This is a genomic window from Allorhizobium sp. DMC15, assembly GCF_056314065.1.
Genome location: NZ_JBQUZB010000005.1, coordinates 171,475 through 228,868, shown reverse-complemented (window position 1 = coordinate 228,868; position 57,394 = coordinate 171,475). Strand labels below are relative to the sequence as shown.

The following is a 57,394-nucleotide window of genomic DNA, read 5'->3' as shown; positions in this document are numbered from 1 at the left end:
TTTCTCGAAGAAAGCCGGCGCATCTATGAGGTCGCCTTCGAAGAATTGGCGCACAAACCCTTCCACAGCCTTCTCTTCACCGCGAAGACACTCGCCGGCCTTGTTCGCCTTGGCGGATACCGCTCGGTGTATTCGGTCGTTTCCAGGCATTTCAAAAGCGACAAGCTGCGCACGCTCTTCTCCTTTCATCCGCTGCTGATCGGCGGCAACCCCTTCTCGGCCACGTCTTTCTATTGCCTGATCGCCCATCTGGAAGGAAAATACGGCGTCCATCACGCGATCGGAGGCACGAATGCCCTCGTGCGGGGGATCGCCTCGCTGGTCACACGCAACGGCGGGGTCATCCGCCTGAAGCAGACGGTTACCGCGATCGAGACGGAGGGACGGCGGGCGACGTCCGTGCGACTGGCTTCAGGTGAACGGATCGCCGCGGATATCGTCGTCTCCAATGCCGATCCCGCCACCACCTATGGCAAGCTTCTCAAAGATCATCCCCGGCGACGCTGGACCGATGCCAAGCTCGACCGCGCCGATTATTCGATGAGTCTATTTGTCTGGTATTTCGGCACGAACAGACGCTACGACGACGTGCTGCACCATACGATGATCTTTGGCCCGCGATACCGGGGACTGCTGGACGACATCTTTCGCACGCACCGTCTCGCCGAGGATTTCAGCCTTTATCTGCACAGGCCGACGGCGAGCGACCCGTCGCTTGCGCCGCAGGGCTGCGATGCATTTTACGTGCTGAGCCCGGTCCCCAACCTCAAAAGCGGGACCGACTGGAACGAGATTGCCGAACGCTATCGCCGGAAGATTGAAAAGCGGCTCGAGGCGACGATCCTGCCCGGCCTCTCCCGGCACATCGTCACCTCCCGCATCGCGACCCCACTCGATTTTCGCGAGCGTCTGTTGTCCTGGCAGGGGGCGGCCTTCGCATTCGAGCCGAAGCTCTTCCAGAGCGCCTGGTTTAGACCCCATAACAGAAGCGAGGAGCTCGACAACCTCTTCCTCTGCGGCGCGGGCACGCATCCCGGCGCAGGGTTGCCGGGCGTCGTGTCGTCGGCGCGGATCGTTGCCGATCTCGTTCCTGATTCGGCCACTCTCTTTGCCGGCCATCGGCACAGAAGCGAAAGGCACGACCGCCCATGAGCACCTCGGAGCCAAGCCTCTCGGATGGAACCTTCGCCCGCCCCCTCACCCGTCGGCCGATCCTGCTGAACTACGGCTTTTCCGGCGACTTCGAAGACCAGAAGGCCTGCTCGGCTGCAATTCGACGGGGTTCGAAATCCTTTCATCTCGCTTCTTTGCTTCTTCCCGCACGCACCCGTACGGCCGCCCGTGCGCTCTACGCCTTCTGCCGGCATTCCGACGACTTGATCGACGCCCCCCGCAGCGGCATGCCGGCGCTGCTGCGCCTGCGCGAGCGTCTCGATCTCATCTACGAGGGCACCCCTGAACCGATTGCCTGCGACCGAGCCTTTGCCCGTATCGTGCATGATTACACGATCGCCAAACCGGTCGTGGAGGCACTTCTCGACGGCTTTGCCATGGATCTCGAAGGACGCCGCCATGCGACCATCGACGATGTGAAGGACTATGCAACCTGCGTGGCGGCGAGCGTCGGGCTGATGATGGCGTCGGTGATGGGGGTGAGCGATCGTGCCGCGCTCGCCCGGGCCGTCGACCTCGGGATTGCCATGCAGCTCACCAACATCGCCAGGGATGTGGGGGAAGACGCACGAAACGGCCGGCTCTATCTGCCCGTCGACTGGCTCGACGAACAGGGAGTCGATGCCGATGCCTTTCTGCGTGATCCGAGGTTTTCACCGGCTATCGGCCGTGTCGTGAAAAGACTGCTCGACGAAGCCACCCGCCACTATCGGCTGGGTCACGCCGGCATTTCAAGCCTGCCCAAGGCGTGCCGCCACGCGATCCGCACGGCAGCGCTTGTCTATGAGGCAATCGGTTCGGGCATCGCCGCCAACGGCTATGACAGCGTCAGTCTGCGCGCGCGGACGGAACTGTCCACGAAGCTTCGCCTGATGGTCAAGGCCCGACGGGAAGACAGCCGTTGGACAGCGTCCACAGTGCGCGATCTGCATGCGGGTACAGAACCTGCTGCCCGAGCCCTCGTGGCGCTGAGCGCCGTGCCGCGCCAATACGCGGCGACATCGGCAAGTGCCGCAACCGACGCGGAGACGACCATCGGGCGCGTCGCGAATATTCTGCTCAGGCTGCATGGGGAGGCCCGTGCTGAGACGTTGAAACGCCGGAAGACTGCGCGAGAAAAGGTGGCGAGCCTTGCTTGAGAGCTATTTCGGCATCATCGAAGCTATCTTCGTCTTTAGTCTCGCAATTGCCTTCTACGTCTGGCAGATGCGCGACCTGAAGAAGGAAAAGGCCAGAGCCGCGGCGCGAGAGCGAGAGCGTGGAGCACGGCAGTTGACCGACAATGCGCCAGACGAAAACTAGCGCCGGCGCGGCATGCGAAAAGGAAGCATCAGCCTGACGAGAGGAGATGCGAGCCGCCGACAATCCAGGGTCTCGTGCATCATGGTGAGCCGATCGCCGAACATCGTGGTGTCGACCAGGGACCGCCGATAGAACGGCGTGTCTTCCAATTTGTTGCGCAGAACCGGCTTGGTGGCCTCGTCACAAGCAATGCCACCCCCCACCCCCCAGAAGCCCCGCTTCAGCGCTTGACTTTGGGGTGGGCGGAACGCCATGTGCTCCCCGCTTGCCGAGTAGACAAGCCCAAAACGATGGTTTTTGCCCATGGCCAATATCGCGTCGTAGAGAACCACGGTTCGGCCATCCTGCGTCTTACCCCGCGCCCAGTCCCAGCCGTGGAAGTCAAGCTCGAGGGCGCGCGTGCCGAAGTTCATGTCGTGGTAGCCATCTCCCTCCCAGCCGCCGCCGGGCAATGCCTCGCAGGAAAGGCTCACCCGTCCGCCCGGTGCGACCGGTTGCCAGGCATGCAGGCCCGCTTCATCGAGCCGATAGCTGTGGTTTGCCAGGAAATCGGGTCTGAGCCGGATCTCGCCGCGCATGCGCTCGGGCAGCAGCCGTTGCCTCGGCCATGGCAGGAACATCTCGTCGAAGGAAATCACGAACTCTGCCCCATCGAAGCGCGTGACGCTTGCACCGATCGCCAGAGACGATCTGTTTCGATGCAGATGTCGAACCGAACGCTCGGTCATCGCCCAGGCATGACCCGACGGACCATAGAGCGCGACATTGAAGGCAACGTGGTTCTCCGGGTCCTTGCGACCCGCCCAGTGGTAGTAGGGCGAGAAGACCGAACCGACAAAGGCGATCACGGTGAAGGCGAAACGCCCGCAGTCGCTGGTTCCATCGACATACCACCAGCGATAGCCACCGGGGCCAACCGCCTGGTCAAAGGCCGGTCCGCCATCAACCGGTCTGCCGCGAGCTTCCCCGAAAGCGCCGCCATCGGGAGCCCCGGACCCGGATGTACACTGCCACCCGCCAGATATAGCCCCGGCACTGGACCCTGCGAACCCGATCGGGCGAAGGATGCCATCCATCCGTGTGAGGCCATCCCGTAGAGGGCCCCGCCCGTGCCCGGATAGAGGTGCGCAAAACGATCGGGTGTCGTGATGCTCGACAGGACCGGATCGCCCGAAATCGTCAGACCGTTCAGCGCCAGTCGTCGTTCCATGGTCTTCAGACATGCACCGGCCTCACTTTCGCCGAAACGTCGACGGTCGCCGTCCGCCGGCAGATTCATCAGGGCATAGATGCGCTCTTGCCCGCCCTGCGACAGCGGCAGCCGACCCTGCGCATCCCTATCCTGCGCGCAGAGATAGACGGTCGGGTCGGCAGGTGCTTCGCGACGCTTGAAAATTGCTTCGAACTCTTCCTGATAGTCGTCGGAAAAGAACACCGTGTGATGAGCAAGCGGCACCCCTACCGGTTTTGCGAGACGGCATGAAACGAGCGCGGAGAGCGAGCGCTGCATCCTGGCGTTGACCGGATCGGGAGGCGCAATGCCGATCAGTCGCGGGAGCATGGCAACGTCACCGTTGAAGATGATCTGCCGGGTCTTCACGTTTCGTCCTGCGCGGGTGAGAACACCGGCGACGCAACGACGCGAAGGGTCCATCTGAATTTCGCTGACGGGGTCTCCGTACCGAAATTCCACGCCGAGCCCGACCGCAATCGCGCTCAAACGTTCGGCGAGCGCGCGAATGCCGTCGTCCACCATCCAGACACCCATCTGCTCGACATGGGCGACGAGCATCAGCGTGGCCGGTGACAGATAGGGTGACGACCCACAATAGGTGGCATAGCGACCGAAGAGCTGACGAAGCCGCAGATCTGAAAAATAGCTGCCAAGAGCCGACCAGAGCGTTGAAAACGGCCTGATCGCCAGGAGATCCGAGGGGCGGGCAATGCGGCGCGACAGAGAAACCGGATTGGGTCTGCTGGCATCAATGAAGCTGTCTTTCAGCACCTCGAATGTCCGACGGCTGTCCGCTGCAAAGCGGCGGTAGCCTTCCGCTTCGCGCCGCCCGGCGAAATCGGCAATGGCGCGGATGCTTTCTTCCTGGTCGGCGTGGAGATCGAGGCTGGCGCCTCCGCGCCAATAGTGTCGGGCAATCACCGAGCACCTTGTCAGCACCAGTTCGTCATCGATCGATCGACCGGCCGCTGCAAAGAGCGCGTCGAAGACCCATTTCATGGTCAGGACGGTTGGGCCGGCGTCGAAACCCCGACCGCCGACGTCAACCCGCCGGATCTTGCCCCCCGCCTCGGGCTGCGCTTCACAGACCAGGACGCGATACCCGGCAGCGGCCAGCCGGATGGCAGCCGCCAGCCCCCCCATGCCAGCGCCAACCACCACAACCGTGTCGTCAGCCGGGGCGACCATGATCCTCTCCGTAGCCAGTTGACTTACAGTAGCAATATGTCAATCTTTGTTTACACATTACAGAGTTGCGATTAATTTACAATCGCCCTTATCCGGAGGTGAGCCTGATGGATTTTCCCGAGCGCATCGAAACCGGTTTGCAGCGCAGCCTGCGTTACGCAACCGCAAACGGATGTCCGCCCCTCCTGGCGAAGGCGATGAAGCACGCGCTGTTTCCCGGCGGCGCACGCATAAGGCCACGCCTGTGCCTTGCCGTTGCTGCGGCCTGTGGCGATCGGCAACCTCTCGCCGCAGACAGTGCCGCAGTCGCGATCGAACTCCTTCATTGCGCCTCGCTTGTGCATGACGATATGCCGTGTTTCGACAACGCAGCGACCCGACGCGGCGTGGCCAGCGTGCATGCGCAATTCGGCGAGGAGATCGCGCTTCTGGTCGGAGACGGCCTGATCATCGCCGCCTTCGAGACGGTCGCCCGAGAGACGCAACAGACGCCGAACCTGACCGCCCCCCTGATCGCGACCATCGCCAATGCGGTGGGCACGCCTTACGGACTCGTGGCAGGACAGGCCTGGGAAAGCGAGCCCGACATCAACATCACTGCCTATCATCGCGCCAAAACCGCCTCGTTGTTCAGCGGCGCCGTATCCACCGGCGCCATCGCTTCGGGTGGAAATCCCAGGGAATGGCTGGTTCTCGCAGACGCCCTCGGCGCGGCCTATCAGGTCGCTGACGATCTCTATGATGCCGTCGGTCAATCCGACGCCGGCAAACCCGCCGGTCAGGACAGCCGCAACGGCAAGCCGAACCTCGTCGCGAGCATTGGCCTTGATGCTGCCCTTACGCGTCTCAAGCATTTGGTGATGGAAGCGGTTGACAGCGTTCCGGACTGTCCGGGCGCGGAGGCTTTTCGCGCCATGATCCGCAGCGAAGCGACCCGTCTGATGCCGAAGACGCTCGCCACCAGCGCAGCATAGGGTGATGGATACCGGCGGAAAAGGCTTCACAGCCCAGCCCACCGCCGCTGAAGAGGCTGCTACGCGCCTGCGTCCATTCAGCATGATGCAGTCTTTGGCGATCACAGCTCGACTTTGGCGAAATCGCCAGATCGCCTCGCCGCGATTTCGCTTCTTCCTCGCCCGATTGCCGCTCCTGCGCATGATCGGCAATAGAAAGGCGAACAAACTCTTCCGCCTGACCACCGGATTCGTGCACACGCAGATCCTCTCCGCCTGTATTCACCTCAGCATTTTCGAAGCGCTCGACGGAAAGGCGCTGTCAACGACGGCTTTGGCCAAGCAATGCGGTGTGTCCGCTGATACTCTCGGCCAATTGTTGGCCCAAGCGGAGCGACTGGACCTCGTCATCCACGGCGCTCCCGATCTCTGGATGCTTTCGGATACAGGAACGGTCCTTGCCGTTGACCGCGGGCTGCGTGAGATGATCCGGCATCATGATATGCTTTACCGCGACATCGCCGACGCAGGCGCCTTCTGGCGTGGTGATCGTGGTCAAGGCGAACTGCACCGCTACTGGGCATATGTCCGGCGCGGCGATCTTGCCGCGATTGAAAACGCGGCGGTGGCACCCTATTCCGCCCTGATGCGCGAGAGCCAGGCTATGCTCGCCGACTGCATCTTGGCCTCGCATGATTTCGGGCAATATCGATCTGTTCTTGATATCGGCGGCGGCGAAGGAGCATTTCTCTGCGCCCTCGCCGAGCGGCATCGATCGACCGAACTCGCACTTTTCGATCTGCCGGCGGTGACCGCGTTGGCGGGCCGCCATCTGGACGGACGCGGGCTGACAGCCCGTTGCCGACTTCATCCAGGCGACTTTGCCACAGATGTCATTCCGACCGGCCATGATTGCGTGACGCTCGTGCGTATCCTGTGCGACCACGATGACGACCGCGTCTTGGCAATTCTTCGCAATCTGCACCGACATCTGGAACCTGGGACAAGGCTCATCATCGCGGAAGCCATGGCCGGCGACAGTGAGGGCGCCAAACTGGCCGCCATCTATTTCACAACCTATTTCGCTGCGATGGGGTCCGGGCGCTGCCGAACCGCCTCCGAAATTGCAGGACTTCTGGCCCGCAGCGGCTTTCGCAACCTCGAAGCTGTCACCAGCGTCAATCCCCTGTTGGTCGGTCTCGTGATCGCAACGCGATGACCCGATCCTGTTCGCCGCGTCCGCGTGTGTAAATATAGATTGACACTTTGTAACGTAATCTTAAGATGACAATGGGAGCAGAAGGCATCCCGTGTCCGGGGAGGGCACGACAATGCGCAGTGCAGCCATCGTCTTCGAAAAACCAGGAACGCTCGCCGTCAGGCATTTGGCGCTGAATACGCCCGAGGCATCGGACGTGGTGGTCGAGTCGCGCTTCAGCGGCGTATCCAGCGGAACAGAGAAGATGCTTTACGAAGGCACCATGCCGGCCTTCCCGGGCATGCGTTATCCGCTCGTCCCGGGCTACGAGACGGTGGGTGTGGTGGTCGAAGCCGGCCCTGCGTCAGGTCGCTCAATCGGCGACCAGGTCTTCGTCCCCGGTGCAAACTGCTACACGGATGCTGCCGGATTGTTCGGTGCCAGCGCTTCGCTGCTCGTCGTACCCGGCGCCCGCACGGTGCAGACCCATTTTGAACAGATGGAAGATGGAGCCCTGCTGGCTCTGGCCGCAACCGCCCATCACGCGGTCTGTCGCTCGGCCCGCGCTGCATCCCTCGTCATCGGCCACGGTGTCCTCGGACGCCTGATCGCCCGCATCATTCTCGCCACCGGCAATCCGCCACCGATCGTCTGGGAAACCCGTGATGCACGCCGCATCGGCGCGAAGGACTATGTAGTCGGATCTCCCGACGCTGAGCGCGACCTGCGCCACGACGTCATCATCGACGCCAGCGGCGATGCCACGGTCATCGACAAGGCAATCGGACGGCTCAACCGCCGCGGTGATCTCGTTCTGGCCGGCTTCTATGGCGAGCGTGTCGATTTCGCTTTTCCAGCCGCCTTCATGAAGGAAGCGTCGATCATCATCGCCGCCGAGTTCACACCCGCCGATGTTCAGGCGGTCCTCACCCTTGTCGAGGCAGGACGCCTCTCCCTCGGTGGCCTGATCACGCACCATTCTGAGCCGTCCGATGCGGCTTTCGCATACCGGACGGCGTTCAACGACCCCGACTGCCTGAAAATGATCATCGACTGGAGGAATGCCGCATGAGCCTCGACCTGGCACAGGACGGACTGGAGCGCCTGCAGGAAAACCTCCGCGAAGAAGCCGGCATAGAACCCGATGCGCCGGCCGCGGGCAAGGTCACCAAGGAAACTCAGATCATCGCGATCTACGGTAAGGGCGGCATCGGCAAGAGCTTCACGCTCGCCAACCTCTCCTACATGCTGGCCCAGCTCGGCAAGAAGGTGCTTCTCATCGGCTGCGATCCGAAGAGCGATACGACCTCGTTGCTCTTCGGCGGCCGCGCCTGCCCGACCATCATCCAGACTGCCTCGCGCCGCAAGGAAGCCGGCCAGGAAGTGTCGATTTCCGACGTCTGCTTCAAGCGTGACGGCGTCTTCGCCATGGAGCTCGGCGGACCGGAAGTCGGCCGCGGTTGCGGCGGGCGCGGCATCATCCACGGCTTCGAAACCCTCGAGAAGCTCGGCTTCCATGACTGGGATTTCGACTATGTCCTGCTGGACTTCCTCGGCGACGTCGTCTGCGGCGGCTTCGGCCTGCCGATTGCCCGCGACATGTGCCAGAAGGTCGTCGTCGTCGGGTCGAACGACCTGCAGTCACTCTACGTCGCCAACAATGTCTGCTCTGCGGTGAAATACTTCCGCAACCTCGGCGGCAATGTCGGCGTCGCGGGTCTGGTCATCAACAAGGATGATGGCACAGGCGAAGCCCAGGCCTTTGCCGAGGCCGTCGGCATCCCTGTTCTGGCCTCGATCCCGCAGGACGACGACATCCGCCGCAAGAGCGCGAATTACCAGATCATCGGCACCCATGACTCGCAGTGGGGACCGTTGTTCGAAGCGCTCTCCATCAATCTTGCCGAAGCTCCCCCGGTCCTCCCCCGACCGCTCGACCAAGATGGCCTGCTTGGCCTCTTCGACGCGAGCGAAACAGGTGCCGATTACAAACTCCAGCCAGCCTTGCCGGAAGACATGTGCGCCTCGGGTGCGCTGAAACGGCCATCGCTGGAAGTCGTCTACGACAACGTGTGAGATCGGGTGAAGACAATGGATGACCTGCGCAAGGAATTCGAGCCGGACGACGCCAGCGGGACCTCTCCCCTTGGCAGCGACACCGCCGTCCTTGCAGACGGCGTGGCCGCAGAACCGTCCGGCATCGGCTGCCATGGCGGCCTCGAACTCTCCAAGGCTGCGGCGCGCGCCGCCGGTCAGGGCGAATTGATGGATCGCTTCGAGGCCGACTACCCGAAGGGTCCACACGATCAGCCGCAATCCATGTGCCCGGCCTTCGGCTCGCTCCGCGTTGGCCTTCGCATGCGCCGTGTCGGCACGATCCTCTCGGGCTCGGCCTGCTGCGTCTACGGCCTGACCTTCACCTCGCATTTCTACGGCGCCAAACGCTCGGTCGGTTATGTGCCCTTCAGCTCGGAGACCTTGGTCACCGGCAAGCTCTACGAGGACATTGTCGAGGCCGTGCATCAGATGGCGGATCCGGAGAAATTCGACGCCGTTGTCGTCACGAACCTTTGCGTCCCCACCGCCTCTGGCGTGCCGCTCAGGATGTTGCCGCGCGAGATCGACGGTGTGCGCATCGTTGGCATTGACGTCCCAGGCTTTGGGGTCCCGACCCACGCGGAAGCCAAGGATGTGCTTTCGGGCGCCATGCTCGCCTATGCTCGCCAAGAAATCGGCGAAGGCCCGGTGCAGCGCCCGCGCGGTGGGTTGAAAGACAGGCCGACGGTCACGCTGCTCGGCGAGATGTTCCCCGTCGATCCGGTCGTCATCGGCGGCATGCTGGAGCCGATGGGCCTGGCCGCTGGCCCGACCGTTCCCGTCCGAGAATGGCGCGAGCTCTATTCTGCGCTCGACTGCGCCGCTGTGGCCGCGATCCATCCGTTTTACACCGCCAGCATCCGCGAATTTCAGGCGGCCGGGCGGCCGATCGTCGGATCCGCTCCCGTCGGTGTCGACGGAACGGATGCCTGGTTGAAGGCGATCGGCGACAGCTGCAACGTTCCAGAGGCGAAGACCAATATCAGCCGCAACGCCATGCGCGGCGCGATTAAGGCGGCCCTCGCCGATCACAAGATCAAGGGTCGCATCACGCTCTCGGGCTATGAGGGCTCCGAACTCCTCGTTGCACGCCTTCTGGTCGAACTTGGCGCAGACCTGCGTTATGTCGGGACGGCCTGTCCGAAGACGCCTTACAACAGCGAGGATGCCGACTGGCTGGCAGCCCATGGCGTGGAGCTGCGCTTCCGGGCCTCGCTGGAGCAGGACCTCGCCGCCTTCCAGGAATTCAAGCCGGATCTCGCCATCGGCACGACTCCCGTCGTGCAGAAGGCGAAGGAGAGCGCCACACCCGCTCTCTACTTCACCAATCTGATTTCTGCCCGTCCACTGATGGGTCCGGCGGGTGTCGCCTCGCTGCCAGCCGTGATCAACGCCGCGATCGGCAACAAGGACCGCTTCCTCGCCATGAACGCCTTCTTCGAAGGTGTTGGCTCTGGCGATGGTGCCGGCATCTGGGAAACCCTACCGGAAGACCGCACCGCCTATCGCAAGAAGTTCGCGGCCAAGGTCAAGCAGTCCCGCAACGCCGTCGACAATGGGGAGAGCGTCGGATGCTGATCCTCGACCACGATAGAGCCGGCGGTTACTGGGGCAGCGTTTATGCCTTTACCGCGATCAAGGGCCTGCAGGTGATCATCGACGGCCCGGTGGGCTGCGAAAACCTGCCCGTCACTTCCGTCCTCCATTACACGGACGCCCTGCCCCCGCACGAGCTGCCGATCGTCGTCTCCGGTCTGTCGGAAGACGAACTGGGCCAGCACGGCACCGAAGGCGCCATGAAGCGGGCCCGTCTCGCGCTCGATCCGGACCTGCCCGCCGTCGTTGTCACCGGCTCGATCGCCGAAATGATCGGCGGTGGCGTGACCCCTGAGGGTTCCAACATCGTCCGCTTCCTGCCGCGCACGATCGATGAAGACCAGTGGCAGAGCGCTGACCGCGCGCTGAAATGGCTCTGGACCGAATTCGGTCCGAAGGGCGGCAAGGTGCCGGCACCGCGCCGTCGTCCGGAGGGCGCCAAGCCGCGCGTCAACATCATCGGCCCGATCTACGGCACCTACAACATGCCCTCGGATCTCGCCGAAATCCGTCGTCTCGTCGAAGGACTGGGCGCCGAGATCAACATGGTCTTCCCGCTCGGCAGTCATCTCGAAGACGTGCGCAAGCTTGCCGATGCCGATGCCAATATCTGCCTCTACCGCGAATTCGGCCGTCTGCTCTGCGAGGCGCTGGACCGCCCCTATCTGCAGGCGCCGATCGGCATTCATTCGACGACCGCCTTCCTGCGTGAACTGGGCGGCATGCTGGGTCTCGATCCGGAGCCCTTCATCCTGAAGGAAAAGCACACAACGCTGAAACCGCTTTGGGATCTCTGGCGCTCGGTCACCCAGGACTTCTTTGCGACCGCAAGCTTCGCGATCGTCGCCAACGAGACCTATGTGCGCGGCATCCGCAACTTCCTCGAGGAAGAAATGGGACTGCCCTGCAACTTCGCGATCCCGCGCAAGGCTGGCTCGAAGACGGACAATATCGAGGTTGCTGAACTCACCGCCAAGAAGCCGCCGATGATCATGTTCGGCTCGTTCAACGAGCGCATGTACATGGCCGAACGCGGTGCGCGCGGCAAGTTCGTGCAGCTCTCCTATCCCGGCGCCATCGTCCGCCGCCACCCCGGCACGCCGGTCATGGGCTATTCGGGCGCGGCCTGGCTGATTCAGGAAGTCTGCAACGCGCTTTTCGATATGCTGTTCGACATCCTGCCGCGTGCCGGCGAACTCGACGCGATCGAGGTGACGACCGCCCGTCCCCGCAGCGAAATGGCCTGGCAGTCCGATGCCCAGGCCTCGCTTGAAACATTCATCGGCAACGAGCCCGTGCTCGTCCGCATCTCCGCCGCCAAGCGGCTCAGGGAAGCGGCGGAACGCGAAGCGCGTCGGACTGATGAGCACGAAGTCACCCGTCAGCATGTGGAGAAGGCCGCCCGTCTCGAGGGAGCCTTCGCATGAGTGCCGGAACGAGACCCTTTCGAGGGACCATTGGAGGTGAAGCCATGATCACTGCAACCCGATCCGATCAGGACATGCGTCGAACCCGCGACCGCCAGTCCGAGCGCCAGAACATGCGGCGTCTCTACCTGCTCCTTTATCCGCTGTGCCTGTTCGCCGCGGTGACGTCCCGGCTTGCAGGCCATGCCGAGGATACCGGCGAGCGACCGGCACAATCCGTTTTCGCCGAGGCCCGCTCCGCGGCCTATGCAGCTGCCGGCTACGCCTTCCACGCGTAGCCCGATCCCTTTGCCGGTGTTCTCGACACCGGCAGAACCCGGCAGGTCCGTCAAACGACCTTCCGAAACCCCGCCGCGGGGGCGCCGCGGTGTTCGAGACTAGGAGGTGAATTTGATGGCTGAGACATCAAATGTTTCACTTTCGGGTCTGACCGAAAGCGAAGCGCGCGAGGTCCATGGATTCTTCATCCAAGGCTTCATGATATTCACGGCGATTGCCATCGTCGCGCATATCTTGGTCTGGATGTGGCGTCCCTGGATCCCGGGGCCGGAAGGTTATAGCTCTCTCGAGAGCATTCACCAGACGGCTCTCACGCTTCTGCCGATGTTGGCCTGAGGAGGCGTGATATGTGGAGAATCTGGCTTATGTTCGATCCGCGCAAGGCGCTGGTCGCACTGTCTGTGTTCCTTTTCACCCTCGCCATCCTGATCCACTTCATCCTGCTGAGCACGGAACGCTTCAACTGGCTGGAGGGCAAGCCCCTCACGACCAGTTCCATCGAGCATTCCCTCTCTGAAGGTGTGGATCTCAGGCTGATCGGCTGAACCCAAAACCGGCAGCGGGCGCAGCCCACAAGGTTTCGCCCGCCGCCAATCCTGCACGACCCGACATCGCCGCCTGGCTGATTACCTCTGGAGGAAACGAACATGGCGCTGCTGAGTTTTGAACGCAAATATCGCGTACGAGGCGGGACGCTGCTCGGAGGCGATCTCTTCGATTTCTGGGTGGGCCCCTTCTATGTGGGCTTCTTCGGCGTCACCACGGCCTTCTTCGCGATCCTCGGAACGGCCCTGCTGATCTACGGCGCGGCCATTGGTCCGACCTGGAACATCTGGCGCATTTCGATTGCTCCACCCGATCTTTCCTACGGTCTGGCACTCGCACCGCTGAAGGAAGGCGGCCTCTGGCAGATCGTGACCGTCTGCGCGCTCGGCGCCTTCATTTCCTGGGCCCTGCGCGAAGTGGAAATCTGCCGCAAGCTCGGCATGGGCTACCACGTGCCCTTCGCCTTTTCCTTCGCGATCTTCGCCTATGCGACGCTCGTCGTCTTCCGTCCGTTGCTGCTTGGCGCCTGGGGTCATGGCTTTCCCTACGGCATCTTCAGCCACCTCGATTGGGTGTCGAACGTCGGCTACCAATACCTGCACTTCCACTACAATCCCGCGCATATGATCGCGGTGACCTTCTTCTTCACCACGACCCTTGCGCTGTCCATGCATGGTGGCCTCATCCTTTCGGCCGCCAATCCGGGCCCGTCGATCACCGAAGCCGGCAAACAGGCCGAGGTGAAGACACCGGAATATGAAGACACCTTCTTCCGCGACATCATCGGTTACTCGATCGGCACGCTGGGCATCCACCGCCTCGGCCTGATCCTGGCGCTGAACGCGGGCTTCTGGAGCGCCGTCTGCATCGTCATCAGCGGGCCGTTCTGGAATCAGGGCTGGCCGCAATGGTGGAACTGGTGGCTTCAGCTGCCGATCTGGAACTGAGGGGGACCGGACCATGTTCTTAGCGCAGTATCAAAACATCATCACGCCCATACAGGTCAGCGGTCCGCTGGAAGAAGGCATGCCGCTACCCGCAGGCGACAGCCCGCGCGCCGGGAAGCCGTTTCTCGTCCGCCTGTTTGGGATGATCGGCAACGCCCAGATCGGCCCGATCTACCTCGGCTATCTCGGCACGCTCTCGCTGGTCTTCGGATTCATCGCCTTCGAGATCATCGGCCTCAACATGCTGTCCTCCGTGGGATGGGATCCGATCCAGTTCGTCCGCCAGCTCTTCTGGCTGGGGCTTGAGCCGCCGCCGGCGAAATATGGGCTGAAGGTCCTACCACCGCTCGCCGAAGGTGGCTGGTGGCAGATCGCCGGCTTCTTCCTGACGACGTCGATCCTTCTGTGGTGGGTGCGCGTCTATCGCCGGGCCCGCCAGCTCGAAATGGGCACCCATGTCGCCTGGGCCTTCGCCGCTGCGATCTGGCTCTTCCTGGTGCTGGGCTTCATCCGCCCGCTCTTGATGGGCAATTTCGCGGAAGCCGTTCCCTTCGGCATCTTCCCGCATCTCGACTGGACGGCCGCCTTCTCGATCCGCTACGGCAATCTCTACTACAATCCGTTCCACTGCCTCTCGATCGTCTTCCTTTATGGCTCGGTCCTACTTTTTGCGATGCACGGCGCGACGATCCTCGCCGTCGGCAAATATGGCGGCGAGCGCGAGCTGGAACAGATCACCGATCGCGGCACAGCCTCTGAACGCGCGGCCCTCTTCTGGCGCTGGACCATGGGCTTCAACGCCACCATGGAATCCGTCCACCGCTGGGCCTGGTGGTTCGCAATCCTCACGCCCATCACCGGCGGCATCGGCATCCTGCTCACGGGCACCGTCGTCGACAACTGGTACCTCTGGGGCATCAATCACGGGATCGTCTCCCCGCTGCCGGGCTATCCCGGTGTCGTCGACCCGGCGCTTTAAGGAGAAGGACGATGAAACTCTGGATTCCCTTCGCCGTATCCGCCGGCTCCCTGCTGACGATCGCAAGTTTCGTTGGCGCCGGCTGGGACGCGCCACCAGTCGAGACCACGCAGATCGGCTATCGCGGCACGGGCATGTACATCCACCGCGATGTCGAAAAGCAGGAAGTGCTGAAGGCGGCAAACGCCGTGCCGCCAGCGCCTTGGCAGGCCGACCCGGCCGGTGATAAGGCCAAGGATCTCTACGAGAACGTTCAGGTTCTCGGCGATCTCTCGGACGATCAGTTCAACCAGTTCATGGCTTCGATCACCGAGTGGATCGCGCCGGAGGCCGGTTGCAACTACTGCCACAACCCGGAAAATCTCGCATCGGACGAAATATATCAGAAGGTCGTTGCCCGCCGTATGATCCAGATGACGCAGGCGATCAATGTCGACTGGAGCGCCCATGTGGGCCAGGTCGGCGCCACCTGCTACACCTGTCACCGCGGCCAGGCGATCCCCGCCAACTACTGGTACGAGGATCTCGAGCCGAAGCCGGCCGGTGGTATGACGCAGAACCGTCAGGGTCAGAACGTCGTCGCCAAGTTCGGTGGCAACTCCTCGCTGCCGCAGAATGTGTTGAAGGACTACCTGCTCGACGCCAAGCAAATTCGCGTCCACTCAACGACCGCGCTACCGACAGGGACAAACCTGAACGGCACCAAGGAGACCGAAGCCACATGGTCTCTGATGATGCACATGTCGGAATCGCTCGGCGTGAACTGCACCACGTGCCACAATACACGCGCCTTCAATGCCTGGGACGAAAGCCCGCCACAGCGCGTGACCGCCTGGCATGGTATCCGCATGGTACGCGACATCAACGCCAACTATATCGCCGGGTTGACGCCGGTCTTCCCGGCCACCCGCAAGGGACCGGCAGGTGACGTGTTCAAGGTCGGTTGCGGCACCTGCCATGCCGGCGTCCAGAAGCCGCTCTACGGCGTCTCGATGCTGCAGGACTACGTTGACTCTCTGACGAAGAAGGGTCCAACCGCAGTGCCGGACTACACGACCTACCAGCCTGGCACCACGCAACGCATGGCTCCCGCCGGCCAGAGCAGCGCGCTGCAGACCAAGCCGACCTCCGAGACCGCAGCCGTCGTTCTGCCGGAGGCAGGTCAGACCGCCAACGACTGACGGCCTCCCAAGGCAGGCCGCAATGGGAAGGGGAGCTCTAGGGCTCCCCTTCTTTTTGGCCTAACGCCGTCGAATAGTTGCGGATGCCCCGAAATCTGGGATGCGCGATCGAAGAATGCCGGACAAACAAAAGTCCGGCGGACCCAAAGAGATCGACCGGACGTTCGAAGACGGTTGGGATAAGAGAGCGCGAAGTCAGGCCGCTTCAGCGAAGCTCAGGCCCGGGAAGCGCTGCAGATAGATGCGGAACCACGGCGTGAAGTCCTGCGGGCGCTCGCGCACCTCCCGCATCAGATCGCGAGGCGCGATCCAGCGAACAGCCTCGACCTCGCCCGCGACGGGCAGGACTTGCAAGGTGCGACTATCCACCTGGGCGCTGAACAGGGTCACGCGTTCGTGCTCCTTTAGACCTTCGCCGACATCGGCCGCGTATTCGACGGTCTGATGGCGAGTGAGCGGCAGGGTGAAGCCGAGCTCCTCGGTGAGGCGACGCTCGGCACAGTCCTCGACCGTTTCGTCCCAGTGCGGATGCGTACAGCAGGTATTGGCCCAGAGACCGGCGCAGTGATATTTGGTCGATGCGCGCTTCTGGATCAGCAGCAGGTCACCGTCAAAAACGAAGACCGAAACGGCAAGGTGAAGCTGCCCGTCGAGATGCGCCTGCATCTTTTCGATCGGATAAAGCGATCCGTCACCGGCAATCGCCGGGATGTAAATGCTGTCCGTCATCCTGTCAGTGTCCAAACGAGTTCCTTGCGGCCTGCCGATACGGCCTTTGCTCGGCTTAGGCAACCGCCCTGGCCAGCGCACACTTCGACCAGAGCGAACAGAGCGCCTCTGCGAGATGCTCGATATCGGCGTCCGTATGCAGCGGCGTCGGCGTGATCCTGAGCCGTTCCTTGCCGACGGCAACCGTCGGATAGTTGATCGGCTGCACATAGATGCCGAAATCTTCGAGCAACACGTCCGAGATCCATTTGCACTTCGCCGCATTGCCAACCATGACCGGCACGATGTGGCTCGGGTTCTGCATATGCGGGATCCCACGCACATCGAGCGCGCGCCGGACCTTGGCCACCGTTGCCTGATGCATATGGCGCTCGAACGGACTCTCTTTAAGATGGCGGATCGACGCAGTGGCTCCTGCCGCGAGCGCCGGCGGGATCGCCGTGGTGAAGATGAAGCCGGAGGCAAAGGAGCGCACGAAGTCGACCAGAACGGCCGGGCCGGTGATGTAGCCACCCATGACCCCGAAGGCCTTGCCGAGCGTACCCTCGATGACGGTCAGCCGGTCCATGAGGCCTTCGCGCTCGGCAACACCGCCACCGCGCGGACCGTACATGCCAACGGCATGAACCTCGTCGAGATAGGTCAGCGCGCCGAACTGGTCGGCAACATCGCAGATCTCTTTGATCGGCGAGATGTCACCATCCATCGAATAGACGCTTTCGAAGGCAACGAGCTTCGGCGCTGCCGGATCGTCCGCCGCCATCAGCTCGCGCAGATGCTTGTAGTCGTTGTGGCGGAACTGCCGCTTGATGCAGCGCGAATGCCGGATGCCTTCGATCATCGAGGCATGGTTGAGCGAGTCCGAATAGCAGATGATCCCCGGGATCTTGGCAAGCAGCGTCCCGAGGGCCGCCCAGTTCGACACATAGCCGGAGGTGAAGATCAGCGCCCCTTCCTTGCCATGCAGATCGGCGAGCTCGCGCTCGAGCAAGACGTGGTAGTGGTTCGTGCCGGAAATGTTGCGCGTACCACCGGCACCGGCGCCGCACTTGCGCACGACCTCGATCATCCGATCGGTGACGAGAGGGTTCTGCCCCATGCCGAGATAGTCGTTCGAGCACCAGACGGTGACATCACGCACTGTTCCATCGGCATTGTGAAACGCGGCTTTCGGAAAGGCCGAGCAGTGACGCTCCAGGTCCGCGAAAACGCGGTAATTGCCGGCAGTGTGCAGGCCGGCGAGCGCCTCTTCCATGTGCTGGAAAACATCCATCAGTCTTTCCTCTTCCCGATCGTGTCTTGTCCAAGTGTTGTCCAGGAAGAGTGCGGCCCGGACACCGGCCCACTTTCCTTGAGTGCGGAGACGCCATCCGCCGCAGGGCGAATGGCAAGATTGCCCCGGTCCTGCCGCGCCATGGCCCAGCGCCACAGCGCCGTGTCGGAAACGGGAAGAACGAGAACGAGATGTTCGACGATGGCGAGCGCCATGAAGGTGGCAAGCAGCGTGTGGCCGACGACCGAATGGGCCTGGGTTGCCCTGCTGGCCCCGACCACCAGGACGGCAAAGAGGCCGGCTGCGATCGCCAGGAAGATCGGAAACAGCGGCGTCATCCGATCGGTCTTGAAATAGCTCTTCAGATGCCGGATGCCCTTCGGCATCAACTCACTGACGGCATGCGGTGCACCGAGAAAGATCACCAGCTTGGCGGAAATCCGCATGCCCCAGAGAAGCCCGAAGGCGGCAAGCCCAAAGAGATTGGCGGATCCGTCGAGCGCAAGCCATAGCGCGATCGCGGTCACCAGAATGGCGATCTCGTGATCGCTGACGGCCTCCCAGGCGGCCCGGAAACGGCGAAAGCCGGTTAGCCCCGGAGGGCACTCGCCCGTCCGACGCCCTGTCAGTATGCCTGTCAGGAACGCGGCCTCATGCCAGGCCCAGACGAGCAGTGCGCCGAAGAAGCCGACATAGGAACCGAGCACTGTCGGTTCCTGCGCGCCCCAGAGCATCAGGATGACGCCGAAGGCACCGACAAGCGTCATCAGCGCCATCAATATGAGCCCCCTGCCCTGCGGTCCATCGGACCGGTTGACCATGGCCAGCACCAGCCCGGTCGAAAGCCACCATACCGAGATGGCGACGAGAACGACGGCGAGCGGGTGGGTCAGGGTCATGGCGATCTCCTCACCAGACCGGTTGCAGGCGCGATGTGGCGGGGATGGTGTTCGACTTCGTCGGGATTGCATACATCCTGACAAAATTGACGGCAGCAGCAGCAGACCAGAAGCCCTTGGCGATCTTGCCCGTGAGGCCGCCCTTCGCGTCGGCTGCCATGACCTTGCGGTTGATCCGCTCCATCCGGCGGAAGCCTTCATGCAGGGCCGGATTGTCGAGATCGAGCACAAGCGGAAAGCACTGGCGCGAGATTTCGCTCGTCAGCCGGAAGACCTTCATGTCGTAATCGTCGATATCGACGCCGAGCCCCTTGTGGAAAGCCGGCCGCATGTGATCGCGCACATACATGGTGGCGAAGACGGCGAGCAGGAAGAACTTGATCCAGTACTTGTTCAGCCCCTCCATCAGCCGCTTGTCGGAGCGGATGATCAGCGAGAAAGCCTCGCCGTGGGAGAACTCGTCATTGCACCATTCACGGAACCACTTGAAGATCGGATGGAAGCGCTGCTCGGGATGCTTTTCGAGGTGGCGATAGATGGTGATGTAGCGGGCATAGCCGATCTTCTCGGAGAGATAGGTGGCGTAATAGATGAACTTCGGCTTGAAGAAGGTGTACTTCTTCGCCTTGGCCAGGAAGCCCATGTTCACGCCGATGCCGAATTCCTTCAGCGCGTCGTTGATGAAACCGGCATGGCGGGATTCGTCCCGGCTCATATAGCCGAAAAGCTCGCAGATCTCCTGGTTCTTGCCGCGCCGCTTCATCTCCTTGTAGAGCACACAGCCCGAGAATTCGGAGGTCAGCGACGAGACGAGGAAGTCGATGAACTCCTCGCGCAGATCGTCCGGCAGGGCATCGATGTCGATATCGTCCCAGTCTTCGTTGCGCTTGAAGTGGCCGCGGTTCGGATCGCTCTTCATCTGCGCGATCAGGACATCCCATTCGGCCCGAACCGGCTCGACATTGATCTTGTCCATCTCGTCGAAATCGGTGGTGTAGAAGCGCGGTGTCAGCATGGTGGAGACGAGCGCGCTGCGGGTCGTGTCGTTGACCCCGGCCATGCGCTCCTCGACGGTCGGCTCGTGATCGGAAAGATCAGCAGGCGAAACGTGATTGTTCATGACAATGCCCTCTCGGTGAAGCTGAATTCGCACAATTCCATCATGTCGAGATCGCCGGTGGCCCGGATCCAGGCCCGTTCCACTGCACCCGCTCGGGTGATCGTCGCCTTACGGCGGAAGTTCTGGCTGGAGCCATAGGGGATCTGGACAGGTGCGCCGTGCACGAGCACCTCGTCACCGGGATGCACCACCACGCCATTGTCGAACCTTAAGTGCGCGCCCAGCGCCTCGAAGGTATTGTTGATCTCGACGGTACAATCGACCGTCTCCTTCCGTCGCATCAAGGCAAAGACCGGGTTCATTGGCTTTCTCCTCCCTGTGAGCCCAGAAGGGCTTCGAATGCGGCCACGTTGTCGGGGCCAAAAGCATCCAGATAGATCCGTTCACCGGTACCGATATCCGACAGGCTGACGGCACCGGCCTCCCATTTGATCAGGCGGTAAGGCGTCTCAAACGGCACCTTGGCCACCTGCCGCATGCGTTCGAACGCCCGCAGCGATCCGCGAACGAAGCCGCCGGCCTGGGGTCCGTAGCTTGCGATCTCCCGGCGCGTCGCAACGTCGGTTACGACGACAAAGTCCGAGGTGATGCGTGTAATCATCAGGTCACGGATGGCGACCGGCGCACCGAGCTGCTGCTTGACGAGACCGAGCCCCGTCGTCTGGCCGAAGACGATCGCCCCTGCCGTAAAGGCGAGCAGGCCGATCAGGCCGAAGAACAGGCCGCGCGGCACCCGGTTCGGGGTCTTGCCCTTGCGGTCCGCCCAATAGCCGAGATGCGAGGCCGTTCCCATGACGCTCTCCCTATTCCGCGGCGACGACGGAAGGCGGCATGGCGCTTCCTGTCGTTTCCTGCAGGATGATCCGCGGCTGTTCGGCACGCGCACCGCGATACTGACCGACCGCAGCTGACAGGACCTTGGCAGCCTTCTCCGCATCGGCCAGGAAGATCAGGCTCGGCTCGGGCTTCGAGAAGCGGAAGCCCCGCACATGCGGCCACTGGATGAGCCACGACAGACGTTGACCCGGCAGAAGCGCAATTGCGATGACCCCGGCCTTTTCGCCAATCTTCGCCAACGAAACGCTGTCGATCTGGCGGAATGGAAGGTTGAGCGTCATCGAGATCGCGACGCCGAAGCGCATCACGACGCGCTCCGTGGTGATCGTGTAGAGCGTGGTCTTCTCGACCGCCCAGGCAAACAGCTCGATCATGCCGATGAGCACACCGGCAAGAGCCGTGAGCACGGCAACCGAGAAAAGGATGCCGCCTGCCGACTGCCCGTCATTCAGCCCGGCCACGACAGCCCAGCTCGCCAGGATCAGAAAATAGCCGACGATCCAGCGGATCTTCAGAAGATGGCGAGCAACGAGAGCCGAAGACGGCCGCCCCTGCCAGAGGATAACCTCGCCAGCCGGCGGCACGCCGGGAAGCCCCGGCAGTGGCTCAATTTCATGTTCTCTGATGACGAACTGGCTCACAGCAGCGGCTCCTGACGCAGGCGATCCGCATAAAGGAGACCGGCGCCGAAATAGGCGGCGATCTTGTCTTCCTCGAGCAGGGTCACGAATTCGGGACGGGCCGTTGCCGGGACATCGGCAAACTGGGCGGCAGTGACGGCATGCACATAGAGATGCCGGACATTCCCGCGCCCTGTCTGGAAGACGACGAAATTGTTCGGCAGCAGCACGGAGCGTGCGCCGCCAGCAAGCTCGACCTCGTAGTAGCGGATCAGGTGTTCCGCACGGTCGACCCAGACATCCTTGACCATACCCGCCACCTGCTTGTCGCAGCCGAGAACGGCCAGACCGCGCGGATCCATGGCACCTTCGGCGATCCCAAAGCCTTCGGCGACACGCAGCGGCACGATGCGGGCATCCCCATGGGCGGTCACGTCAGGCTTGTCGGAACGCTCCGCCCAGGAACCGGGGCCGATGCCAGCGAGCAGCGAATTGCCGACCGGCTCCGACGGATAGCCGGGGGCCGGGGCAATGCGGCGACTGGAGAAGGTCCGGGTGTCGCGCTTCAGATCCGGGACCTGCTTGATCCCCAGACCATGTGGCAGCACGAAGGTCTTCTTCGGCGGCACGAAGAGCCAGGGGCTCTTGTTGTAGCGACCTGTGACATCCTCTTCGAGCGGATAACCCTCACGACGATCTTCCTGGCGCAGATACCAGATCAGACCTGCGAAGAAGATCCAGAACGCATAAAGCACCACCTGTGCGACATCGATATTTCCAACCAGCGACCCGGTCATATCAGACCCTCCAGTGTAGAGCGTTTCCGCCGGCTTCAGCCGGGCAGCTCCGCCAATCCAAAACGCATGTCCTGCAAGTAATCCCTCTGGTAGCGCCGGCCGGTCAGCGGACCCAAGACTGCCAAGCACAAGAAGAGGAGAATGATTTCAAAGCTGTAGACAACGAGATAGCCTGCAGCGGGCGTCATCATGGCCTCACCCAGCGAGCCGTTCAGCGCCAGCGCATTGATCGTGTTCTTGATCACGCCGCCCGCCAGCATGGCCGCCCCGATGGCGGTCGCCTGCACGGCACCCCAGGCCCCGACGACGAGGCCACTGTCGGAGCGCTCGGCAATGCCCATCGCAGCCAGCATCGTCCCGACGGCAAAGAGCCCGCCACCGAGACCGATGCCGAAGGCGCCGAGATGGAAGAGCCCATTGACGCCAAGCGGCGAGGCAAAGATGACGGCGGAGAAGGCTGAGATCCCGATCAAGAGGCCGCGCGCGGCAACCCGGTACATCTGCGCACCATGTTGCAGGCTATGGGCCGCCCAGGCAAAACCCATCATGGTTCCGAAGGCCCAAAGCCCGGTCAGGCGCGTGGTCTCACCGACCGACAGACCCAGGATCTCGCCGCCATAGGGCTCAAGCAGGATGTCCTGCATTGAAAAGGCGGCAGAACCGATGGCAACGGCAAGCAACAACCGCATCACGCCGGGGGCACTGCGGTAATCGTCAAGCGCATCGAAGAAGCTCGAAAGGTCCCGGTCGACAGCCGTACGGCGGACGTCGCGCGGCTCCTGCTTCCAGATCGCGATGACATTGATCACGATGGTCAGGAGCGCCGTTCCCTGGATGACCTGGATCAGGAGCTTCGGCGAGAAATCGACCAGGAAAAGGCTGTAGAAGCTGGAAGCGCCGATCATGCCCGTCAGCAGCATGAAATAGAGAAGCGCCACGACCCGCGGACGTTTCTCCTCAGGCACCAGATCGCTGGCGAGAGCAAGACCCGCCGTCTGCGACATATGCATGCCGAAGCCGGTGAGGATGAAGGCGAGGCTTGCCCCCGCTGCCCCCGCCCATTCGGGGCCGACGGTCTGCGACTGCAGGAGAAGCAGGGCAAAGGGCATGATGGCAAGGCCGCCGAACTGCAGCAGGCTTCCGAGCCAGACATAGGGCACGCGCCGCCAGCCGAGCACGGACTTGTAAGTATCCGACCGGAAACCGAAGAGAAGACGCAGAGGGGCGGCTAGAACCGGAATGGCAACGACTGCAGACACCAGGGCAACAGAAACCCCGAGTTCAACGATCAGCACGCGGTTCAGGGTCCCGGTCAGGAGAACGAGCACGCAACCGGCAGAGACCTGAAACAGCGAGAGTCGCAGCAGGCGGGACAAGGGCATCTCGGCCGTTGCTGCATCCGCAAACGGCATGAAGCGCGTTCCGACCCTTTGCCAGAACGCGATCATCTTGGCGTTGGCGGCAGCGATCGTCATGACCGGATCACCTCCATGGCCTGCGATGTGTAGAAACCGACGGCAACCTTGTGGCTGCGACCGACCTGCCAGTCTGCGAACTCCGGATGATTGACCATCTCTCCCACGAGTCTCGCAGGATCGACCGGATAGATCGCCGGTGCGCGATTGCCGCGCGGGAAAACCTTGCCGGCGGCCAGCATGGCCCGCAGCAGGCGCGATCCAGGCGCCAGCGTAAAGATCATCTGGCGCGAGGTACGCTCGGCCAGGGTGTGGAGCACGCGAACGGCGTCTGCCCGGCGGTAATGGATCAGCACGTCCATCGCGACCACTGCATCGAAACGACCATGGCGCGGATCGAGCATGTCGCCACTGTGGAAGGTGACAGACCCCTTGAAACGACCATGCGAGGCTTCGAGGTCATGCGCTCGCTGGCGGGCATGGGCGATCATCTGCGCCGAGAGATCGATGCCGACGACGTCTGCACCGCGTGCGATGAGCTCGAAGGAGAGAACGCCCGAGCCGCAGCCCGCATCGAGAATGCGCCAGCCGGTGAGGTCCTGCGGCAGCCACGACGCTAGCGTGCCGCGCATTTCTTCACGACCCTTACGGACCGTGGCGCGGATGCCGCTCACCGGCTGATCGCCGGTCAGACGCTTCCAGGCATCGAGCGCGGTGCGATCGAAGTAATGTTCGATTTCCCCGGTGCGTCTGATGTAGTCGGCCTGGCTCATGGCAACCTCACTCGAAGCCGAGAAATTCAAAGATTTCCCGGTCCTTCATCGGTTCGGCTTCGAGCGCCGGCGTGCCCGCCCAGAGCCGCTCGGCAAGCTGCATGTATTCCTTCTGGATGCCCAAAATCTCCGGCCTGTCACCCATTTCGAACAGCGTGCTCTTCTTCAACCGGCTGAGCCGCACATGGTCACTGTCGGGCACATGGGCGAGGCGCTTGAGGCCGATCGCCTCATTGTAGCGGTCGATCTGGTCTGTCTCGCGCGAACGGTTGGCGATCACGCCGCCAAGCCTGACGTCGTAGTTCTTCGACTTCGCCTTGATGGCGGCAACGATCCGGTTCATCGCGAAGATGGAATCGAAGTCATTCGCAGCGACGATGACCGCACGCTCGGCATGTTGCAGCGGCGAGGCAAAGCCACCGCAGACCACGTCGCCGAGTACGTCGAAGATCACCACATCGGTGTCGTCGAGCAGGTGGTGCTCCTTGAGCAGCTTCACCGTCTGGCCGACGACATAACCGCCGCAGCCTGTACCCGCCGGCGGACCACCCGCCTCGATGCACTGAACGCCGTTATAGCCCTCGACCATATAGTCTTCCGGGCGAAGTTCCTCGGAATGAAAATCGACCTTTTCCAAGACATCGATGACAGTCGGGATCAGGCTTTTCGTCAGCGTAAAGGTCGAATCGTGCTTGGGGTCGCAGCCGATCTGCAGCACGCGCTTGCCGAGCATGGAGAAGGCGACCGACAGGTTGGACGAGGTCGTCGATTTGCCGATCCCGCCCTTGCCATAGATGGCGAAGACCTTGGCACCGTCGATTTCCATGGTCGGGTCGAGATGAACCTGCACGCTGCCCTCGCCATCGGCCCTCTCCCGGAGCTTCTCGGCGATGCGCGCCTCGCGTTCTGCGATCTTGCCATGGGTGTAGATGTTCATTGGGCAGCCTCCCTGACCAGCCCCTCGAGACGGTCTTCCAATTCTTCACCGGCCGCTTTCAGCGCGGCGAGCGTTTCTGCATCCGGCTGCCAGTAATTGCGCTCATGCGCCTCGATCAGCCGGTTGGCGACCCGTGCGGTGGCGGCAGGATTGAGCGTCGCGAGCCGCTGGCGCATGGCGTCATCGAGCACGAAGGTTTCAGTGATCTGCTGATAGACCCAAGGGTCAACGCCGCCAGTCGTTGCCGACCAGCCGAGCGTGTTGGTGACCTGCGCCTCGATATGGCGCACGCCCTCATAGCCATGCTTCAGCATGCCTTCGAACCATTTCGGGTTCAGCGTGCGGGTGCGGGTTTCGAGCGCCACCTGTTCGCCCAGCGTGCGTACACGTCCCTTGCCCTGCGTCTGGTCGGAAATGAAGACCGGCAGCGTCGCGCCGCCCTTGGCTTTCGAGACCGCCTTGGTCAGCCCACCCAGCGTGTCGAAATAATGCTCGATCGTGGTGATGCCGATCTCGACCGAATCGAGATTCTGATAGGCCATGTCGACGTGTTCGAGCATACTGTCGAGCACATCGGCCTGATGGCTCGTCTTGCCCTTGTGATTGATCGCGAAACTCTTGCGATTGCTGTAGGTCTGGGCAATCTCCTCGTCATCGTCCCAGGCAGAGGACGAGATCAGCATGTTGACGTTCGCGCCATAGGCTCCGTCGGCATTGGAGAAGACCCGATAGGCGGCAGCCTCGAGATCGCAGCCATGGCTCTCGCAATAGGAAAGCGCATGCTTACGGATGAAGTTCATTTCGACCGGCTCGTCCGCCGTCGCGGCCAGATAACTGGCTTCCGCCAGCATGCTCGCCTGGATCGGCAGAAGATCGCGGAAGATACCCGACAGTGTCATGACCGCATCGATACGCGGACGCTTCAGCTCCTCGAGCGGGATCAGCACGGCACCGCAGACGCGGTTATAGGCATCAAGCCTTGGCCTTGCACCCATCAGCGCCATGGCCTGGGCAAGCGGCGCCCCGCCGGTCTTCAGATTGTCCGTGCCCCAGAGCACGACGGCGACCGTTTCCGGCAGGCGACCATCAGCCTGCATGTAGCGTTCCAGCACCCGTGCGGCCTGACGCTCACCATCCTGAACGGCAAAGGCGCTCGGGATACCGAAGGGATCGAAACCGTGAATGTTACGGCCGGTCGGCAGAAGTTCGGGTGTGCGCAGCAGGTCACCCGACGGCGACGGCGGCACGTAGCGCGCATCGAGCGCCAGCAGGAGGCCATCGAGTTCGCGATTGGTGATGAGCTCGCTGTTCATCGCCTTCAGGCGGGCGATGCTCTCCTTCAGGTCCGGCGAACCCGCCTTTTCCGCCTGCGCGACGGCGAGATCATCGCCATCGGCAATCGCAAGAACCAGTGACTGCCGATCGGCATGGCTGACAACGGCGGGCATGCCGGCGCCGACATGCTCCAGCATGTCGAGCCGCTCGTCGCGTCCCATGCCACGACCGGCAACATGCAGACCATCCGGGATCAGCGCATATTCAAGCTCGGTCATTTCAGCCACGAGCGACTGGATGACCTCGGCCTGGGTTTGGGCCAGACTGTCGCGACCCAGCTCAAGCTGCGCCGCCTGCACCTGGATCAGTTCGAACAAGCGTTCACGCTCGACAAGCGCATCAGGTGCTGCCTGCCGGTAGCGGTCGAGGCTCGCCTTCAGTTCGCTCAGGCCCTTGTAGAGCCCGGCATGGGTGATCGGCGGCGTGAGATAGGAGATCAGCGTCGCAGCCGAGCGGCGCTTGGCAATCGATCCCTCGGACGGATTGTTGGCCGCATAGAGATAGAAATTCGGCAGAGCGCCGAGAAGACGATCCGGCCAGCAGCTTGCCGACAGGCCGACCTGCTTGCCGGGCATGAATTCGAGCGCGCCATGGGTGCCGAAATGCAGGACGGCATCGGCTTTCCAGGTTTCGCGCAGATAACGGTAGAAGGTCGCAAAGGCGTGGTTCGGGGCAAAGCCGCCCTCGAACAATAGCCGCATCGGATCGCCCTCATAGCCGAAGGGCGGCTGGATCGCGACGAGCAGCTTGCCGAACTGGCGACCAAGAACAAAGAGGCCACGGCCATTGCTCAGCACTCGGCCAGGCGCCGGTCCCCACTGGGCTTCGATGTCGGCGAGGTGCCGCTCGCCACGCACGTGATCATCGACCGAAACCACCGTATGCACATTGGCCTCGGCACCATACAGCGCGGCATTGCCTTCGAGGATCGCCAGCCTGAGCGCCTCGGCATCCGCGGGCACGTCGACATCGTAACCCTCGGCTTTCAGCCGCGTCATCGTCTCGAACAGGCTTTCGAAAACCGAAAGGAAGGCGGCAGTGCCGATGCTGCCACTGTTCGGCGGGAAGTTGAAGATCGTGACCGCAAGGCGGCGTTCGGCGCGGGCTGCCCGCCGCAGGTCAACCATCGCCGCCAGACGGTCGGCAAGCAGTGTCACGCGCTCCTCGTCCGGCTGCATGCAGGCGCGGCCCGAGGGGCAGGCATCGAGCTGGCGCGAGCAGATGCAGGCCTTGGCCTTGGCGGCACCATCGGAGCGTCCGCCGAAGACCATGGAGCCGATCGCACCATCGAGTTCCGGAATCGCGACCATCAGCGTGGTTTCGATCGGCGTCAGGCCCTGGCCCGACTGCGCCCAGGCCTCACGCGTCTGGAATTCGGTGACAAAGGCCGAGAAATAGGGAACGTCGAGCGTCTGCAAGAGAGCAGCCGCCGCGCTCGCATCGCTATAGGCCGGGCCGCCGACAAGCGAGAAACCGGTGAGCGAGCAGAGCGCATCGATCTTCACGCCCGTTGCGCCGCCCATCATGTAGCGCTCGATTGCGCCGCGCATGTCGAGCCCGCTGCAGAAGACCGGGACCACGTTGAAGCCGCGGGTTTCCAGCTCGCGGATGACACGGTCGTAATGGCCGGTATCGCCGGAAAGGATATAGGTCCGCATCAGGAGCAGGCCGATGGTCCCACGGGCGCCGGGCTTGAACGGCAGGGCCGAAAGCTGCGTTGCCACCCTTGGCTTCAGGCGCGGATGATAGAGACCCATGTCGGGATATTCGACCGGATCGCCCACGGTCACCCGGCCCTGAAGCCCCTTGCGCTCCCCCCGGGCATATTTGCCGACCAAGAGGCGCACCATGTTGGCGATGTTTTCGTCCGAGGCTGCGATCCGATATTGCAGCGTCAGGAAATAGTTACGCACATCCTGCGCGGTGCCGGGGATGAAACGGAGGAGCTGCGGCAGGCGACGCAGCATGGCAAGCTGACGCTCGCCGGCGGTGCGGCCGCTATCCTTGCCGCCACGCGAGCTTTTGCCGCGCAGCTTCTTTAAGAGTGCGAGCGGACCCTTCTGCTCTTCGCTCATCTTGAAACGACCCATGGTCGTGTATTTCATGACCGTGCCGGCCGACATGCAGCAGACCATGGCGTCGCATTCGCGATGCCGGGCTTCGAGCACGTCTGCGATGGCGCGCACATGCTCTTCGACGAAGATCATCGAAACGATGATGATGTCGCCGGCAAGGATTGCAGCACGGCAGGCTTCGAGGCTGGCTGGATTGTCGTTCCAGTCGGTCGCGGCATGGACGGAAAGCGTCAGACCGGGCAGGTCCTGGGCGAGGCTGCGCCGCGCATCGTCGACGGCTGCGACAATGTGATTGTCAAGCGTCACGAACACCACCCGGACCGGGGTGCTGTCAGCGGGCGAAATGGGCTTTCGCGTCATACAGCGTCTCCACGGTGATCGGGCGGATACCCTTGCGGGCGGCGAAAAGTTCGGTGTTGCGGCGGGCCTTGCCGCGCACGAAGAAGGGCACCTTCTTCAGTTCGCGCTCGGCATCCGGGGTCCAGACGACGTCGTCCGCAGGCGCCTCGGCCATGACAAGCGTCTCGCCATCGGTCTCATCGTCAGCAGCCGCAGGCTTTGCCGAAGGCGCATGGGCATGCAGATGCGAGGCCTGAGCCTGATCGTTGAACTCGAAATCGTCCCGGAACATCTGCAGGAGATGCTCTTCAAGCCCCATCATCAGCGGGTGGACCCAGCTGTCGAAGATGACATTCGCACCCTCGAAGCCCATCTGCGGCGAATAGCGGGCCGGGAAATCCTGGACATGGACGGGCGCCGAAACGACGGCGCAGGGAACGCGCAGCCGCTTGGCAATGTGCCGCTCCATCTGCGTACCCAGAACCAACTCCGGACGGGCATCGATGATCGCCTGCTCGACATCGAGATGGTCGTCGGTGATCAGCGCCTCGACACCGAATTCTTCAGCGGCCTCGCGCACTTCGCGGGCGAACTCGCGCATATAGGTGCCAAGGCCGCAGACCTTGAAGCCCAGTTCCCGGGCAGCGATGCGGGCGGCGGCAATGGCGTGGGTCGCGTCACCGAAGACGAAGACGCGCTTGTTGGTGAGGTAATTGCTGTCGACAGAGCGCGCGTACCAGGTGGCGCGATCCTCCGCCTCGCCGACTGGCTCGTCATTCGAAAGGCCTGCCAGCGCGCGCACTTCCGCAAGAAAGGTCCGTGTCGCACCAATCCCGATCGGAACGGTCGAGACGAAAGGCATGCCAAACTGCTTCTTCAGGTAGCGTGCAGCGTTCTCGCCGATCTCGGGATAGAGCACGATGTTGAAGGCAGCCTCCGGCAAACGCGCGAGATCGTCGACCGTTGCCCCGAGCGGCGCCACGACCCGGACATCAATGCCGTTTGCGGTAAGCAGCCGGCAAATTTCGGTCACGTCGTCGCGGTTGCGGAAACCGAGGGCGGAAGGGCCGAGGATGTTGCAGCTGTTCGGGGCCACCTGCGCCGAACGTTCGCGCCCGGCGGTGAAGCCACGGACGAGCCGATAGAAGGTCTCGGCTGCACCCCAGTGCTCCTTCTTCTGGTAGGAAGGCAGTTCCAGAGGCACAACGGGGATCCGCACATCAAGCGTCCGCGCCAGACCCGCCGGATCGTCCTGCAGGAGTTCGGCTGTGCAGGAGGCGCCGACCAGAAGCGCATCTGGCTGGAAACGGGTGATGGCATCGCGGCAGGCGGTCTTGAACACATCGGCCGTGGAGCCTGCGAGATCACGTGCCTGGAAGGTGGTGTAGGTGACCGGCGGACGTGAAGGGCGTCGCTCGATCATGGTGAAAAGCAGGTCGGCATAGGTGTCGCCCTGCGGTGCATGCAGCACATAATGCACGCCCTGCATCGACGCGGCGATCCGCATGGCACCCACATGCGGCGGTCCTTCATAGGTCCACATGGTGAGTTTCATGATGCGACCCTCCGGCTGCTGGACCGGTCGCCCGCAATCATCGCCTTGCGCGTCAGCGGACGGGCAAAGAGTTCGGCGAGATCGCCGGCCTGCTCATAGCCCTGGATCGGCGTGAAGGCGAATTCGATAGACCACTTGGTGACGATTCCTTCCGCCTCGAAGGGATTGGCAAGACCCATGCCGCAGACGACGAGATCGGGCTTGGCCGCACGACAGCGGTCGATCTGGATTTCGACATCCTGACCTTCCGAAATCGAGACACCGGGCGGCAGCATGGCGAGCTCGCCGGCGACGTGTTCGCGGTGCAGATAGGGGCTGCCGACTTCGATGATCTCGGCATCCAGCTCGCGGCTGAGATAGCGGGCGAGCGATGGCTCCAACTGGCTGTCGGGGAACAGGAAGATCCGCTTGCCTTCGAGCATGGGCCGATAATGGGCGGTTGCCTCGCGGGCACGCCGGCGCGGCGCCTCGGTCAAGGCGGCAAACCGGGCCGGAGAAACGCCGAACGTGTCGGCAATCGCCTTCAGCCAGGCTGTGGTTCCTTCTTCCCCAAGCGGGAAGAGCGCATTGATGCGGGTAGCACCCAAGCTTTCGAGTGCTGCAGCCGTGGCACCCAGATAGGGTTGGGCCAGGATGAAGCGCGTGTTCGGACCGATCTTCGGCAGACACTCGCTGCTGCGGCCAGGCAGGAAGACGACATCCTCAAGGCCCATCTCGTCGAAAAGGCGGGCAAACTGGTCTTCGACCACATCGGCGATGGAGCCGGCAACGACGAGCTTCGCGACCTTGTCGCTCGCCCCATGGGTCGATTGATCGCGTACAAGGGCCGCCAGGAAATTGTCTTCGCCCTGCGTGAAGGTCGTTTCGATCCCGCTGCCGGAATAGCAGAGCACCCGTGGCCTGGAGCCATATTTGCGGTCGAGCCGTTCGGCAGCGCGGTTGAGATCGAATTTGATGACCTCGGAGGGACAGGAGCCGACCAGCACCAGCATGCGGATGTCCGGACGGCGCTCGAGCAGACGGGCGACTTCGCGGTCGAGCTCGTCATGCATGTCGACCATGCCGGCAAGATCGCGCTCCTCCATGATCGCAGTGGCAAAACGCGGCTCGGAGAAGATCATCACGCCGGCGGCGGACTGAATAAGGTGGGCGCATGTGCGCGACCCAACCACGAGGAAGAAGGCATCCTGCACCTTGCGGTGCAGCCAGATGATCGAGGTCAGGCCACAGAAGACCTCGTGCTGGCCACGCTGGCGGATGGTGGCTGATGGTGTATCGCAGGAGACGAGCGGCTGGTTCATGACGCGCTCCCCGAAAGCGAGGAAGCACTACCAAGCGGCGGGGACGATCCCGCTCTGGCAGCCTGGTCGAGACGGGCCAGACGCAGCTTCCAGAGAAACTGCCCGGCATTGATGACATAGGTGACATAGGCAGCGAGAGCGAGCGCCATCAACGAACCGGCATCAAGCGCGCCGGTAAAGAGCGCCACGAGATAGGCCGTGTGCAGCGCCAGCACCAGGATCGAAAAGACGTCTTCCCAGAAGAACGGGCGGGCGAACAGATAGCGTCCGAAGACAACCTTCTCCCAGATCGAGCCGGTGATCATGATGGCGTAGAGCGTCAGCGTCTTGATGACGATCGAGACCTGCGCGGCGAAGAGGCCTTCACCGGTCGCGAGAAAACGCAGGATGAGACCGAGGCTGACGAGAAAAACCAGGAATTGTACGGGAGCGAGGATACCCTGCACCAGCGTCCACACACTCTCGTCGCGCCTGCGACGTTCCTCCGCAGTGTAGAGGGCGCGGCCTGATGCCGATGGTTTGGATATGCGCATGGCAGTCATCCCTTCTCCCATCCCCTCCCCAGGCTGATCGGGATTAAGGCAAAGACTACGCCTCGAACAATCAAAGTGTCAACTTAGATTGACGTATATTTCGATTTACATAAATGAAATCTCGGTTCATTCTCCTCTGGCTCGTCCGACGGACCAAGATGTCTCCGCCCGACGCCGCATTGGGTCGTTTTCGCGGACGGGGGGCACGGCGCGAGATGATGGATGGATCGGTTCACGGTGATGACAGGCCAAAAGGCGCAAAACCTTCGCGCTGCGAGGGCCTGAAGCCCTTCATGAGACTTGCCGCAGAAGGCAAGAGAGCATACCTAACCCAGAGCGACGGAGAAAAACTCCGGCGCCTGATCGAGGGGACGGTGGCTTCAATGACGGCCGAGAAGCTGTCGGCGCGTTACGACCGGGGTCTGGAGCACGATCGCCTCTACGAGAAGGCGCTCGCAGAGTTCCGTTTTCTCATTCTCAATCCCCGCACGCGTCTTGCCTCTCTTCGCGCCTTCCTGGAACACGAATTGCCGCCCGGACGGCCGCACTATGTGAAGGTGCTGTTTTTGGAGACGGTGGCGCGCCAGCTGGGCCGGGAATGGGTGTCGGACGAATGCGACTTCATCGACGTCACGATCGGATCGGCGCGCCTCCAGGAACTTGCGACATCCCTTTCGCTTGAGCTGCGCGATGCCGAACGGAGCAGCGAAGCACCTGCAGCCCTGGTCCTGACGCCGCTCGGCGAGCAGCACACACTGATGCCGCACCTGATCGGGCTGCTGTTCGAAAGCCTCGGCTGGGCAAGCCAGGTGCTGGATCCGGCCTCCACGAAAACGCCGGCACTCGGACGCGCCCTTGAAGGGGCAGACGTCGCCTGCATCGGCTGGAGCAACATCCGGCTTGCCGGCGAGTTCAAGACCCTCGTTCAGGATCTGCGCAAGCTGCGGGGCGAGGCTCGCCTGCCCCTCCTCGTTGGCGGCGCCGCAGCGCTGGATTCCGTTGATTTTCTTGTAGGATTGGGGATTGACTGCATCTGTGACAGCGTTTACTCCGCCGTCAAGATCTGCGACAGTTACTATGAATTGGAAAGAATCAGCCAGCAGGCGCGCGCCGCAGGCCGAACGGCAGTGGTTACACCCAGCGGAATCGATTGGCTCACTCCATGAAGCCACTGAACGGTCATAGCGGTACGGATGGCTTCGCAGTCGCGGACAGCCTGCTGAAGACCCTCGACCTGGATTCCATCGGTTCGCTCGTCAGCCTCGGCGCCGATGTCGTGATGCTGATTGATCATAACGCAATCATCTCCCAGGTCTATCTCGCCGGGCATGATCTGGCAGACTATGGTTTGGCGAAGATCGTTGGAAAGCGACTGCAGGACTGCGTCACAATCGAATCCGTGCAGAAGATTGACTCGATGTTGTCGGCCGGCGCTGGCCATCATCCTGTGCGCGGCTATCAGGTCAACCACAAATGCGCCGGCAAGCCGGATCTTCCCGTCGTCTATTCCGCCTATAGCGCCAAGGACTTTGCCTACACGATCGTCGTGGGGCGGGAGCTACGCCAGCAGATGAACGACCAGCAGCGTCTTGTGCAGACGCAGCTGGAGCTGGAAGCAGACTACCGCGAATTGAAGGAAGCCGAGACCCGGTATCGCACGGCCTTCAAGGTCGCAACGGTTGCCTATGTCATGCTGGATGGCGAACGCCGGACGATCCTCGATGCAAATCCCGCGGCGGCTTCGCTGCTGTCCACCAGCGCCGCACCGCTGTCGGGAAAATCGATCCGCGACCTCTTTGGCAAGCCTGACCGGGATCGGCTCGGCGACGCAATCAGCGAAGCCCGCCACAGCCCTAACCCTGTCCATATCGACAGCATCGTCATCGCGAAGGGCCAGTCGATCTCGATGACGCTTCGCTCCTATCGCGAAAACGGCATCACCAATGTTCTTCTCGCACTCTGGCCCGCCGAACACGATGTCGAAAGCAAGCGCCAGCGTGCGGAAAAACCCGCAGGCCTTGCCGCCGTGGGCCTTGCAGATCTGCCGGAAGCGGTCGTGCAGACTGATACCGACGGGGTCGTTCTCGCAGCCAATACCCTGTTTCTCGACCTCATCCATGCTCCTTCGATGACGCAGGTTCTCGGGCGCAATGTCGCGTCCTGGTTCAGCGGTGCGTCGATCGACATTCGTGTCCTCTATGCACGCCTTCTGGATGAACCCTGCGTCCGAGGCTTCAGCTCGACCCTGACGGATAATCTCTCGGCGGAAAGCGCGGTCAGTGTTTCCGCCCGGCTGAATGCGGCAAACAGCACCGTGCAGCTGGTCGTCGTACCACAGGCTGCAAGCGGCGAGCGGCTGACCATTCCCTCTCCAGGCGTATCGGATCAGGCAGAGGGCTTTTCTGCGCTCGTCGGCAAGGTGCCCCTGAAAGATTTGATCCGCGAGTCGCTGGATGTAATCGAAAAGATCTGCATCGAAGCCGCTCTCGACCAGACCAACAACAACCGGGCCTATGCGGCAGAGATCCTTGGCCTGTCGCGTCAGAGCCTATACATCAAGCTTCGACGGCACGGTCTTGAGGACTACAGACCCGGCAGCGAACCGGCGAGCTGAACACGGCAACTGTCAATTTAAGTTGACACATTCATGGGTGGGGCTTAGCCTCACCTCATGGCCCAGATCCCATCCCATGTACCGGCAGCCTCCTACCCGTCCCCTGGGGCGGTAGTGCAGTTGTTGAAGCCGATCACATGGTTTCCACCGATGTGGGCCTATGCCTGTGGTGCTGTGGCCTCCGGCGCAGATATCGGCGACCGATGGCTCCCGATCGCGATCGGCATCCTTCTTGCCGGCCCCCTGCTCTGCGGCACCAGTCAGGCCGTCAACGACTGGTTCGATCGCCATATCGATGCGATCAATGAACCCGATCGTGTCATTCCTTCAGGCCGAATGCCGGGACAGTGGGGCCTGATCGTCGCAATCGCAATGTCGGCGCTCTCGATGGCGGTCGCGGCGATGCTCGGCCCGCTCGTATTCATTGCCGCGTTTGTCGGCCTGGCGCTGGCCTGGGCCTACAGTGCGCCGCCTTTCCGTTTCAAGCAGAACGGCTGGGTCGGCAATGGCGTCGTGGGTGTCAGCTATGAGACTTTGCCGTGGATCACGGCGGCAACAGCTGCCCTTGGCCATGCCCCCTCCACGGTCGTCGTCCTCGTTGCGTTGCTTTACGGGCTCGGCGCTCATGGCATCCTGACCCTCAACGATTTCAAGTCGATCCGGGGGGACCGTGAGATGGGCGTCTCCAGTCTGCCGGTCCTGCATGGGCCGGACAATGCGGCCCGCATTGCCTGCCTGGTCATGGCGGGAGCCCAACTCGCCGTCACCCTGCTTCTGGCGTGGCAGGGACTATGGGCCGGTGCCGCGTTCGTGGCCGTTGTCCTCGCTCTGCAAGGGCTTTCCATGCTGCGCTTCCTGCGGGATCCGCAAGGGAGGGCCGTCTGGTATTCTGCGGTGGGCGTCGGGCTCTACGTCATCGGGATGATGGCTGCCGCCATCGCTCTGCGCGCGCCCCCGCTTGTAGGCTTCGTCAACGGTTAGGAGAGGTGTCGTGGGAAAGTCCATCATCGCAACTGCCAAACGAAGCCCGTCAGCGTCAGGGCTTGGCTGGTTCGACATCGTCCGGCTGGGCCTCGTTCAGGCGTCGCTCGGCGCGATCGTCGTCCTGACCACCTCGACGCTCAACCGGGTGATGATCGTCGAACTGGGTCTCGCAGCCGTAATCCCCGGCCTGCTGGTGGGTCTCCATTACGGTGTGCAGATTTCGCGGCCTGTCTGGGGTCATAAGTCCGATACCGGCAGGTCACGAACGGCTTGGATCGTGGGCGGCCTCGCCCTCCTTGCCTGTGCCGGCACCGGAGCCTCGGCGACCACCTTGCTTTTCGAGCAATCCTTCGTTGCCGGCATCGCCTTTGCCATTGTCGCCTATTTGCTGATTGGCGTCGGCATCGGCGCTGCGGGCACCTCTCTACTGGCATTGATCGCCATGAAAACGGCCGTCGAACGGCGTGCGGCGGCCGCCACCATCACCTGGATGTTGATGATCGTGGGCATCATCGTCACCTCTGTTGTCGTCGGTCGGCAACTCGATCCCTATTCGCACGAACGCCTGATCGCGATCACCGCCGGAACGGGTTTGATCGCCTGGCTCCTCGGACTGATCGGTGTGGCAGGCATGGAGGCACGTCCAACAGTCGACCTCTGGGCAACACAGCCCCGAGCAGTTGCCCCGACCTTTCGCGAGAGCCTGCAGGACGTGCTTGATGACCGCGAAGCCCGGCTGTTCACAGTCTTCATCTTCCTGTCCATGCTGGCCTTCTCGACGCAGGATCTCATTCTCGAACCCTATGCAGGGCTCCTTTTCGGGATGACCCCGGGGGAGACCACTGGCCTCTCCGGCACACAGCATGGCGGGGTGTTGCTCGGCATGATCGTGGTCGGAATTTCCGGCGCGCTGTTCGGCAAACGCCATCCGGACCTACCACGCCACTTCATTACCGGCGGCTGCTTCGGCTCCGCGCTTTCCCTTGCCGCCCTTGCCCTCTCGACCCAGGCCGCACCCCATTGGCCGCTGCAGATCAACATCTTTCTGCTCGGTGCCACCAACGGCGCCTTTGCGGTTGCTGCCGTCGGCACGATGATGATCCTCGCCGGGCGTGGTCGGACGTCGAATTACGGCATGCGAATGGGCATTTGGGGCGCGGCACAGGCCATCGCCTTCGGCCTCGGCGGCGTCCTTGGCACCATCGTTCTCGACCTCGGCCGATGGCTGACGACCAGCGATCCGGAAGCGTTTGCCGGGGTCTTTTCGATGGAAGCGAGCCTCTTCTTGATCTCGGCCCTCGTCGCCACCCGTATCGGACGGGCGGGCACCACGCTCCCGCAGCCAACAGACAAGACCGCCTTGATACCCGGAGAATGAACCCGGACCGCCGGCACCCCGGCAGGGAGTAGCGCATGCGAAAGAGCTATGATGTCGCAGTCATCGGCGGTGGACCGTGCGGGGCCATGGCCGCCGAGAGACTGGGCGCGATGGGCTACGGCGTCGCGCTCATTGACCCCGGCAATCGCATCAAACCCTGCGGCGGTGCCATTCCCTCCCGCGCCCTCGCCGATTTCGGCATCGCGGAAAACCAGTTGGTGGCACGCGCCAATGCCGCCCGTATCATCGCCCCCTCGGGGCGAACGATCGACATGACCATCGGGGACATCGGTTACGTCGGCATGGTCGATCGTGCCGGCTTCGACCCCTATCTGCGCCAGCGTGCGGTCGATGCCGGCGCCGAACTCGTGACCGCAAAACTCGAGACGATCACCGAGGGCTCAAGTGGGGAACTCGCGCTGACCCTGCAGCCGACAGGGGCCGAAGCGAACAACAAGCCGGTGACAGACATTGTCGTCCGACGGGTGATCGGTGCGGACGGCGCCAATTCCGCCGTCCGGCGTCTTATGTTCCCCTCATCCCGAAGGCCGCCCTATGTCTTTGCATATCATGAGATCGTCGAGACGCCGGTCGATGACATTCCGGACGGCTTCCGCGCCGATCGCTGCGACGTCATCTATGACGGCAGGATTTCACCGGATTTCTACGGATGGGTCTTTCCACACGGAAAGCACATCAGCATCGGAAGCGGCACGGCGGTGAAAGGACATGGGATCCGCGAAGCGACGGCAAGACTTCGCCAATCGGCGGGTCTTGGCGACTGTCGGGTCATCAGGCGTGAGGGAGCGCCTCTGCCGCTGAAGCCGATGCGGCGATGGGACAATGGCCGCAACGTTCTTCTGGCGGGCGACGCCGCCGGCACGGTGGCGCCATCCTCCGGAGAAGGCATCTACTACGCCATGCTCTGCGGGCGGCTGGCTGCCGATGCCATGCATCGCTCCCTTGCCTCGAACAGCGGCAAACCCCTTGCGGACGCACGCAGGACATTCATGCAGGCGCATGGGCGCGTCTTCTTCATTCTCGGCATTATGCAGACAATCTGGTATCGCAACGATCGGCTGCGTGAGAAATTCGTCGCGATGTGTGCCGATCCCGATGTGCAGCGTCTGACCTGGGAATCCTATCTGAACAAAAAGCTGGTTCGTCGTGATCCACTGGCGCATTTGCGTGTCTTTGCGAAGGACCTCGCCCAGCTCTTCGGCATTCCGGCGGGGCAGCGATGACCGCGTGGTTCGCGACCCTCTTCACCTCCGGATGGATTAGCGTGATCGCGATATCCATCCTGTGGACGATAACGGTGATGGCTGCGGCGCGCACTCCGGCACCTGCGGCCACACTGCGTGCGCTTCTTCCCAATGCCGTCTCCGGCACCGCTCTGCTCGCCGCGTTCGGCATCGCCATGCGGCAGGGACCGATCGTGTTGCTGGCCGGTCTCCTCGGCGTCTCGCTGATCGCATTTCTGCTGGATCTTCGTGCGAGGATTTCCGCTCAGGCCTCCGGATTGAGGCGCCGAACGGAATGATTGAGGCTGGCAGCGGCCGTAACCCAGGCCAGATAGGGCAGAAAGAGCAGAGATGCGAGTGGGGCGACCGACCAGGCGGTGAGAATGAAAATGGCAATCGCCAACCACAGGATCGCGACATCGATCAAGGCAATGTCCATACGTCTGATGCCGAAAAAGAAGAAGGACCAGAGAGCATTCGCCACGATCTGCAAGCCCCAGAAAACCATCGGCAACGACCAGCCGCCCCCGGCGGTCCAGACAAGCCAGCCGGCATAACCGATCAGCACGTAAAGAATGGACCACACGACGGGAAAGGCCCATTTCGGCGGCGTCCAGCTGGGTTTGCTCAGGGTCTCATACCATGCACCGGGCTTGAAAAGCGCGCCGCTCGAGGCCGCGGCAAGCACGATGACAATAAAGGCGACTGCGGCCATGATCCGGCTCCCGGTTTATGTACGTATTATCAAAAGCGACGACCGCCGTGGCGGTTCCGCAGACTGCACCACGATGCGAGACCGATCATCCGCCACATACAAGCCGATGATCGCATTCATGCCAGCAATACATATGATTTTCATCCGCGATGCCATGGGAGGATACCAATGTCGAGGATTATTGTAGCCGCATGCTCAGCCGCAGCCCTTCTTCTGTCCAGCAACGCCTTCGCGCAGGAGGGTGACGCGGCTGCCGGCGAAACCGTCTTCAAAAAGTGTGCAGTCTGTCACAACGTCGACAGTGACAAACACAAGGTCGGGCCATCGCTGCAGGGCGTGATCGGCCGGCAACCGGGCACGGCGGCAGGCTTCAAATACTCGAAGGCCATGACCGATTTCGGTGCCGGCAAAGTCTGGGACGAAGCCCTCCTGACGACCTATCTCGCTGACCCCCGTGGTGTCGTGAAGGGAACCAAGATGGCCTTTGCTGGGCTCAAGGATGCGAAGGACGTCGCCAACGTCATCGCCTATGTGAAAACTTTCAGCACAGCACAGTAAGCCAGCGCTTAAGTTCCGCCGGAATGAGAATTCCGGCGGAATTTTCAGGCCAAGTGTAAAAAAAAGTTTACATATCGCCGATCTTCTCCGAATATAGCCCGGTCGGACCATTCTCAGGCAGTCACTTCCGCTCTTGCCGGATCGGCAATCTCGAAAGCACCAAGCCGCGAAGAAATGGCCACATGCGTGGGAGGAGAGCGCAGTGGGCTTGACTTGTGCGAATGACGTCGCCACCCCTTTGCTCGACCAGGTGAGATCTCCGGACGACCTGAAGCGCATGGATGGGGAACAGCTTTGTCGTCTGGCCAAAGAGCTCCGCGAGGAGACCCTGCGCGTCGTTTCGCAAACCGGCGGGCATCTCGGTTCCAGCCTCGGCGTCATCGAGCTGACCGTTGCACTGCACGCCACCTTCGATGCGCCTGTTGACACCATCATCTGGGACGTCAGTCATCAGTGTTACCCACACAAGATACTGACCGGGCGGCGTGATCGGATGTCGAGCCTGCGCAAGAAGAATGGCCTCTCCGGCTTCACCCGTCGGGCCGAAAGTCCGTTCGACCCCTTCGGCGCGGCCCATTCCTCAACCTCGATTTCGGCCGGTCTCGGCTTCGCGACCGCCCGTGACCTGAAGGACGAAGGCGGGCATGTCGTGTGCATCATCGGTGACGGAGCGATGTCGGCGGGCATGGCTTTCGAGGCCCTCAACAATGCGGGGAGGTCCGGCCGCCCCCTCATCGTGATCCTCAACGACAACGACATGTCGATCTCCGCGTCGACAGGCGCACTGAGCGGCCACCTCGCCGATATTCGCAACGGGGGAGACGCCGTTTTCGGCAACCTGTTCCGGAACTTCGGCTTCGACTATCGCGGTCCCGTCGACGGGCACGACCTCTCAGCCCTCATGTCGGTTCTCGGCACACTCAAGTTCGAACCCAGCGGCCCAATCCTTCTTCATGTGCGCACGCGCAAAGGTGCCGGCTATGAGCCAGCGGAGCGGGCGGTCGACAAATATCACGGCGTCAATCCGTTCGACATTGCAACCGGGACCCAGCAAAAGACGGCCGCCAAGGCGCCGAGTTACACCAAGGTCTTTGCGGACGCGCTGGTTACGGAAGCAAAAGACGACCCGCGCGTCGTCGCCATCACGGCGGCCATGGCGACGGGCACCGGCGTCGATCGTTTCGCGGCGGCCTATCCCGATCGCGCCTTCGATGTCGGCATCGCCGAACAGCACGCGGTCACCTTTGCCGCCGGCCTCGCGGCCAGCGGCCTGAAACCCTTCTGTGCCATCTATTCCACCTTTCTGCAGCGCGCCTTCGACCAGATCGTCCATGATGTGGCGCTGCAGCAACTGCCGGTGCGTTTCGCGATAGACCGCGCAGGGCTTGTCGGCGCTGACGGACCGACCCATGCGGGTGCCTTCGATATTGCTTATCTGGCAAATCTGCCCGGCTTCACCGTCATGGCCGCCAGCGACGAGGCGGAATTGGTCCATATGGTAGCGACTGCGGCCGCCCATGATCATGGGCCCATCGCCTTCCGGTTTCCGCGTGGCGAAGGCTTAGGCGTTGCCTTGCCGGCAAAGGGCAAAGTCCTACCGATCGGGAAAGGCCGGATCATCGAGCAGGGTAACCAGATCGCCCTGCTGTCCTTCGGAACACGTCTGGCGGAATGTCTCAAGGCACGCCGGCTTCTCGCGCTGGAGGGTTATTCGGTCACCGTTGCCGATGCCCGCTTCGCCAAACCCCTTGATACGGCTCTGCTTGCCGATCTTGTCGATGGTCACACCATGCTGGTCACCGTGGAAGAGGGATCAACGGGCGGTTTCGGGGCGCTCGTCCTGCATCACCTCGCCAACCGCGGACTGCTCGACGGTCGTTGCGCGATCCGCACGCTGACCTTGCCGGACACATTCATCGCCCAGGCCAGCCCTGAGGACATGTATGAGGAGGCGAAACTCACGGCTCGCCACATCGCCGCTACGGCGCGCGCGGGCGTTCATCCCGTGCGTGCCCCCGCCGACGTCCGGCGCGCTGCACGGGCCGGCCAGCAGGAGTTGCCCGCTCGTCTGCATCGCGCGGAGGACCGGTGAAACTAAACCACAAGACGCTGGCGGACGTATACGACTACGATGAGTTTGGCGACGGCGAAGGAATGAGATAGTATCTCGGCGGGATGAGCGGATCCGCCCAAGCCGATGACCGGGAGGGTAACATGGCGGGTGACAAATTCGGGGGGCCGCCGAAAGGGACCGGCGATCCTCCCCACAAAAACGACGGCAAGCCAGGTCACAACACAGGCGATCCGAGGCTTTCGAGCCTTGAGCAACGCATTCTGGAAAATGCCATCAGAGGTGCGGTTCCCAAACTCGTCGGGGCCGCTCACAAGGAATTCGTGACGGACCTGCCCGACGAAGGGGTGCCTTCGGACGTCGATTTTCACCTGCACCCGGAACTCGACCCCAAGGCGCGCCAACTCCCGGGAACCGACAAGGCGATCACCTATCGCGGCGCGCTGTCGGCAGCGCTGATCCAGGCAGATCCACGCGGCCATCGCGAAATCATTGAGGAGCTTCAGCGCAGCGACATTCCGATGCATACGCTGGCAATCCACCTTTTTTCGCCCGTCGCGGCCCATTTGGGCCGCCTGTGGTGTCATGACGAAACCGACTTCATCCAGGTCGCTGTGGCATCCACCCGGCTTGGCATGATCGTCAATCACCTCTCCCAGAATCGCAGTCAGACCATTCGCGACCGGCAGAGGTCGCGGCGCGTTCTTCTGGCGCGCACACAGGGCGCCATGCATACAATCGGTGTATCGATCGTCGCCTCCTGTTTCCGGGACATGGGATGGGATGTAGACGGGGGCGCCGATCTCGAACTCGACGACAGCCTCTATATGCGGCTTTCCAACTCGTCCTACGCCTTGCTGGGGATCTCCGTCGGCCGGATCGACGAAGTCGACCAATGTGCCGAGGCTGTCCGTCGCATCCAGTCCAATCGCGCTCTCAGCGCCATGAAGATCGCGCTGGGCGGGCCAGCGGTGATGAAGAATCCATTTGCCTTCCACGCCATCGGCGCGGACATGGTGGCCAAATCTGCACTCGAAGTGATGCATCTCGCTGATCGGATCGGGGCCTGAACCGGAGTTTGGGCCCGCCTTCGCCGTCGCATGCAACAGCCGCGAAAATACGGAGACGCCGGTTTAAGCGTCCGTCGTCTCGATCCGCCGTTCGCTCTCCTGATCGAACAGATGGAGATGACGCGGGTCGAAGGAAAGGCCGATCATCTGCCCGTGGCTCAGAGCCTGGCGTTCACCGACCACCACACTGATTTCTGGCACCGTGGCAGAGGTGATGTAGGTGGTTGACCCAGTACTTTCGACCACCCCGACCGGCAGTCGCACCATCGCCTCTTGATCGGCGACGATGCGCAGGTGTTCGGGGCGCAGACCGACCGTCAGCTTGCCGACCTGGGGAACGGCCCGATCGAGCGCAACGATCTGCGGCATGCCGAGATCAAGCGTCAGGGAGCGTCCGTTCGGGCCCGGCGTTGCGGGTATGAAGTTCATCGCCGGCGAGCCGATGAAGCCCGCCACGAATTTATTGACGGGACGATCATAGAGATCCAGCGGTGCACCCTGCTGCTCGATGACGCCATGACGCATGACCACGACGTGATCGGCCATAGTCATGGCCTCGATCTGGTCATGCGTGACATAGACAGAGGTCGCTCCCAGTCGGTCGTGCAGACTGCGGATCTCCTTGCGCATATGGACCCGCAGGGCGGCATCAAGGTTGGACAGCGGCTCGTCAAAGAGAAAAGCCTTGGGATTGCGGATGATGGCCCGGCTCATGGCCACCCGCTGGCGTTGACCGCCCGACAACTCGCGCGGATAGCGGTGAAGGAGGTTCGACAGTCCCGTCGTTGCCGCGACCTCCTCTGCAGCCCGCTTCGCATCGGCCTTTTTGACGCCGCGGATACGAAGGGAATAGGTGAGGTTCTGCTCAACGGTCATATGAGGGTAAAGCGCATAGGACTGGAAGACCATCGCCAGGTCGCGCTTGCGCGGCGGCACATTGTTCATCCGCTCCCCCGCGATCACCAGATCGCCTGTGGAAATGCTCTCCAATCCCGCCAGCGAGCGCAAAAGAGTGGACTTGCCGCAGCCGGATGGGCCGACCAGGGCCACGAACGACCCCTTCCTGATCTTGAGATCAATATCGCGCAGCGCGTGATAGGCGCCGTAGTATTTGTTGACGCCCGAGAGTTCGATCTGGTGGCTCATTTGAGGGCTCCGGAGGTCAGACCGGAGACGATCCGGCGTTGCAGGAGGACAAAGACGGCGAGGATGGGCGTCACATAGATCGTGGCGAAGGCCATGATGTTGTTCCACTCATTGGTATTTGGTCCCATGAAGGAATTCAGCCCGACACTCGCGGGTTGAAACTCTGCGGCCTGGATGATCGACTTCGAATAGACGAACTCGCCGAAGGCCTGCATGAAAATCAGGATGGCAGATACCAGAATGCCGTTGCGCGCGAGTGGCAGGACGATGTGGAAGAAGGCGCCGACGCGCGAGTTTCCGTCGACGAGCGCCGCCTCCTCCAGCTCCATCGGAACGCTCATGAAGGTGGCGCGCACGAGCACAACGAAGAAGGGCATGCTTTTGGCAGCGATCGCAATGATCACCGCGAGGCGCGGATATTCGAGCATGCCGATCTGGGTAAACCCGACGAAAATCGGCGTGATCATCAAGGATGCCGGAAGAACCTGTAGCATCAGGATCAGAAAGAGTCCGACATCGATCCAGCCGTTGCGGTAGCGGGCGAGCACATAGGCACAGCCCGTGCCAAGCACGGTGATCAGGGTTACGGCCCCGAATGCGATGATCAGTGAATTCCACAGATAGCGCGCCATGTTGCGGCTTTCCCATACATAGGGAAAGGCGGCCCATTGGGGGTCGCTCGGCCAGAAGATCGGCGGGGTGGCAAACATGGCCGAACCGGTCTTCACCGTGGTGATGTACATCCAGTAGAGCGGGAACAGATAGATCGCAGCGAGCACAATCGCGATCGCAAGCATCAGGCGGTTGCGTGCCGTCTCGCTCATCCGCGGATCTCCTGTCGGGTCGAGCGGACGTAGACCACCGAAGCCAGCATGACAAAGACGATCATGATCACGGAGATGGTCGCGCCCCGTGCAAAGTCGTATTGCCGGAAGGACAGGTCCCAGGCCCAGTATTGCGCCACATTCGACGAATTGTTCGGCCCACCCGAGGTGATGGCGGCGAAGAGATCGAACTGCTGCAGAGTGAAGATCAGGCCGAGCGAGACGATCGCTCCAATGGTCGAGCGCATCATCGGCAGCGTGATCGTGAAGAAGCGCTGCCACACATTGGCGCCGTCGAGTTCGGCCGCCTCATAGAGATCCTTCGGGATCCCGGAGAGACCAACCGAGAGCAGGATCATGTTGAAGGACGTGCCGAGCCAGATATTCGCGATGATAACCGCCCAGAGCGAATAATGCGGGTCGGAGCGCCAGAAGATGTTCGACGCGATCAGGCCTGTTTCGCGCAGAAAATAATTGAAGACACCAAAATCACCCGACAGGATCCAGTTCCAGATGGCGCCGACGACAAGGCCTGGCATGACCCAGGAGACGAGAAACAACCCCCGCAACCACGAGGCACCTGGGAAATTCGTCCAGAAGAACAGCGCCAGCCCAAACCCGATGACAAATTGCCCAGCGATCGACGCAACGACAAAAATCGCGGTATTGGCAAAGATCGGCCAGGTCTCGCGTTGGGAAAACAGGGTCACATAGTTTTTGAAACCCACGAAGGGACGAAACAGGGTCCCCAGCGAAAACATGTCCACTTCCTGGAAGCTCATCAGCACGTTGTAGAGAAGTGGCAGGCCGGACATTAAAAGAAGAAAGCCGAGCGGAAAGGCGACGAGGCCGATGTCGAAGCCGCGCCCGTCAATGAGGCTGGATAGGATCTTACGCATCTGTGTCTCCGCACGGGCACTTGCAGCTCCGGTCGGGCCGTCCCCGCGATTGGGGAAACGAGAACGGCCCTCCGGGAGGTTCACCGCGCCGACGACGTGAAGGCATAGAAGCCCACCCCGCCGGCGGATCACTTAGCCGGTCACGGCACTGATCGTCTCAGCCGCCTGATCGAGCGCCTCCTTCGGCGTCATCTGGCCGGTCAGCGCAGCTTGGATCGCGTCCTGGATTGCCTTGGAGATCTTCGGCCATTCCGGATGGGGGCCGCGTGCCTTCGCGTATTGCAGCTGCTCCTGGAAGACCTTCAGCGCGGAATCCTTCTTCGCGTTGCCGGTCGCCGGCAAGGTGATGTCGGAGCGAGCCGGCAACTGGCCGTATTTCTCGAACATCTTGTCATCCTGCGAGGCAAAATATTCGAGCGCCTTGAAGGCTTCGTCTGGATGCTTCGAATTGGCGAAGATCGCCCAGTTGAAATCGCCCATGGCAGAAGACCGTTCGGCGCCGGCTTCCGGCACGGGCAGAAGCGCAACGCGCCAATCGAACTTGGCTTCGTCCGACATGCGGTTCAGTTCCCACGGACCGGAGATCGCCATGGCGGCATTGCCCGAGTTGAAGGTGCCGGTGGAATCCCACTGGCCGCGTGTCAGGCTGTCTGGCGAAGCCAGCTTTTCGTCCATGATGGTTTTCCACGCTTCCAGCGCCTTGACCGCACCGTCGGCATTGATCTTCTCATAACTGCCGCCGCCCATCTGCGCCCAGGGCAGGAACTGGAAGGTCCCCTCCTCGCTCGCTTTCGCTGAGAACGCGAGACCGTAGACGTTCTTCGAGGGATCGGTCAGCTTGCGGGCCGCGTCGATGAGCTCGGCCCAGGTCTGCGGCGGCTTGTCTGGATCGAGCCCCTTCTCCTTGAACATGTCAGCATTGTAGTAGAGCGCAATCGTGTTGGTCGCCTTCGGTACGCCGAAAAGCTTGCCGTCCCAGGTGACGGAATTCAGCGGGCCGGCGAAGTAGTTCTCGGGCTTGATGACCTCGGATTTGGCGATCCGGTCCGTCAGTTCGAGGAAGGCACCGCGCGAGGCAAAAAGTGCGTGGTCGGGATTGTCGATCGCGATGATGTCGGGCGCCTGACCGGTGGAATAGGCGCGCATGGCTTCGCTGACCACGTCATCGAACTGGATCAGGCGGTACTCCACCTTGATGCCGGGCTCTTTCTCGTCGAACTCCTTGGCCAGGTTGAAGGCCGGCTGTTCCGGCTTGTCCAGGCTCCAGATCGTGATGGTGACTTCTTCCTGCGCATGGGCTGCCAGGGCAAGCCCGGATACGGAGGCAAGCGCCAATGCGCCCGCCATTAGGCTCTTCCGAATAGACATGCTCTCCTCCTTGTGTTGGACCATCATTCCGACCGGCTTCCTCCAAGCCTGCCGGCAGTCTTCATTGCGGGTCGATGACGAAGTCTCCACCGCGGCAATTCTTCAGATAGTTCAGGGCGTGGACCTGTCCGGTCATCTCCAGCGCATTGCGGTAGACCGGGTCATGCCACCCTTCGATGTCGATCGATCCGGACCAGCCCGCGAGCCGCAGCTCGGAAATGACATCCGTCCAGTTGGTGTCGCCGAAGCCCGGCGTGCGCATGAAGACAAAGGGGTGCTTGCCGAAAACGCCGTGTTCGCGGATCACGTCCCAGCGGATCGTCGCGTCCTTGCCATGCACGTGGAAGAACTTGTGCGCCCATTTGCGGATCTGCGGGATCGGATCGATCAGATAGACCATCTGGTGGCAGGGTTCCCATTCGAGCCCGATATGCTCGTCCGGCGTCTCGTTGAAGATCAGCTCCCAGGCATCCGGATTGTGGGCGATATTCCAGTCGCCGGTCTGCCAGTTGCCGTCCATGGCGCAGTTTTCGAAGGCGATCTTGACACCCTTGTCGGCGGCTCGTTTGGCCAGTTCGCTCCAGATCTCGCGGTAGCGCGGCAGGCTGTCGGTCAGCGGTTTGTTGCGAATGCGGCCGGTGAAGCCGGCAACGCAGGTCGCTCCGAAATGGTGGGCGTTGTCGATGCAGTCCTTCCATCCCTGCAGGGTCTGAAGGTCCATATCCGTCTCTTCGAGTGGATTGCCGAACATGCCCAATGTCGAGATACTGATATCGCGATCCCCGATCGACTCGACGCAGCGCTTGCCGAGGTCTGCGAGATCCTGGCCATTGGTCGTCTGCCAGAAAAAGGGTTCGAAACTTTCAAAGCCCAGATCGGCGATCTGGCCAATCCGCTCGGCTGCCTTGCCGCCGCTGGCGCTGACCATGGTACCAATACGAATGGATTTTGCGGGATTGCTCACGGGCTCAATGTCCTTCGACTGAAATGCTGACGGGAAGTCCTGTCCGGGCGCTTTCGATCGCACCGAACACCATGGACAGGCTCTTGATGTTGTCGTCGCTAACCGTTTCCGGCCGCCGGCCCGTGTTCACGGCATCGAGGAAATCGACCAGAACGCTGCGATGGCCATGCGTCTGGTCTTCGTCAGGTGCTGCCGGAATGGACAGAACGTGATGCCCCCGCAGCAGGCCCTCATCCTTGCCGGCAACCGTGGCCTCGAAGGAGTCTTCACCGTCCCAGGTCAACATGCCTTTCGAGCCGACCAGCCGCCAGACACTTTCCCAGCTCGTGCGGCGGCCCTCCGCGCACCAGGAGCCTCTGTAGGTGAAGACGGCATCACCCGACAGCTTGAAAATCGCATTGGCCGAAGCCCCGTCCGCATACCAGGAGCCGGACGGGTTGGTCTCGACGCAATAGACGGAGAGAGGCTGCCTGCCTGACACGAAACGGGCCGCATCGAAGGTGTGGATGGCCATATCGAGCAGGAGAACATTGTCCATCGCTTCGCGAAACCCGCCGAAATGCGGACCAATGAAGAAATCGCAATGGATGCCGGTCAACGCGCCGATCAACCCATCTTCGACGGCACGGCGCAGACGGCGGATGCCGGAGATGAAGCGACGGTTCTGGACGACGGCATGGATGCGCCCTGTCTCTGCAGCCAGCGCGAGCAGAGCCTTCGCCTCCTTCATGGAGGCGGCGAGCGGTTTTTCGGACAAGACATGGCAACCGAGCCGCAAGGCGGTCGAAACAACCGCGAAACGGGCTGACGGCACCACGACGTCGAACACGATATCGGCTTCGGTGCGGGTGATAACGGTCGAGAGATCGGCATCAATCACCACGGGACCGAGATCGAATTCAGACGCCAGCGCCTTGGCCACCGGCAGGTCGAGATCGACCAGACCGACGATCTCAACGGCCTGCTGCAGTTCTGGAGTCGACTGCAGCGCGCGCAGCCAACCTCTGGCCATAGCTCCGCACCCGCACAAAACGGCCCGTGTTGTCACTGTCACCCTCCCAAGGGATGCATGGAGCTCCTCCTCCAGTCATCCCGTAAACGTTTACGACACTATGAACGAGACGACGCATGTGTCAATAGAGATTTCGTAAACGATTACGACACGTGTCTTCGGAGGGGATCATGAAGGGCATCCGGCAACTGGCGGAACATCTCGACATCTCCATAGGCACGGTCTCGCGCGCCCTGAATGGCAAGCCCGATGTCAACGAGGAGACCCGCAGGCGCGTGCTCGAGGCGGCAGAAAAACTCGGCTATGTCGCCAACCAGGCCGGCCGTTCGCTCCGCAAGGGCGCGACGGGCATTATCGGATTCATGATCCAGACCGGCCACGACATCACCGGCCAGGGCGACACCTTCTTCATGCGGGTTTTTGACGGCGTGCAGACTGTCTTGGCGCGCCACAAACTCGATCTCGTCGCGCTCCTCTGCTCATCGGAAGAAGATCCGGACGATTATCTGAAACGCATCGTCGCGCGGGGTTTCGCTGATGGCATCATCCTGTCGGCCACTCGTTTTCAGGATCCCCGCTTCGAGTTGTTGAACAGGGCAAAAATCCCCTTCATCACACTGGGACGAAGCCAGACGGATGTCGGTCAACCCTGGTACGATCTCGACTTCGAGGGCATGGCAGAGGATGCCCTGGCCCGTCTGGTTGCCGCTGGCCATCGGCATATAGCCATTAGTCGCCCGCATGGCGATATCAACCTTGGGCATGTCTTCGAGGACCATTGTCGGCTCGTGTTGGCCCGCCACGGGCTGGAGCTTCAGCCCGCGCATGTCTACCGATCAGGGCCGAACGAGCCCGGCGGTTATCAGGTCGCCCAGCAGGTGATGAAATCACGCGAGCGTCCAACCGCGATCATCCTCCTTAACGAAGCGACCGTCGTGGGCTTCTATCGCGGCCTGCAGGAAGCGGGCTTGACGCCTGGTCGGGACATCGCGGTCATCGGCCAGTATAGCCCCCAGGCACAGTTCCTTCATCCGGTGATGACCTGCTTCAGGCCCGATCTCAGGGCCCTAGGCATTGCCCTTGCGGAAAGCCTGCTCGCCACAATGCCCGATTTCGCGCAGCACTATCCCGATGCAACCCGCCGCCGCCTCTGGCCGATGACCTTGATTGAAGGGGAAAGCGGCTGAGCGGGAGCAGGCCTCCCGGCAAGTCCATGAAGGGTTCTCGGCGCACTATACCTTTTTACAAAAAAGGTATAGTTGAGGATGAAACAGGGGCGCTCAACCATGAAACCCATCGATCTCGTTTACCAAACGATGCTTGCCGAACTGGGTCAGAGAGTCCTCGATGCCGCCTGGACGGCAGACTTTCCGCCTGAAGGCCGTTTTCAACGTGTGACAGTCGATGATCGGCAATACTGGTATTTCGACATTCCCGATGGCAAAGGCGGCAAGACGAGACGCTATGTCGGGCCAGCGCTGGATCCGGAAATCTCGATGCGTGCGGAAACGCACAGATTGCAGAAGGACGATCTGCGCGCACGCCGGCGCATGGTCTCTACGTTGACCCGAGAGGGAGGCATGACTGCGCCGGATGCGCTTTCGGGAGACATCGTCGAGACTTTGGCAAGAGGAGGTCTGTTTCGCCTCCGTGGCGTCCTCGTCGGCACGATTGCCTTTCAGACCTATGCCGGTCTGCTCGGCATTAGGCTACCGATGGCCGCTGTTCTTACCGGCGACGCCGACATCGCCCAAGACTATGCCATCAGCCACGAAGTCGAAGACAGTCTTCCGCCTGTGATCGAGCTTCTGCAATCGGTGGATCCAACCTTCCGTCCAATTCCGCATCGTAGCGGACCGACGGCATCATCGGCTTTCCAGACTGCCAGCGGCTATCGGGTGGAGTTTCTGACGTCCCATCGGGGGTCTGACGAACATTCGGGCCGCCCCGCTCGTATGCCCGCCCTCGGCGGAGCAAGTGCCGATCCTCTCCGTTTCCTCGACTTTCTTATTCGTGATCCGGTCCGGACGGTCATGCTACACAAGAACGGCATCGCCGTAACAGTTCCCGATCCTGCGCGTTTTGCCGTCCACAAACTGATCGTCGCAACGCGCCGACGTGCCGACGTGCCGACGGGCAAAACGCCATCAAACGCGACAAGGATATCCGGCAAGCCGCCCTTCTGTTCGAGGCCTTGCAACAGACCCGGCGAACCTCGGATTTGGCGCTGGCTTACACGGAAGCATGGGAACGCGGTGCAGGTTGGCAGGGCGCCATTCGAGCTGGCGCCGCCATGTTGCAGCCCCTCGACCTCGACCGCCTTGTCACCTGCCTCTCGGCAGGCGGCAAGGAAATCGGGGAAGACGTGGTCCTGCCGGTGTGAGTGTCACCCCCTACGCGACGCAATATAGGCGCGCCAGCCGCCGAGATCCGTGACTTCCTGCGCGCCCTTGATGGCATAGGGCTCGCAGAGGAAGCCGGACACTTGGGACCCGTCGTCGAGCGTGACCTTGCCAATGCCGAGCGGTGCGGGGATGTTCTGAACGAAGCGGCCGAAGGCAGAGGGCGTGACCTTCCAGACCTCCACCTCCAGTCCCTTGCCGGCGAAGCCCGGCTCGCGGATCAGGCCCGGCTTGGGCGGCGTGGTATTCGGCAGGACGAACAGGCGGTAGTCGCCGGCCGTGCGGCAGGTCTTCACCAGCTTGCCGCCGGGGCCCGTCAGCTCGTGATTGAGCGGCATGCCGGTCAGATGCGCGCCGACGACCATGATGGTCACAAGGCCATCGTCAGTCTCAGCAACCTTGGAGGCTTCCGGCAGGCTCGCGGTCTTGTCCTTGCCCATGCCTGAGGCACAAGCGCGGTGCATGGCATCGGCAAAGGGGGCCAGGGCATCGTCGGAGAAGGAGGGGCCGAAGAAGGTCACGCCGCTGGGCAGGCCATCCGAGCCGAAGCCGCCGGGCACGGCGATCGCCGCATAGCCGAAGAGATTAGCGAAGTTGGTGTAGCGGCCAAAATGGCTGTTCTTGACGATCGGGTCTGCGAGCATCGCCTCGACCGTATAGGTGGTCGGCGAGGTCGGCAGCATGAGGACGTCGAGCTTCTCCCATTCGACAAGTGCCTTCTGGCGGAGATGGCCGAGCTTGTACTGGCCCTCGAAAGCCGCCACCGCGTCGTACCCCCTGGCGCCCTCGATGATGGTGCGCACCGTCGGATCGAAATCCTCGGCGTTGGTGCCGATGAACTCCTTCACCGCTGCGAGACGTTCGGCGACCCAGGGGCCGTTGTAGAGCAGTTCGGCGGCCTGGCGGAACGGCGCGTAGTCGAAGGGGACGATCACAGCGCCGAGCGATTTTGCCCGCTCGATTGCCTGATCGTAGAGCGCCTCCACCGCCTTGTTTCCGAAGAAGTCGCGCTCGGCGCCGTCGAGCACACCGATGCGCAGGCCTGAAGCCGGTAGGGCGACTGGCGAGGCCTTGCGGGAATAGGGATCACCGGCGTCATAGCCATCCATCACCTTGCGGATCGCAACGCCGTCGCCGACGGTTGCAGCAAAGACCGTGACGACATCGACACTGCGGCAGGCCGGCACGACGCCGACATTCGGCACGAGGCCGGGCGTCGGCTTGATGCCGACGAGGTTGTTGAAGGCGGCGGGCACGCGGCCCGAACCGGCGGTATCGGTGCCAAGCGCAAAGCTTGCGAGACCCGCCGCGACCGTGACCGCCGAACCGGAGGAGGAGCCGCCGGAGACATAAGCCTTGTCGAAGACGGAGCGCGGCGCACCATAGGGGGACCGCGTGCCGTTGAGGCCTGTCGCGAACTGGTCGAGGTTCGTCTTGCCGATGACGAGGGCTCCCGCTGCCTTCAGTCTTGCAACGACCGTGGCGTCCTTCTCCGGCTGGTAGGCAAAGGCCGGGCAGGCTGCGGTGGTCGGCAAGCCCGCCACATCGATATTGTCCTTTACGGCGAAGGGCACGCCCCAGAGCGACAGACTGTTCGGCTCCGGCGCGCGCTCCATCAGGGCCTTTGCAGCTGCCCTCAAATCCTCGTCCGGCGTCTCCGTAATGAAGACCGCCGGATCGTCTGAAGCCTTGCGGCGGGCGATCACCTCCTCGACGAGGTCGAGCGGGGTCAGCCCGCTGGCATAGGCGGCCTTGAGCGAAGCGAGATCAAGAAGAATAGTCGGCAGCATTACAGATCCTCCAAGATGACCAGGACATCGCCGGCCTTGACGTTGCGACCCGGCCCGGCACGCAGATCGCGGACTTTGCCGGCGGCATGGGCGGTGACGGTGATTTCCATTTTCATCGACTCGATGATGGCAAGCGTATCCCCAGCCTGCACGGACTGGCCTTCTTCGACCAGCAATTTCCAGACATTGCCGGGCACGGCACTTTCCACCCCGAAGCAGCCTTCGGGGATATCGCCGCCGAGGCTTGCGCCCGCGCCATCATCCACCTGGAAACTATCGAGCCCCTCGTCCTTCCAGCGCTTCCGCTCCGCCTCGAAGGCCGCCTGCTGTCCCTGCTTGAAGGCGCCGATGCTCTCTGCATTGCGAGCCATCTCCGCCTCGTAGTCGGCATAGGAGAAGGTTCCCTCCTCGATGCGGATCGGATAGCCGCCATGCGGGAAGGCGGCGCGGGCCTCCGTCAGTTCTTCATGGCTCACGGGGAAGAAGCGGATCTGGTCGAAGAAGTCGAGCAGCCAGGGCTTGTCCTTGGCGAAGACATCCGTCTGCCGCCAAGTGTTCCAGACCTGGATCGTGCGGCCGAAGAGCTGATAGCCGCCCGGCCCTTCCATGCCATAGATGCACATATAGGCGCCGCCGATGCCGACGGCGTTTTCCGGCGTCCAGGTGCGGGCCGGATTATACTTCGTCGTCACCAGCCGGTGGCGCGGATCGATGGGGGTGGCAACCGGCGCGCCGAGATAGACATCGCCGAGGCCCATCACGAGATAGGAGGCATTGAAGATCGTGTCCTTCACCGCCTGTTCGTCGGGGAGCCCGTTGATGCGGCGGATGAATTCGATGTTGGAGGGGCACCAGGGCGCGTTCGGGCGCACGAGCTCCTGATACTTGCGCATGGCCAGTTCCGCATCCGGGTCGTTCCAGGAGAGTGGCAGCCAGACGGTCCGGCTCGGCACCTTGACGGCGGAGACCGGAGGGAGGCTCTTCTCGATCTCTGCGAGGGCGCCCAAGAGTTTCGAGCGCGACAGCGTGGTGCTGTCATAATGGATCTGCAGCGAGCGGATGCCAGGCGTCAGATCGATCAGGCCCTGAAGCCTCGCCGCCTTCACCGCCTGCATCAGCAGATGGACGCGCATGCGGATGCCGATATCGAGCTGCATCGGGCCGTATTCAACCAGCAGGTTGTCATCGCCCTGTCGGCGGTAGACGACAGGAACGCTGCCCGCCTCTGTCGCTCCGATCACAGCCGACCCGGCTGTTTCGGATATGCGCTTGACCGTCGGTCCCGCCAGCGGATCGCTTGCGCGGGCCACAGGGTAAAACCGGATCCTGTCCCCCGGCTTGAACTGACCCATCTTCCACTGCTCGTCGCGGGCAATCACCGCCGGGCAGACGAAGCCGCCGAGGCTTGGGCCGTCGGGGCCGAGGATGATCGGCATGTCGCCGGTGAAATCGATGGCGCCGATCGCATAGGCATTGTCATGCAGGTTGGACGGGTGAAGCCCCGCCTCTCCGCCGTCGGTGCGCGCCCATTTGGGGGCCGGACCGATCAGGCGGACACCCGTGCGCGCCGAGTTGAAATGCACCTCGTACGGCGTCGAAAACAGTGTCTCGATGTCTTCCTCGAGGAAAAAGTCGGGCGCGCCATGCGGACCGTAGAGCACGCCGACGGACCAGTCGCGGGTCAGTTCCGCCGGTACCGTTGCCGGCAGGACATCGGTCTGGTTCCGGCGGGCCAGGCGCAAGACATGGCCAGCGCGAAGCGTACCGGTGGCATTGCCGCCGAATTGGCCGAGGCCGAAAGTGGCGCGGGAGCCCATGACCAAGGGGGCATCGAAGCCGCCGGATACCGCCAGATAGGCGCGCTGGCCGGCACCGGTGATGCTGCCGATGGCGAGCGTCTGGCCGGCCTTGACCTGGATCGCCTGATCATGGGGCAGCTCGACGCCGTCGAGCTTCATCGGCATGACCGCGCCGGCGAGCGCGATCACGGTATCGCAGAAGAATTTCAGCACAGGCCCGGAGACGGTGAGCTCCAGGGCCGCCGTATGATCGTGGTTGCCGACCAGCCGGTTGGCATGGCGGAAGGAGCGTTCGTCCATCGGGCCCGAGGGCGGGACGCCGACATGCCAGAGGCCGAGACGGCCCGGCAGTTCCTGCAGGCTCGACTGCGCACCGGGGGCGATCACCTCAACGACATCCGGTACGAATTCGAAATCCTTCAAGGCCGTGGTCGCGACATCGCCGCTCCGGAACAGGTCAGAGGCGGCGATGGCCTTGAGGTATTCGAGGTTGGTCTCGACGCCGGCAAGCAAGGTTTCTTCCAGCGCGGACGAGAGCGCCGCAATGGCCGTATCCCGATCCGAGCCCGACACGATCACCTTGGCGAGCATGGGATCGTAGAAGGGTGTGACCTCGGTTCCCGTTTCCACCCAGCCGTCGACGCGGATGCCATCGGGGAAGACCACTTCCGTCAACAGACCAGCGCTCGGGCGGAAGCCGGCATGGGGCATTTCGGCATAGACGCGCGCCTCGATAGCCGCGCCCCTTGGCACAAGATTTTCCTTGCAAGTCAGCACATCTTCGCCGGCGGCCTGGCGGATCATCCATTCGACCAGGTCCACGCCGAAGACGGCTTCCGTGACCGGATGCTCCACCTGCAGTCGCGTGTTCACCTCGAGAAAATAGAATTCCTCGCGGGCGGGATCATAGATGAATTCAACGGTGCCGGCGGAGGCGTAAGCGACCTGCTGGCCGAGCGACACGGCGGCGGCGTGCAGGCGCTGACGCAGGGCATCGGACAGACCCGGGGCAGGCGTTTCCTCGATGACCTTCTGGTTCCGGCGCTGGAGCGAGCAGTCGCGTTCACCGAGCGCGATCACCCTGCCCTTGCCGTCGCCGAAGATCTGCACCTCGACATGGCGGGCCTTGGAGACGAAGCGCTCAAGATAGACGCGGGCATCGCCGAAGCTGGATTTTGCCGTGCGCTGGACCGTGTCGAAGGCAGCGGCAAGCGCATCCGCGTTGTCGCAGAGCTGCATGCCGATACCGCCGCCGCCGGCTGTCGACTTCAGCATGACCGGATAGCCGATCTGCTCCGCTGCGGAGAGCGCCTCTTCCCGGCTGTCGAGCAGGCCGGAGCCTGGCAAGAGCGGCACGCCGCTCGCCTTGGCCAGTTCACGCGCCGTGTGCTTGAGGCCGAAAGCGGAGATGTTGTCCGCCGTCGGGCCGATGAAGGTGATGCCTTCCGCCTTCAGCCGTTCGGCAAAGCCTATGTTCTCCGAGAGGAAGCCGTAGCCGGGATGAACGGCTTGCGCACCCGTCTGACGGCAGGCGGCAATCACGGCATCGACGTTGAGATAACTTTCGCTGGCGGGTGCGGGGCCGAGGCGCACCGCCTCGTCGGCCATCAGGACGGCCTTCGAAAAGCGGTCGGCATCGGAATAGACCGCAACGCTTGCGATCCCCATCTTCTGAAGCGTCTTGATGACGCGCACGGCGATTTCGCCGCGATTGGCAATCAGAACCTTCTTGAACATCAGGCTGCCTCGTCGTCCCAGACGAGCACCCGGATCGGCGTGGGATCGAAGCCGTTGCAGGGGTTGTTGATCTGCGGGCAATTGGAGATGACGAGCAGCACGTCCATCTCCGCCTTCAGCTCGACATAGTCGCCGGGGGCGGAAATGCCGTCGACGATGGTCATTTCGCCTGAGGGTTCGA

The 57,394-nt window shown here is 62.3% G+C and carries 53 protein-coding genes (2 of these 53 running past the window's edge); 26 read left to right on the top strand and 27 right to left on the bottom strand.

Annotation, left to right across the window (positions count from 1 at the left end):
• The 3 genes in view from ACT53S_RS21160 to ACT53S_RS21150 are tightly spaced (each overlapping or abutting the next) and all read left to right on the top strand, a layout consistent with a single transcriptional unit that may run on beyond the window.
• Positions 1–1,152 carry the 3' portion of a phytoene desaturase gene (locus ACT53S_RS21160; protein ID WP_476068452.1) on the top strand. Its footprint begins 414 nt before the window's first position, so 1,152 of the gene's 1,566 nt are visible here — the last part of the coding sequence; its start codon lies beyond the left edge, outside the window; the stop codon is at positions 1,150–1,152.
• On the top strand, positions 1,149–2,312 hold the full coding sequence (locus tag ACT53S_RS21155) for a phytoene/squalene synthase family protein (RefSeq protein WP_476068451.1): 1,164 nt from the start codon (positions 1,149–1,151) through the stop codon (positions 2,310–2,312). The genes ACT53S_RS21160 and ACT53S_RS21155 overlap by 4 nt, the downstream gene beginning before the upstream one ends.
• A complete protein-coding gene (locus ACT53S_RS21150) occupies positions 2,305–2,475 on the top strand; it encodes a hypothetical protein (RefSeq protein ID WP_160143238.1) in 171 nt (56 codons plus the stop codon). Before ACT53S_RS21155 ends, ACT53S_RS21150 begins: the two co-directional genes overlap by 8 nt.
• Here the strand turns inward: ACT53S_RS21150 and ACT53S_RS21145 are convergent.
• Together ACT53S_RS21145 and crtD are read right to left on the bottom strand one after the other, a co-directional pair.
• Positions 2,472–3,323, bottom strand: a complete 852-nt coding sequence (locus ACT53S_RS21145; protein ID WP_476068450.1) for a carotenoid 1,2-hydratase — start codon at positions 3,321–3,323, stop codon at positions 2,472–2,474. The genes ACT53S_RS21150 and ACT53S_RS21145 overlap by 4 nt on opposite strands.
• Positions 3,320–4,897: a 1-hydroxycarotenoid 3,4-desaturase CrtD gene (crtD, locus tag ACT53S_RS21140; protein ID WP_476068449.1), complete on the bottom strand. Its 1,578-nt coding sequence runs from the start codon at positions 4,895–4,897 to the stop codon at positions 3,320–3,322. The genes ACT53S_RS21145 and crtD overlap by 4 nt, the downstream gene beginning before the upstream one ends.
• A 107-nt stretch (positions 4,898–5,004) precedes the next feature.
• On the opposite strand from crtD, the gene ACT53S_RS21135 reads away from it, so the two are divergent.
• The 12 genes from ACT53S_RS21135 (at position 5,005) to pufC (ending at position 16,100) form a co-directional block, all read left to right on the top strand.
• Positions 5,005–5,871, top strand: coding sequence for a polyprenyl synthetase family protein (locus ACT53S_RS21135; RefSeq protein ID WP_113376819.1), 867 nt, complete (start codon positions 5,005–5,007; stop codon positions 5,869–5,871).
• Between the two features lie 4 nt (positions 5,872–5,875).
• The gene (locus ACT53S_RS21130; protein WP_476068448.1) at positions 5,876–7,069 is read left to right on the top strand and encodes a methyltransferase; all 1,194 of its coding nucleotides are present in this window, start codon (positions 5,876–5,878) and stop codon (positions 7,067–7,069) included.
• 112 nt (positions 7,070–7,181) lie between these two features.
• Entirely contained in the window at positions 7,182–8,120 is a 939-nt protein-coding gene (gene bchC, locus ACT53S_RS21125; RefSeq protein WP_476068447.1) for a chlorophyll synthesis pathway protein BchC, read from the top strand.
• Positions 8,117–9,124, top strand: a complete 1,008-nt coding sequence (locus ACT53S_RS21120) for a chlorophyllide a reductase iron protein subunit X (protein WP_476068446.1) — start codon at positions 8,117–8,119, stop codon at positions 9,122–9,124. The genes bchC and ACT53S_RS21120 overlap by 4 nt, the downstream gene beginning before the upstream one ends.
• Positions 9,125–9,139: 15 nt before the next feature.
• Positions 9,140–10,723, top strand: coding sequence for a chlorophyllide a reductase subunit Y (bchY, locus tag ACT53S_RS21115; RefSeq protein WP_476068445.1), 1,584 nt, complete (start codon positions 9,140–9,142; stop codon positions 10,721–10,723).
• Positions 10,717–12,168 (top strand): chlorophyllide a reductase subunit Z, encoded by a 1,452-nt coding sequence (gene bchZ, locus ACT53S_RS21110; protein ID WP_476068444.1) that lies wholly within the window; start codon positions 10,717–10,719, stop codon positions 12,166–12,168. The genes bchY and bchZ overlap by 7 nt, the downstream gene beginning before the upstream one ends.
• Before the next feature lie 44 nt (positions 12,169–12,212).
• A complete protein-coding gene (locus tag ACT53S_RS21105) occupies positions 12,213–12,446 on the top strand; it encodes a hypothetical protein (RefSeq protein WP_113376825.1) in 234 nt (77 codons plus the stop codon).
• A 115-nt stretch (positions 12,447–12,561) separates the two neighbouring features.
• A complete protein-coding gene (gene pufB / locus ACT53S_RS21100; protein ID WP_113376826.1) occupies positions 12,562–12,783 on the top strand; it encodes a light-harvesting antenna LH1, beta subunit in 222 nt (73 codons plus the stop codon).
• Between the two features lie 11 nt (positions 12,784–12,794).
• On the top strand, positions 12,795–12,992 hold the full coding sequence (gene pufA, locus ACT53S_RS21095; protein WP_142073536.1) for a light-harvesting antenna LH1, alpha subunit: 198 nt from the start codon (positions 12,795–12,797) through the stop codon (positions 12,990–12,992).
• A 102-nt stretch (positions 12,993–13,094) separates the two neighbouring features.
• Positions 13,095–13,940, top strand: a complete 846-nt coding sequence (pufL, locus tag ACT53S_RS21090) for a photosynthetic reaction center subunit L (RefSeq protein WP_476068443.1) — start codon at positions 13,095–13,097, stop codon at positions 13,938–13,940.
• 13 nt (positions 13,941–13,953) lie between these two features.
• A complete protein-coding gene (gene pufM, locus ACT53S_RS21085) occupies positions 13,954–14,919 on the top strand; it encodes a photosynthetic reaction center subunit M (protein ID WP_476068442.1) in 966 nt (321 codons plus the stop codon).
• Positions 14,920–14,930: 11 nt separating this feature from the next.
• On the top strand, positions 14,931–16,100 hold the full coding sequence (gene pufC, locus ACT53S_RS21080; protein WP_476068441.1) for a photosynthetic reaction center cytochrome PufC: 1,170 nt from the start codon (positions 14,931–14,933) through the stop codon (positions 16,098–16,100).
• 195 nt (positions 16,101–16,295) lie between these two features.
• On the opposite strand, the gene ACT53S_RS21075 is transcribed toward pufC, so the two are convergent.
• Genes ACT53S_RS21075 through bchF form a run of 15 tightly spaced genes read right to left on the bottom strand, consistent with a single transcriptional unit; the run spans position 16,296 to position 32,647 of the window.
• On the bottom strand, positions 16,296–16,829 hold the full coding sequence (locus tag ACT53S_RS21075; protein ID WP_476068440.1) for an isopentenyl-diphosphate Delta-isomerase: 534 nt from the start codon (positions 16,827–16,829) through the stop codon (positions 16,296–16,298).
• 55 nt (positions 16,830–16,884) lie between these two features.
• Positions 16,885–18,102: a 5-aminolevulinate synthase gene (gene hemA / locus ACT53S_RS21070; protein WP_476068439.1), complete on the bottom strand. Its 1,218-nt coding sequence runs from the start codon at positions 18,100–18,102 to the stop codon at positions 16,885–16,887.
• Complete coding sequence (puhE, locus tag ACT53S_RS21065; RefSeq protein ID WP_476068438.1) at positions 18,102–19,001, bottom strand: putative photosynthetic complex assembly protein PuhE; 900 nt, start codon at positions 18,999–19,001, stop codon at positions 18,102–18,104. Before puhE ends, hemA begins: the two co-directional genes overlap by 1 nt.
• 10 nt (positions 19,002–19,011) lie before the next feature.
• Positions 19,012–20,061, bottom strand: a complete 1,050-nt coding sequence (gene acsF / locus ACT53S_RS21060) for a magnesium-protoporphyrin IX monomethyl ester (oxidative) cyclase (RefSeq protein ID WP_476068477.1) — start codon at positions 20,059–20,061, stop codon at positions 19,012–19,014.
• A 56-nt stretch (positions 20,062–20,117) separates the two neighbouring features.
• A complete protein-coding gene (locus tag ACT53S_RS21055) occupies positions 20,118–20,423 on the bottom strand; it encodes a hypothetical protein (RefSeq protein ID WP_476068437.1) in 306 nt (101 codons plus the stop codon).
• Positions 20,420–20,914: a photosynthetic complex assembly protein PuhC gene (puhC, locus tag ACT53S_RS21050; protein ID WP_476068436.1), complete on the bottom strand. Its 495-nt coding sequence runs from the start codon at positions 20,912–20,914 to the stop codon at positions 20,420–20,422. Before puhC ends, ACT53S_RS21055 begins: the two co-directional genes overlap by 4 nt.
• A gap of 10 nt (positions 20,915–20,924) precedes the next feature.
• Positions 20,925–21,599 carry a photosynthetic complex putative assembly protein PuhB gene (puhB, locus tag ACT53S_RS21045; protein ID WP_476068435.1) on the bottom strand — a complete coding sequence of 225 codons (675 nt, stop codon included), beginning with the start codon at positions 21,597–21,599 and terminating at the stop codon, positions 20,925–20,927.
• Complete coding sequence (puhA, locus tag ACT53S_RS21040) at positions 21,596–22,375, bottom strand: photosynthetic reaction center subunit H (protein WP_476068434.1); 780 nt, start codon at positions 22,373–22,375, stop codon at positions 21,596–21,598. The genes puhB and puhA overlap by 4 nt, the downstream gene beginning before the upstream one ends.
• A 35-nt stretch (positions 22,376–22,410) precedes the next feature.
• Positions 22,411–23,850: a BCD family MFS transporter gene (locus ACT53S_RS21035; RefSeq protein ID WP_476068433.1), complete on the bottom strand. Its 1,440-nt coding sequence runs from the start codon at positions 23,848–23,850 to the stop codon at positions 22,411–22,413.
• Entirely contained in the window at positions 23,847–24,563 is a 717-nt protein-coding gene (gene bchM / locus ACT53S_RS21030) for a magnesium protoporphyrin IX methyltransferase (protein ID WP_476068432.1), read from the bottom strand. The genes ACT53S_RS21035 and bchM overlap by 4 nt, the downstream gene beginning before the upstream one ends.
• A 7-nt stretch (positions 24,564–24,570) precedes the next feature.
• A complete protein-coding gene (bchL, locus tag ACT53S_RS21025) occupies positions 24,571–25,500 on the bottom strand; it encodes a ferredoxin:protochlorophyllide reductase (ATP-dependent) iron-sulfur ATP-binding protein (RefSeq protein WP_113376840.1) in 930 nt (309 codons plus the stop codon).
• Entirely contained in the window at positions 25,497–29,270 is a 3,774-nt protein-coding gene (locus ACT53S_RS21020; RefSeq protein WP_476068431.1) for a magnesium chelatase subunit H, read from the bottom strand. Before ACT53S_RS21020 ends, bchL begins: the two co-directional genes overlap by 4 nt.
• Positions 29,242–30,804, bottom strand: a complete 1,563-nt coding sequence (bchB, locus tag ACT53S_RS21015) for a ferredoxin:protochlorophyllide reductase (ATP-dependent) subunit B (protein WP_476068430.1) — start codon at positions 30,802–30,804, stop codon at positions 29,242–29,244. The genes ACT53S_RS21020 and bchB overlap by 29 nt, the downstream gene beginning before the upstream one ends.
• The gene (locus ACT53S_RS21010) at positions 30,801–32,105 is read right to left on the bottom strand and encodes a ferredoxin:protochlorophyllide reductase (ATP-dependent) subunit N (protein WP_476068429.1); all 1,305 of its coding nucleotides are present in this window, start codon (positions 32,103–32,105) and stop codon (positions 30,801–30,803) included. The genes bchB and ACT53S_RS21010 overlap by 4 nt, the downstream gene beginning before the upstream one ends.
• Complete coding sequence (gene bchF, locus ACT53S_RS21005; RefSeq protein ID WP_476068428.1) at positions 32,102–32,647, bottom strand: 2-vinyl bacteriochlorophyllide hydratase; 546 nt, start codon at positions 32,645–32,647, stop codon at positions 32,102–32,104. Before bchF ends, ACT53S_RS21010 begins: the two co-directional genes overlap by 4 nt.
• A 284-nt stretch (positions 32,648–32,931) precedes the next feature.
• Between bchF and ACT53S_RS21000 the strand changes: the two genes are divergently transcribed.
• Genes ACT53S_RS21000 through ACT53S_RS20975 form a run of 6 tightly spaced genes read left to right on the top strand, consistent with a single transcriptional unit; the run spans position 32,932 to position 39,157 of the window.
• The gene (locus tag ACT53S_RS21000) at positions 32,932–33,804 is read left to right on the top strand and encodes a cobalamin-binding protein (RefSeq protein ID WP_476068427.1); all 873 of its coding nucleotides are present in this window, start codon (positions 32,932–32,934) and stop codon (positions 33,802–33,804) included.
• The gene (gene ppsR / locus ACT53S_RS20995; protein WP_476068426.1) at positions 33,801–35,252 is read left to right on the top strand and encodes a transcriptional regulator PpsR; all 1,452 of its coding nucleotides are present in this window, start codon (positions 33,801–33,803) and stop codon (positions 35,250–35,252) included. Before ACT53S_RS21000 ends, ppsR begins: the two co-directional genes overlap by 4 nt.
• A gap of 57 nt (positions 35,253–35,309) precedes the next feature.
• Complete coding sequence (gene chlG, locus ACT53S_RS20990) at positions 35,310–36,233, top strand: chlorophyll synthase ChlG (protein ID WP_476068425.1); 924 nt, start codon at positions 35,310–35,312, stop codon at positions 36,231–36,233.
• 10 nt (positions 36,234–36,243) lie between these two features.
• A complete protein-coding gene (locus ACT53S_RS20985; protein WP_476068424.1) occupies positions 36,244–37,614 on the top strand; it encodes a BCD family MFS transporter in 1,371 nt (456 codons plus the stop codon).
• A 35-nt stretch (positions 37,615–37,649) separates the two neighbouring features.
• Positions 37,650–38,858 (top strand): geranylgeranyl diphosphate reductase, encoded by a 1,209-nt coding sequence (locus ACT53S_RS20980; RefSeq protein ID WP_476068423.1) that lies wholly within the window; start codon positions 37,650–37,652, stop codon positions 38,856–38,858.
• A complete protein-coding gene (locus ACT53S_RS20975) occupies positions 38,855–39,157 on the top strand; it encodes a hypothetical protein (protein WP_476068422.1) in 303 nt (100 codons plus the stop codon). The genes ACT53S_RS20980 and ACT53S_RS20975 overlap by 4 nt, the downstream gene beginning before the upstream one ends.
• Here the strand turns inward: ACT53S_RS20975 and ACT53S_RS20970 are convergent.
• Positions 39,124–39,573 (bottom strand): TspO/MBR family protein, encoded by a 450-nt coding sequence (locus ACT53S_RS20970; protein ID WP_476068421.1) that lies wholly within the window; start codon positions 39,571–39,573, stop codon positions 39,124–39,126. The genes ACT53S_RS20975 and ACT53S_RS20970 overlap by 34 nt on opposite strands.
• Before the next feature lie 168 nt (positions 39,574–39,741).
• Here ACT53S_RS20970 and ACT53S_RS20965 point away from each other — a divergent pair, with 168 nt between their 5' ends.
• The 3 genes from ACT53S_RS20965 to ACT53S_RS20955 all read left to right on the top strand — a co-directional run bounded on the left by ACT53S_RS20965 (position 39,742) and on the right by ACT53S_RS20955 (position 43,272).
• Positions 39,742–40,131: a c-type cytochrome gene (locus ACT53S_RS20965; RefSeq protein ID WP_113376850.1), complete on the top strand. Its 390-nt coding sequence runs from the start codon at positions 39,742–39,744 to the stop codon at positions 40,129–40,131.
• A 202-nt stretch (positions 40,132–40,333) separates the two neighbouring features.
• On the top strand, positions 40,334–42,223 hold the full coding sequence (locus tag ACT53S_RS20960) for a 1-deoxy-D-xylulose-5-phosphate synthase (RefSeq protein ID WP_476068420.1): 1,890 nt from the start codon (positions 40,334–40,336) through the stop codon (positions 42,221–42,223).
• Between the two features lie 122 nt (positions 42,224–42,345).
• Positions 42,346–43,272 carry a cobalamin B12-binding domain-containing protein gene (locus ACT53S_RS20955; RefSeq protein WP_476068419.1) on the top strand — a complete coding sequence of 309 codons (927 nt, stop codon included), beginning with the start codon at positions 42,346–42,348 and terminating at the stop codon, positions 43,270–43,272.
• 63 nt (positions 43,273–43,335) lie between these two features.
• Here the strand turns inward: ACT53S_RS20955 and ACT53S_RS20950 are convergent, their stop codons facing one another.
• The 6 genes from ACT53S_RS20950 to ACT53S_RS20925 form a co-directional block, all read right to left on the bottom strand.
• Positions 43,336–44,418: an ABC transporter ATP-binding protein gene (locus ACT53S_RS20950; protein WP_476068418.1), complete on the bottom strand. Its 1,083-nt coding sequence runs from the start codon at positions 44,416–44,418 to the stop codon at positions 43,336–43,338.
• Positions 44,415–45,242 carry a carbohydrate ABC transporter permease gene (locus ACT53S_RS20945; protein WP_476068417.1) on the bottom strand — a complete coding sequence of 276 codons (828 nt, stop codon included), beginning with the start codon at positions 45,240–45,242 and terminating at the stop codon, positions 44,415–44,417. The genes ACT53S_RS20950 and ACT53S_RS20945 overlap by 4 nt, the downstream gene beginning before the upstream one ends.
• Positions 45,239–46,141, bottom strand: coding sequence for a carbohydrate ABC transporter permease (locus ACT53S_RS20940; protein WP_113376854.1), 903 nt, complete (start codon positions 46,139–46,141; stop codon positions 45,239–45,241). The genes ACT53S_RS20945 and ACT53S_RS20940 overlap by 4 nt, the downstream gene beginning before the upstream one ends.
• A gap of 132 nt (positions 46,142–46,273) precedes the next feature.
• Entirely contained in the window at positions 46,274–47,509 is a 1,236-nt protein-coding gene (locus ACT53S_RS20935) for an ABC transporter substrate-binding protein (protein ID WP_476068416.1), read from the bottom strand.
• Between the two features lie 61 nt (positions 47,510–47,570).
• Positions 47,571–48,473: a sugar phosphate isomerase/epimerase family protein gene (locus ACT53S_RS20930; protein WP_142073438.1), complete on the bottom strand. Its 903-nt coding sequence runs from the start codon at positions 48,471–48,473 to the stop codon at positions 47,571–47,573.
• A gap of 4 nt (positions 48,474–48,477) precedes the next feature.
• Complete coding sequence (locus ACT53S_RS20925) at positions 48,478–49,521, bottom strand: Gfo/Idh/MocA family protein (protein WP_476068415.1); 1,044 nt, start codon at positions 49,519–49,521, stop codon at positions 48,478–48,480.
• Positions 49,522–49,655: 134 nt separating this feature from the next.
• Here ACT53S_RS20925 and ACT53S_RS20920 point away from each other — a divergent pair, with 134 nt between their 5' ends.
• Positions 49,656–50,672, top strand: a complete 1,017-nt coding sequence (locus ACT53S_RS20920; protein ID WP_113376857.1) for a LacI family DNA-binding transcriptional regulator — start codon at positions 49,656–49,658, stop codon at positions 50,670–50,672.
• Positions 50,673–50,771: 99 nt separating this feature from the next.
• Positions 50,772–51,896, top strand: a complete 1,125-nt coding sequence (locus tag ACT53S_RS20915) for a nucleotidyltransferase family protein (protein ID WP_476068414.1) — start codon at positions 50,772–50,774, stop codon at positions 51,894–51,896.
• Here the strand turns inward: ACT53S_RS20915 and atzF are convergent.
• The 3 genes in view from atzF to ACT53S_RS20900 are tightly spaced (each overlapping or abutting the next) and all read right to left on the bottom strand, a layout consistent with a single transcriptional unit that may run on beyond the window.
• Positions 51,872–53,677 carry an allophanate hydrolase gene (gene atzF / locus ACT53S_RS20910; RefSeq protein WP_476068413.1) on the bottom strand — a complete coding sequence of 602 codons (1,806 nt, stop codon included), beginning with the start codon at positions 53,675–53,677 and terminating at the stop codon, positions 51,872–51,874. The two genes, ACT53S_RS20915 and atzF, sit on opposite strands and share 25 nt — an antisense overlap.
• On the bottom strand, positions 53,677–57,213 hold the full coding sequence (gene uca, locus ACT53S_RS20905) for an urea carboxylase (RefSeq protein ID WP_476068412.1): 3,537 nt from the start codon (positions 57,211–57,213) through the stop codon (positions 53,677–53,679). Before uca ends, atzF begins: the two co-directional genes overlap by 1 nt.
• Positions 57,213–57,394: the 3' portion of an urea amidolyase associated protein UAAP2 gene (locus tag ACT53S_RS20900; protein ID WP_476068411.1), read on the bottom strand. The gene runs 472 nt beyond the window's last position; 182 of the gene's 654 nt are visible here — the last part of the coding sequence; its start codon lies off the right edge, out of view; the stop codon is at positions 57,213–57,215. The genes uca and ACT53S_RS20900 overlap by 1 nt, the downstream gene beginning before the upstream one ends.

Excerpts from the sequence above, each read along its gene's own strand:
- ACT53S_RS21155 (WP_476068451.1), top strand. The coding sequence starts at position 1,149 with ATGAGCACCTCGGAGCCAAGCCTCTCGGATGGAACCTTCGCCCGCCCC.
- crtD (WP_476068449.1), bottom strand. The coding sequence starts at position 4,897 with ATGGTCGCCCCGGCTGACGACACGGTTGTGGTGGTTGGCGCTGGCATG.
- ACT53S_RS21135 (WP_113376819.1), top strand. The coding sequence starts at position 5,005 with ATGGATTTTCCCGAGCGCATCGAAACCGGTTTGCAGCGCAGCCTGCGT.
- ACT53S_RS21130 (WP_476068448.1), top strand. The coding sequence starts at position 5,876 with ATGGATACCGGCGGAAAAGGCTTCACAGCCCAGCCCACCGCCGCTGAA.
- bchC (WP_476068447.1), top strand. The coding sequence starts at position 7,182 with ATGCGCAGTGCAGCCATCGTCTTCGAAAAACCAGGAACGCTCGCCGTC.
- ACT53S_RS21120 (WP_476068446.1), top strand. The coding sequence starts at position 8,117 with ATGAGCCTCGACCTGGCACAGGACGGACTGGAGCGCCTGCAGGAAAAC.
- bchY (WP_476068445.1), top strand. The coding sequence starts at position 9,140 with ATGGATGACCTGCGCAAGGAATTCGAGCCGGACGACGCCAGCGGGACC.
- bchZ (WP_476068444.1), top strand. The coding sequence starts at position 10,717 with ATGCTGATCCTCGACCACGATAGAGCCGGCGGTTACTGGGGCAGCGTT.
- ACT53S_RS21105 (WP_113376825.1), top strand. The coding sequence starts at position 12,213 with ATGATCACTGCAACCCGATCCGATCAGGACATGCGTCGAACCCGCGAC.
- pufB (WP_113376826.1), top strand. The coding sequence starts at position 12,562 with ATGGCTGAGACATCAAATGTTTCACTTTCGGGTCTGACCGAAAGCGAA.
- pufA (WP_142073536.1), top strand. The coding sequence starts at position 12,795 with ATGTGGAGAATCTGGCTTATGTTCGATCCGCGCAAGGCGCTGGTCGCA.
- pufL (WP_476068443.1), top strand. The coding sequence starts at position 13,095 with ATGGCGCTGCTGAGTTTTGAACGCAAATATCGCGTACGAGGCGGGACG.
- pufM (WP_476068442.1), top strand. The coding sequence starts at position 13,954 with ATGTTCTTAGCGCAGTATCAAAACATCATCACGCCCATACAGGTCAGC.
- pufC (WP_476068441.1), top strand. The coding sequence starts at position 14,931 with ATGAAACTCTGGATTCCCTTCGCCGTATCCGCCGGCTCCCTGCTGACG.
- ACT53S_RS21075 (WP_476068440.1), bottom strand. The coding sequence starts at position 16,829 with ATGACGGACAGCATTTACATCCCGGCGATTGCCGGTGACGGATCGCTT.
- hemA (WP_476068439.1), bottom strand. The coding sequence starts at position 18,102 with ATGGATGTTTTCCAGCACATGGAAGAGGCGCTCGCCGGCCTGCACACT.
- puhE (WP_476068438.1), bottom strand. The coding sequence starts at position 19,001 with ATGACCCTGACCCACCCGCTCGCCGTCGTTCTCGTCGCCATCTCGGTA.
- acsF (WP_476068477.1), bottom strand. The coding sequence starts at position 20,061 with ATGGCCGGGGTCAACGACACGACCCGCAGCGCGCTCGTCTCCACCATG.
- ACT53S_RS21055 (WP_476068437.1), bottom strand. The coding sequence starts at position 20,423 with ATGAACCCGGTCTTTGCCTTGATGCGACGGAAGGAGACGGTCGATTGT.
- puhC (WP_476068436.1), bottom strand. The coding sequence starts at position 20,914 with ATGGGAACGGCCTCGCATCTCGGCTATTGGGCGGACCGCAAGGGCAAG.
- puhA (WP_476068434.1), bottom strand. The coding sequence starts at position 22,375 with ATGACCGGGTCGCTGGTTGGAAATATCGATGTCGCACAGGTGGTGCTT.
- ACT53S_RS21035 (WP_476068433.1), bottom strand. The coding sequence starts at position 23,850 with ATGACGATCGCTGCCGCCAACGCCAAGATGATCGCGTTCTGGCAAAGG.
- bchM (WP_476068432.1), bottom strand. The coding sequence starts at position 24,563 with ATGAGCCAGGCCGACTACATCAGACGCACCGGGGAAATCGAACATTAC.
- bchL (WP_113376840.1), bottom strand. The coding sequence starts at position 25,500 with ATGAACATCTACACCCATGGCAAGATCGCAGAACGCGAGGCGCGCATC.
- ACT53S_RS21020 (WP_476068431.1), bottom strand. The coding sequence starts at position 29,270 with ATGACGCGAAAGCCCATTTCGCCCGCTGACAGCACCCCGGTCCGGGTG.
- bchB (WP_476068430.1), bottom strand. The coding sequence starts at position 30,804 with ATGAAACTCACCATGTGGACCTATGAAGGACCGCCGCATGTGGGTGCC.
- ACT53S_RS21010 (WP_476068429.1), bottom strand. The coding sequence starts at position 32,105 with ATGAACCAGCCGCTCGTCTCCTGCGATACACCATCAGCCACCATCCGC.
- bchF (WP_476068428.1), bottom strand. The coding sequence starts at position 32,647 with ATGACTGCCATGCGCATATCCAAACCATCGGCATCAGGCCGCGCCCTC.
- ACT53S_RS21000 (WP_476068427.1), top strand. The coding sequence starts at position 32,932 with ATGAGACTTGCCGCAGAAGGCAAGAGAGCATACCTAACCCAGAGCGAC.
- ppsR (WP_476068426.1), top strand. The coding sequence starts at position 33,801 with ATGAAGCCACTGAACGGTCATAGCGGTACGGATGGCTTCGCAGTCGCG.
- chlG (WP_476068425.1), top strand. The coding sequence starts at position 35,310 with ATGGCCCAGATCCCATCCCATGTACCGGCAGCCTCCTACCCGTCCCCT.
- ACT53S_RS20980 (WP_476068423.1), top strand. The coding sequence starts at position 37,650 with ATGCGAAAGAGCTATGATGTCGCAGTCATCGGCGGTGGACCGTGCGGG.
- ACT53S_RS20975 (WP_476068422.1), top strand. The coding sequence starts at position 38,855 with ATGACCGCGTGGTTCGCGACCCTCTTCACCTCCGGATGGATTAGCGTG.
- ACT53S_RS20970 (WP_476068421.1), bottom strand. The coding sequence starts at position 39,573 with ATGGCCGCAGTCGCCTTTATTGTCATCGTGCTTGCCGCGGCCTCGAGC.
- ACT53S_RS20965 (WP_113376850.1), top strand. The coding sequence starts at position 39,742 with ATGTCGAGGATTATTGTAGCCGCATGCTCAGCCGCAGCCCTTCTTCTG.
- ACT53S_RS20955 (WP_476068419.1), top strand. The coding sequence starts at position 42,346 with ATGGCGGGTGACAAATTCGGGGGGCCGCCGAAAGGGACCGGCGATCCT.
- ACT53S_RS20950 (WP_476068418.1), bottom strand. The coding sequence starts at position 44,418 with ATGAGCCACCAGATCGAACTCTCGGGCGTCAACAAATACTACGGCGCC.
- ACT53S_RS20945 (WP_476068417.1), bottom strand. The coding sequence starts at position 45,242 with ATGAGCGAGACGGCACGCAACCGCCTGATGCTTGCGATCGCGATTGTG.
- ACT53S_RS20940 (WP_113376854.1), bottom strand. The coding sequence starts at position 46,141 with ATGCGTAAGATCCTATCCAGCCTCATTGACGGGCGCGGCTTCGACATC.
- ACT53S_RS20935 (WP_476068416.1), bottom strand. The coding sequence starts at position 47,509 with ATGTCTATTCGGAAGAGCCTAATGGCGGGCGCATTGGCGCTTGCCTCC.
- ACT53S_RS20920 (WP_113376857.1), top strand. The coding sequence starts at position 49,656 with ATGAAGGGCATCCGGCAACTGGCGGAACATCTCGACATCTCCATAGGC.
- ACT53S_RS20915 (WP_476068414.1), top strand. The coding sequence starts at position 50,772 with ATGAAACCCATCGATCTCGTTTACCAAACGATGCTTGCCGAACTGGGT.
- atzF (WP_476068413.1), bottom strand. The coding sequence starts at position 53,677 with ATGCTGCCGACTATTCTTCTTGATCTCGCTTCGCTCAAGGCCGCCTAT.
- uca (WP_476068412.1), bottom strand. The coding sequence starts at position 57,213 with ATGTTCAAGAAGGTTCTGATTGCCAATCGCGGCGAAATCGCCGTGCGC.